Annotated in this window: 42 protein-coding genes (2 of these 42 running past the window's edge); 15 read left to right on the forward strand and 27 right to left on the reverse strand. The window is 60.0% G+C overall.

What is annotated here, in order from left to right; all coding sequences use genetic code 11:
* The 4 genes in view from flgG to flgB are tightly spaced (at most 17 nt apart) and all read right to left on the reverse strand, a layout consistent with a single transcriptional unit that may run on beyond the window.
* On the reverse strand, nucleotides 1-419 hold the 5' portion of the coding sequence (flgG, locus tag E2F50_RS12630) for a flagellar basal-body rod protein FlgG (RefSeq protein WP_133316532.1). It extends 370 nt beyond the left edge of the window; only the first 419 of its 789 coding nucleotides appear in the window; its start codon is at nucleotides 417-419; its stop codon lies beyond the left edge, outside the window.
* Between the two features lie 17 nt (nucleotides 420-436).
* Nucleotides 437-775 carry a flagellar hook-basal body complex protein FliE gene (gene fliE, locus E2F50_RS12635; protein WP_133316533.1) on the reverse strand — a complete coding sequence of 113 codons (339 nt, stop codon included), beginning with the start codon at nucleotides 773-775 and terminating at the stop codon, nucleotides 437-439.
* Between the two features lie 2 nt (nucleotides 776-777).
* Nucleotides 778-1,191 (reverse strand): flagellar basal body rod protein FlgC, encoded by a 414-nt coding sequence (gene flgC / locus E2F50_RS12640; RefSeq protein ID WP_133316534.1) that lies wholly within the window; start codon nucleotides 1,189-1,191, stop codon nucleotides 778-780.
* A 5-nt stretch (nucleotides 1,192-1,196) separates the two neighbouring features.
* Nucleotides 1,197-1,586 carry a flagellar basal body rod protein FlgB gene (gene flgB / locus E2F50_RS12645; RefSeq protein ID WP_133316535.1) on the reverse strand — a complete coding sequence of 130 codons (390 nt, stop codon included), beginning with the start codon at nucleotides 1,584-1,586 and terminating at the stop codon, nucleotides 1,197-1,199.
* Nucleotides 1,587-1,883: 297 nt separating this feature from the next.
* Between flgB and E2F50_RS12650 the strand changes: the two genes are divergently transcribed.
* Nucleotides 1,884-2,852 carry a flagellin N-terminal helical domain-containing protein gene (locus tag E2F50_RS12650; protein ID WP_133316536.1) on the forward strand — a complete coding sequence of 323 codons (969 nt, stop codon included), beginning with the start codon at nucleotides 1,884-1,886 and terminating at the stop codon, nucleotides 2,850-2,852.
* Nucleotides 2,853-3,024: 172 nt separating this feature from the next.
* Here E2F50_RS12650 and E2F50_RS12655 read toward each other — a convergent pair whose 3' ends face one another.
* From E2F50_RS12655 to flgF, 3 genes are read right to left on the reverse strand one after another with little or no spacing between them, the layout of a single operon-like run.
* The gene (locus E2F50_RS12655; RefSeq protein ID WP_133316537.1) at nucleotides 3,025-3,576 is read right to left on the reverse strand and encodes a flagellar protein; all 552 of its coding nucleotides are present in this window, start codon (nucleotides 3,574-3,576) and stop codon (nucleotides 3,025-3,027) included.
* Nucleotides 3,577-3,578: 2 nt separating this feature from the next.
* Complete coding sequence (gene fliI, locus E2F50_RS12660) at nucleotides 3,579-4,964, reverse strand: flagellar protein export ATPase FliI (RefSeq protein ID WP_425375387.1); 1,386 nt, start codon at nucleotides 4,962-4,964, stop codon at nucleotides 3,579-3,581.
* Between the two features lie 26 nt (nucleotides 4,965-4,990).
* Entirely contained in the window at nucleotides 4,991-5,725 is a 735-nt protein-coding gene (gene flgF, locus E2F50_RS12665) for a flagellar basal-body rod protein FlgF (RefSeq protein ID WP_133316539.1), read from the reverse strand.
* 211 nt (nucleotides 5,726-5,936) lie between these two features.
* Here flgF and motA point away from each other — a divergent pair, with 211 nt between their 5' ends.
* The 7 genes from motA to E2F50_RS12700 all read left to right on the forward strand — a co-directional run bounded on the left by motA (nucleotide 5,937) and on the right by E2F50_RS12700 (nucleotide 16,645).
* A complete protein-coding gene (gene motA, locus E2F50_RS12670) occupies nucleotides 5,937-6,809 on the forward strand; it encodes a flagellar motor stator protein MotA (protein ID WP_133316540.1) in 873 nt (290 codons plus the stop codon).
* 3 nt (nucleotides 6,810-6,812) lie between these two features.
* Nucleotides 6,813-7,754: a FliM/FliN family flagellar motor switch protein gene (locus E2F50_RS12675; protein ID WP_133316541.1), complete on the forward strand. Its 942-nt coding sequence runs from the start codon at nucleotides 6,813-6,815 to the stop codon at nucleotides 7,752-7,754.
* Between the two features lie 55 nt (nucleotides 7,755-7,809).
* Nucleotides 7,810-8,409 carry a flagellar motor switch protein FliN gene (gene fliN, locus E2F50_RS12680; RefSeq protein WP_133316542.1) on the forward strand — a complete coding sequence of 200 codons (600 nt, stop codon included), beginning with the start codon at nucleotides 7,810-7,812 and terminating at the stop codon, nucleotides 8,407-8,409.
* 24 nt (nucleotides 8,410-8,433) lie between these two features.
* On the forward strand, nucleotides 8,434-9,486 hold the full coding sequence (gene fliG / locus E2F50_RS12685) for a flagellar motor switch protein FliG (RefSeq protein WP_133316543.1): 1,053 nt from the start codon (nucleotides 8,434-8,436) through the stop codon (nucleotides 9,484-9,486).
* Nucleotides 9,487-9,618: 132 nt separating this feature from the next.
* Nucleotides 9,619-10,749 carry a UDP-galactopyranose mutase gene (gene glf, locus E2F50_RS12690; RefSeq protein ID WP_133317098.1) on the forward strand — a complete coding sequence of 377 codons (1,131 nt, stop codon included), beginning with the start codon at nucleotides 9,619-9,621 and terminating at the stop codon, nucleotides 10,747-10,749.
* Nucleotides 10,750-11,402: 653 nt separating this feature from the next.
* Nucleotides 11,403-14,408, forward strand: a complete 3,006-nt coding sequence (locus E2F50_RS12695; protein WP_133316544.1) for a beta strand repeat-containing protein — start codon at nucleotides 11,403-11,405, stop codon at nucleotides 14,406-14,408.
* Nucleotides 14,409-14,596: 188 nt separating this feature from the next.
* Nucleotides 14,597-16,645 (forward strand): O-linked N-acetylglucosamine transferase, SPINDLY family protein, encoded by a 2,049-nt coding sequence (locus tag E2F50_RS12700; RefSeq protein ID WP_161974127.1) that lies wholly within the window; start codon nucleotides 14,597-14,599, stop codon nucleotides 16,643-16,645.
* A 341-nt stretch (nucleotides 16,646-16,986) separates the two neighbouring features.
* Here the strand turns inward: E2F50_RS12700 and E2F50_RS12705 are convergent, their stop codons facing one another.
* Nucleotides 16,987-18,756: a hypothetical protein gene (locus E2F50_RS12705; protein WP_133316546.1), complete on the reverse strand. Its 1,770-nt coding sequence runs from the start codon at nucleotides 18,754-18,756 to the stop codon at nucleotides 16,987-16,989.
* A 292-nt stretch (nucleotides 18,757-19,048) separates the two neighbouring features.
* Between E2F50_RS12705 and E2F50_RS12710 the strand changes: the two genes are divergently transcribed.
* The 4 genes from E2F50_RS12710 to E2F50_RS12725 all read left to right on the forward strand — a co-directional run bounded on the left by E2F50_RS12710 (nucleotide 19,049) and on the right by E2F50_RS12725 (nucleotide 29,985).
* Nucleotides 19,049-25,885, forward strand: coding sequence for a beta strand repeat-containing protein (locus E2F50_RS12710; RefSeq protein WP_133316547.1), 6,837 nt, complete (start codon nucleotides 19,049-19,051; stop codon nucleotides 25,883-25,885).
* 239 nt (nucleotides 25,886-26,124) lie between these two features.
* Complete coding sequence (gene flhB, locus E2F50_RS12715; protein WP_133316548.1) at nucleotides 26,125-27,207, forward strand: flagellar biosynthesis protein FlhB; 1,083 nt, start codon at nucleotides 26,125-26,127, stop codon at nucleotides 27,205-27,207.
* Nucleotides 27,208-27,211: 4 nt separating this feature from the next.
* Complete coding sequence (locus E2F50_RS12720) at nucleotides 27,212-27,667, forward strand: hypothetical protein (protein ID WP_133316549.1); 456 nt, start codon at nucleotides 27,212-27,214, stop codon at nucleotides 27,665-27,667.
* Nucleotides 27,668-27,789: 122 nt separating this feature from the next.
* Nucleotides 27,790-29,985, forward strand: coding sequence for a DUF1217 domain-containing protein (locus E2F50_RS12725; RefSeq protein WP_133316550.1), 2,196 nt, complete (start codon nucleotides 27,790-27,792; stop codon nucleotides 29,983-29,985).
* Nucleotides 29,986-29,993: 8 nt separating this feature from the next.
* Here the strand turns inward: E2F50_RS12725 and visR are convergent, their stop codons facing one another.
* The 14 genes from visR to E2F50_RS12795 all read right to left on the reverse strand — a co-directional run bounded on the left by visR (nucleotide 29,994) and on the right by E2F50_RS12795 (nucleotide 44,624).
* Nucleotides 29,994-30,740 (reverse strand): transcriptional regulator VisR, encoded by a 747-nt coding sequence (visR, locus tag E2F50_RS12730; protein ID WP_133316551.1) that lies wholly within the window; start codon nucleotides 30,738-30,740, stop codon nucleotides 29,994-29,996.
* Between the two features lie 16 nt (nucleotides 30,741-30,756).
* Nucleotides 30,757-31,473 carry a transcriptional regulator VisN gene (gene visN, locus E2F50_RS12735; RefSeq protein WP_245515402.1) on the reverse strand — a complete coding sequence of 239 codons (717 nt, stop codon included), beginning with the start codon at nucleotides 31,471-31,473 and terminating at the stop codon, nucleotides 30,757-30,759.
* A 384-nt stretch (nucleotides 31,474-31,857) separates the two neighbouring features.
* Nucleotides 31,858-33,531, reverse strand: coding sequence for a flagellar basal-body MS-ring/collar protein FliF (fliF, locus tag E2F50_RS12740; RefSeq protein WP_161974129.1), 1,674 nt, complete (start codon nucleotides 33,529-33,531; stop codon nucleotides 31,858-31,860).
* 144 nt (nucleotides 33,532-33,675) lie between these two features.
* Nucleotides 33,676-34,065, reverse strand: coding sequence for a chemotaxis protein CheT (gene cheT, locus E2F50_RS12745; RefSeq protein ID WP_133316554.1), 390 nt, complete (start codon nucleotides 34,063-34,065; stop codon nucleotides 33,676-33,678).
* Nucleotides 34,066-34,096: 31 nt separating this feature from the next.
* Entirely contained in the window at nucleotides 34,097-34,654 is a 558-nt protein-coding gene (gene cheD, locus E2F50_RS12750; RefSeq protein WP_133316555.1) for a chemoreceptor glutamine deamidase CheD, read from the reverse strand.
* Complete coding sequence (locus E2F50_RS12755) at nucleotides 34,651-35,040, reverse strand: response regulator (protein WP_133316556.1); 390 nt, start codon at nucleotides 35,038-35,040, stop codon at nucleotides 34,651-34,653. Before E2F50_RS12755 ends, cheD begins: the two co-directional genes overlap by 4 nt.
* Nucleotides 35,041-36,084, reverse strand: a complete 1,044-nt coding sequence (cheB, locus tag E2F50_RS12760; RefSeq protein WP_133316557.1) for a protein-glutamate O-methylesterase CheB — start codon at nucleotides 36,082-36,084, stop codon at nucleotides 35,041-35,043.
* Complete coding sequence (gene cheR / locus E2F50_RS12765) at nucleotides 36,081-36,989, reverse strand: protein-glutamate O-methyltransferase CheR (RefSeq protein ID WP_133316558.1); 909 nt, start codon at nucleotides 36,987-36,989, stop codon at nucleotides 36,081-36,083. The genes cheB and cheR overlap by 4 nt, the downstream gene beginning before the upstream one ends.
* Entirely contained in the window at nucleotides 36,986-37,453 is a 468-nt protein-coding gene (locus tag E2F50_RS12770; protein ID WP_133316559.1) for a chemotaxis protein CheW, read from the reverse strand. The genes cheR and E2F50_RS12770 overlap by 4 nt, the downstream gene beginning before the upstream one ends.
* 5 nt (nucleotides 37,454-37,458) lie before the next feature.
* Nucleotides 37,459-39,681: a chemotaxis protein CheA gene (locus E2F50_RS12775; RefSeq protein WP_133316560.1), complete on the reverse strand. Its 2,223-nt coding sequence runs from the start codon at nucleotides 39,679-39,681 to the stop codon at nucleotides 37,459-37,461.
* Nucleotides 39,682-39,697: 16 nt separating this feature from the next.
* Complete coding sequence (gene cheY1 / locus E2F50_RS12780) at nucleotides 39,698-40,063, reverse strand: chemotaxis response regulator CheY1 (protein ID WP_133316561.1); 366 nt, start codon at nucleotides 40,061-40,063, stop codon at nucleotides 39,698-39,700.
* A gap of 2 nt (nucleotides 40,064-40,065) precedes the next feature.
* Entirely contained in the window at nucleotides 40,066-40,359 is a 294-nt protein-coding gene (locus E2F50_RS12785) for an STAS domain-containing protein (protein WP_133316562.1), read from the reverse strand.
* Nucleotides 40,359-41,978 carry a globin-coupled sensor protein gene (locus tag E2F50_RS12790; RefSeq protein ID WP_133316563.1) on the reverse strand — a complete coding sequence of 540 codons (1,620 nt, stop codon included), beginning with the start codon at nucleotides 41,976-41,978 and terminating at the stop codon, nucleotides 40,359-40,361. The genes E2F50_RS12785 and E2F50_RS12790 overlap by 1 nt, the downstream gene beginning before the upstream one ends.
* 366 nt (nucleotides 41,979-42,344) lie before the next feature.
* Nucleotides 42,345-44,624 (reverse strand): tetratricopeptide repeat protein, encoded by a 2,280-nt coding sequence (locus tag E2F50_RS12795; protein ID WP_133316564.1) that lies wholly within the window; start codon nucleotides 44,622-44,624, stop codon nucleotides 42,345-42,347.
* Between the two features lie 235 nt (nucleotides 44,625-44,859).
* Here E2F50_RS12795 and bcsN point away from each other — a divergent pair, with 235 nt between their 5' ends.
* The 3 genes from bcsN to E2F50_RS12810 are packed head-to-tail and all read left to right on the forward strand — an operon-like array spanning nucleotide 44,860 to nucleotide 50,562.
* Entirely contained in the window at nucleotides 44,860-45,915 is a 1,056-nt protein-coding gene (gene bcsN / locus E2F50_RS12800; protein ID WP_133316565.1) for a cellulose biosynthesis protein BcsN, read from the forward strand.
* Between the two features lie 46 nt (nucleotides 45,916-45,961).
* Nucleotides 45,962-48,133, forward strand: a complete 2,172-nt coding sequence (gene bcsA / locus E2F50_RS12805; protein ID WP_133316566.1) for a UDP-forming cellulose synthase catalytic subunit — start codon at nucleotides 45,962-45,964, stop codon at nucleotides 48,131-48,133.
* Nucleotides 48,134-48,144: 11 nt separating this feature from the next.
* The gene (locus E2F50_RS12810; protein WP_133316567.1) at nucleotides 48,145-50,562 is read left to right on the forward strand and encodes a cellulose biosynthesis cyclic di-GMP-binding regulatory protein BcsB; all 2,418 of its coding nucleotides are present in this window, start codon (nucleotides 48,145-48,147) and stop codon (nucleotides 50,560-50,562) included.
* An 8-nt stretch (nucleotides 50,563-50,570) separates the two neighbouring features.
* On the opposite strand, the gene E2F50_RS12815 is transcribed toward E2F50_RS12810, so the two are convergent.
* The 5 genes from E2F50_RS12815 to nirB all read right to left on the reverse strand — a co-directional run.
* A complete protein-coding gene (locus E2F50_RS12815) occupies nucleotides 50,571-51,152 on the reverse strand; it encodes a DNA-3-methyladenine glycosylase (RefSeq protein WP_133316568.1) in 582 nt (193 codons plus the stop codon).
* 62 nt (nucleotides 51,153-51,214) lie between these two features.
* Nucleotides 51,215-52,708 carry a siroheme synthase CysG gene (gene cysG / locus E2F50_RS12820; protein WP_133316569.1) on the reverse strand — a complete coding sequence of 498 codons (1,494 nt, stop codon included), beginning with the start codon at nucleotides 52,706-52,708 and terminating at the stop codon, nucleotides 51,215-51,217.
* Entirely contained in the window at nucleotides 52,680-55,334 is a 2,655-nt protein-coding gene (locus E2F50_RS12825) for a nitrate reductase (RefSeq protein WP_133316570.1), read from the reverse strand. The genes cysG and E2F50_RS12825 overlap by 29 nt, the downstream gene beginning before the upstream one ends.
* Nucleotides 55,335-55,667 (reverse strand): nitrite reductase small subunit NirD, encoded by a 333-nt coding sequence (gene nirD, locus E2F50_RS12830; protein WP_161974131.1) that lies wholly within the window; start codon nucleotides 55,665-55,667, stop codon nucleotides 55,335-55,337. It abuts the gene before it with no gap.
* Between the two features lie 10 nt (nucleotides 55,668-55,677).
* On the reverse strand, nucleotides 55,678-57,671 hold the 3' portion of the coding sequence (nirB, locus tag E2F50_RS12835) for a nitrite reductase large subunit NirB (protein WP_133316572.1). 457 nt of this gene lie beyond the right edge of the window; 1,994 of the gene's 2,451 nt are visible here — the last part of the coding sequence; its start codon lies off the right edge, out of view; the stop codon is at nucleotides 55,678-55,680.

Raw genomic sequence — 57,671 nt, forward strand, 5'->3', positions numbered from 1 at the left:
ATTGCTGGAATGACGCCGTATCCGTCGGCTGTGACCAGACGCCCGTTGGCGTCCTTGTTGAAGGAGCCCGCGCGGGTATAAAGTGTCTGACCGTCCGTTCCTTCGACCATGAACCAGCCCCGGCCGACGATCGCCATGTCCAGGTCGTTGCCGGTTTGGGTGATCTCGCCCTGCAGATGCAGCTTGCGGACCGCCTGGGTCTGGACGCCGAGGCCGATATTGGCGCCTTCAGGCACGGCCGACTGGTTGGCACGGTTGGCAACGCCGACCGCCTTTTCGGCCTGGTAAAGAAGGTCGGTAAATTCGGCGCGCGAACGCTTGAAGCCCGTCGTGTTGATGTTGGCGATGTTGTTGGCGATGACCTCGAGATTGGTCTGCTGCGCATCCATGCCGGTCGCGGCGATAGCAAGTGCCTTCATTGTCTATGTTCCGATCTCTAGATCTGCATCTTGGTGATGTCGAGGTAAGCAGAGACGATCTTGTCGCGGAAGGCGGTGGCAGTCTTGAGCGCCTGCTCCGCCTGCAGCACCGCATCGACGACCTCACGGGTGTTTGCCTTGCCCTGGATACCTGCGAATGAGGCGGTTTCGCCGCCCTTCACTGAGTTCACGGCATCCGCCGCCATCGTGCCTAGGATTTCGCTAAAACCCGGTCCGGCGACCGCTGTCGCTGCCGCGCCGACGGCGGTGCCGACAGCTTTGGAGACGGTATTGTCGTCGGAAACCTTGTCCGTCTGCGGAGCAAAGAGGCCCAGGCCTTCAATTGGATTGATCATCTTTAACCTTTCAGCAGATCGATGGTCGCCGAGATCAGATCGCGCGACTGACGGATACTTTGGAGATTGGCCTCATAGCTGCGGTTTGCTTCGCGCAGGTCGGCCATCTCGATCAACATGTTGACGTTCGGCATCTTGACGACGCCATTGGCATCCGCTGCCGGATTGCTCGGATCATGCTCTTCAACGAAGTTACCCTTGTCGACGCCGATCTTCTTGACATCCACGGTCGTCACGCCGCTGACGCGGTCGAGCTCGTTGCCGAAGGTGATCGTCTTGCGGCGGTAGGGATCTGCGCCAGGCGTGTCGCCGGTCGTGCGTGCATTGGCGATGTTTTCAGACACGATCCGCAGTCTGGTCGCTTCTGCTTCCATTCCGCTTCCGGCGACTTTTAGGGCTGCTGATAAAGGATCCATTGGGCTCACTTACCGAGTGTGGTCAACATCATGTTGTGGAATGCCTTGACCAGTTGCGTGTTCAGGTCGTACTGGCGCTTGATTTCGCCACTCTTGGACAATTCGTTTGCGACAGCGACGGTGTTGCCGGATTCCTGCACCCCGATCTCGCTATTGACCTCTTCGTCCTTCACCTCGACCTCATCAGATCCCGGCGTGGCGCTGACGAAATGTGCCGGATTGGTGCGAGCCATCGGCACGTAGGAGGCTTCAAGCACCGACTCGAACGGCGTCACGTCCTGAGCCCGAAATTTCGGTGTGTTGGCATTGGCGATGTTCGTGCTGACGACTTGTTGCCGGATCGACAGCCATTCCGCCTGCTTCGAGGCAAGCTCAAACAATTGTATCGATTGCATCGACTCTTCTCCGTCTTCTGGACAAAGGAGTAGGCTCAGAAACTTGCGTGGGACTTGTCATCAGCCAGTTTGGCCAGGGAAGTTGCCGGCGCACTCGCCTCGGAGCTTGACTGACTGAGACCGGTCTCCGGTTCTACCAACTCGTCAACTCTTGAGAGGCGCTTAACCCTCTGTTAACCATAAACCTTGAATTTGGGAGCATCGTGAAGAACCTGTCGATGTAACAGGCGGCATGAAGCCGTTCCCTCGCAGCCAGATGTTTGGCATAAAACCCTTATCTATCAAGGACTTTGCCTGATGTCGGACATTATATCAACCAGCTACATCCAGAGCGCACTTCAGACCCTGCTGTTTGTTAATGATTCGCTCGACGAGACCCAGAAGCGCACATCGAGCGGCTCTGCGATTGGCTCGCCGTCCGACAATGCCAGCTATTGGTCGGTCGCCAATTCAATGACATCGGACACAAAAATCCTCAGCAGTGTCAGCGATGCGCTGAGCCTTGGCGCTTCCAAGGTGGATGCCGCTTATTCGGCTGTGTCCTCCTCGATCGATATCGTCAACCAGATTATGAGCCATTTGACGACCGCAAAAGAGGATGGTGTCGACAAGGCGACGGTCAACCAGACGATCAGCGGTCTCAAGTCGAACCTGACGTCCCTGATCAAGTCCGCCTCCTTCGGCAGCGACAACTGGCTGTACAATACCTCGCCTGCCGAAGCAGGCGAGAAGTCCGTCCCTGCCTATTTCCAGAGAAGCGTGACTGGTGCAGTGTCGTTGTCCTATGTCACCTTCGATGCCACGAATTCATCCCTGGTCGACACGGCCGATGCGAGCCGCGGCCTGCTCACCGGCGATATCGATGCAGCGGCATTGTCTTCGGACGGCTCTGGTTCACCAGCCAGATATTACTACCTGCTGGATGCCGGCTCCACGATCGGTGCCACGGGCTCGCCGATCGAACTGACCGAGGACACGACATCGGCCCAGGTCGACGACATGATCAGTGTCATGAGCTCCATCCAGCAGCGGCTGACGACGCTCGGCGCAACGCTCGGCACGATGTCGAACCGCATCGATACGCAGACGAGCTTCGTTCAAAATCTTTCCGATGTTTTCGACGAAAGCGTTTCCCGTCTCGTCGACGCCAATATGGAAGAGGAATCCACCAAGCTTTCGGCCTATCAGGCCAAGCAGGATCTTTCCTCCCAGATCCTCGGCATGGCAAACAGCCACCTGCAGAGCCTTGCTACGCTGTTCCGATAGGCTGCAGGCGGCTCGTCAGCAACAAAATCGATAAGGTCGAAAGGCAGCTTGATATAAAGCCTAGAGGCAACTGCAGGCGCTCTAGCCGGTTAAGATCCATAAAACGATGTGGCAAGACAAACGCAAGAAGCTCGCCATGGCGATGGCGAGCTTCTTCAAGCTAAATCGACAGTTACTGAGCGCTTTCGTAAACCTCGCCTGACGAGGTGACAATGACCCACTTTCCGTCTTTTTGGGTCAAGGCGGCAAGCCTGCTATTGTCGGGCAAGAGAGAACCAGTCTGAACAATATACATGCCGTTGCCGTCTTCGATCATGGCGCGACCGTTGGCAACATGGAGAAGCCGGAAGCCGGAGCGGCCCGGAAAGGGCTGCTGGGTGCCAAGATCGCCGGCGGGATCTTCAGCCGTCTTCGCGACCGTGGCGGTGAACAGCGTGTCGGACGGATCCATAGCAGCGTCCGGCTTGCGGGCAACCGCCATCGGCGCCACTTCTACAAGATCGCGCTGCCGGAAGCCGCGAGCGTCGCGTAGCTGCTCCCAGCCGGCAACACTGACACCAAACTTGTCCTGGTTGAGGAAGACGTACCAGGGAAACAGTGCCGCAGCGCCGGCCAGCACGATCGCTCCGCCCTTCAGCGTGATGTCATTACTGTTTTGTTCCCCGCCGCGCCGACGCTTGCTTGAGGCGCGCGCGGCTGGCTGCTTGGGCTTTACCCGGGTCATAGTCATCCTCTTTTTGCAGCCTGAATCTGACCGCCTGCCAGTGCGGCATTGCGCAGGGCGACGGCCAATTCGGCATAGGCATCGACTACCGACTTGTCGGCCGGCGTTTGTTTCAAGGTCTCGTAGATGGCCGGAACCTGCTTGACCGCCATATCCAGGTCAGGATCGGTGCCTTGCCGGTATCCGCCGATCAAGCGCAGGTCGCGGGTTTCCTCGAATTTGTGCATAAGCGTCTTCAACCGCATCACCAGTCTTTCCTGGTCCGGGGTCCAGGCCTTGCGAGCCAGACGCGAGATCGACGACAGCGGGTTGATCGGCGGGTAGCGCCCTTCATCCGCAAGGCTTCGTTCCAGCACGATATGCCCGTCCAGGATACCACGCGTGGAGTCCGAGATCGGGTCGTTGTGATTGTCGCCATCGACGAGCACGGAGATGATGGCCGTGATGGTGCCGCTGTCTTCCAGCCCCGGCCCTGCCCGCTCCAACAGCTTCGGCAATTCGGTGAAAACCGAGGCCGGATAGCCACGGGAAATGGGAAGCTCGCCGCTGGCGATCGCTACTTCCCGGACGGCATGCGCAAAGCGCGTGACACTGTCGGCGATGAACAGGACATTCTCGCCCTGATCCCGAAAATGTTCAGCGATCGTCATGGCCACCAGCGGTGCCATTTTGCGCAGCATCGGGCTTTCATCGCTTGTCGCGACGACGGCGATGGATTTGCGCATGTTGTGACCCATCGTATCTTCGATGAATTCACGCACTTCGCGACCGCGCTCGCCGACCAGGGCGATGACCACACGATCGAAGGCATCGGCGCTAGCCAGCATGGACAACAGCGTCGACTTGCCGACGCCGGAGCCTGCGAAGATACCGAGGCGCTGCCCGTAGCAAAGCGGCGTGAAGATATCGACCGCCTTCACGCCGGTGCGAAAGCCCTTATCGACGCGCCGGCGTGACATGGATGCCGGCGCGGTGCTGATGATGGACCGGGCAATGGTGCCTTCGGCCAGTGGCCCTCGCCCATCGATCGGACGGCACAATGCGTCTGTGGCGCGCCCACACCAGTCGTCATGGGGGGAAACCTTGAATTCGCCGATCCGCAAAACACTGTCACGGATGCTGATCGGTTCGCCGGGTTCGATTGGGGAGACCTGAACCAGCTCCGATTCAACCTTGATGACCTGTCCGAGATGCCTGCCGGCCCGGCTGCAATGCTCTACGAAGTCGCCGAGCCTGACATGCCGCGACAGTCCGCTCACCGCATAATGGGTTGCGGATATAGCGGTGACGACGCCGCCCGCGGCGACGGAAAATTCCGGATCGGCCTGGCGGGCAACGAGCGCTGCCAGAAGATCGAGCTTGTGTAGCGGCCTGTTCATGCTCTGCATCACGGTCATCTCACATCAACCCCGGCTTATTGGCTGCCGCCCAAGGTCTTGATCGCTTCGGTGAAGCTGCTTTCGGTGGAGCTCAGGAGGGAAGAGACGCTCTCGAAATTGCGGTTGATTGATATCAACTCGGTCATTTCGCCGATGGCGTTGACGTTGGACTGCTCGATATAGCCCTGCATCACACCCGTCTCGCGGGTATCGACAACAGGCTGCATGCCGCCTGACGGCAGGACACCGCTGTTGTCATATCTCAGGAAACCCTTTGTCAGGTCAGCCTGAAACAAGCCGATGGAGGCCACCACCTTGCCATCCTGCAGCACGCGGCCATCACCGCCGACAGCGGGCGGGCCGCCATTGCGGTCAAGCTGGATAGGCGCACCGCCGGCATCCAGCACTGCATAGCCACGAATGGATTGCAGTTCGCCGGTCTCGGCCATGGTGAAGCGGCCATCACGCGTCAGAACCTGCCCCGCCGGCGTCTCCAGCGCAAACCATGCGTCGCCCTTGACGGCAAAATCGAGAGGATTGCCGGTTTGCTGCAGTTCGCCGCTTTGCGTCGCCAGATAGTCGTTGCCTTGGGACACGAAGGCGACCTTGGCGGAAATATCGTTGTCGATGCTGGAAAGCACCTGGTCGAACTTCACTTCGGTCGAGCGGAAGCCCACCGTGTTCATGTTCGCCATATTGTCTGCGATCGTCGTGAGACGGCGCTCCAGCGCCATTTGCGCAGACAGGCCGACATAGATACCCGATTGCATGATGGATCTCCTAGGGAAGATGCTCCCTCCCATCGAGGAAGCATCGAGCGGCCTGAACCGGCCTTTCCCTCAAACAAACAGAGATTGCTTGCGTGAAGCTGATCGGCATCCGGCTGGTCTGCTGGCCTCGAATGGCGGTGCTAGCCAGCTTCACGCAAGGCAGCCCGCCTATTTCTTCCCACGGCTGAAATGACGTCGGATACACATCAAAATGATGATAATTTTGGGTTTCGTGATTACCATTGGCTGCGTGCTTGGCGGCTTCATGGCCATGGGTGGGCACCTAGACGTATTGTTTCAACCTTTCGAGCTTGTGATCATCGGGGGCGCCGGCCTTGGCGGCTTCATCATGGCCAATCCGATCAAGGTCGTGAAGGACTCGGGCAAAGCGCTGGGTGAGGCTTTCAAGTTCGCGGTTCCAAAGGACCGGGAATACCTGGATATCCTTGGTGTCCTTTATTCCCTGATGCGCGATCTGCGCACCAAGCCGCGCAACGAGATCGAAGCGCACATCGACAACCCGGAAGAATCGTCCATCTTCCAGAGCGCACCGACAGTTCTGAAGAACAAGCAGCTGACCGTTTTCATCTGCGACTATGTCCGTCTCATCATCATCGGCAATGCACGGTCCCACGAGATCGAAGCGCTGATGGATGAAGAGTTGGAGACCATGCTTGCGGACAGACTGAAGCCTTACCACGCGATCACCGCCATGGGCGATTCCTTCCCGGCCATCGGCATCGTCGCCGCGGTGCTCGGGGTTATCAAGGCCATGGGCAAGATCAATGAATCACCGGAAGTACTTGGTGGCCTGATCGGCGCCGCCCTGGTCGGTACCATGCTCGGCATCGTTCTTTCCTACTGCGTCTGCAACCCGCTGACATCGCAGATCAAGATCGTCCGGACCAAGCAGCATCGTCTCTACACGATCGTCAAGCAGACCTTGATCGCCTACATGAACGGTTCCGTCCCGCAGGTTGCGCTGGAATACGGTCGCAAGACCATCGGCAACAGTGATCGTCCTTCCATCGACGCCGTCGAACAGGAAATGATGAACCCGGGCGGCGAAAGCAAGGCGGCTTGATCCATGACAAAACAGCTTAGCCAAGCGTCCAGGCCCATGGACCGCGTCGTTCTTGCCCGGTTGACCGGTAATCTTGGCGACGCCAAGACCGTCGCTCGCTGCTGCAGCGATGTGGCTGCCCTTCACTGCCAGCTTCTCGGAGATATGATCCGGGAAGACATGCAACTCGAACTGGACATTGAATTCCTGGAGCATCGCTCCGGCCTGAATTCAGCCTTGGTTGCTGAACTCGGTGCTGAATACACGCTGGCAAGCGCGACATTACGCAACTGGTGTCCCCACTTCGTCCTCGGCACGAAAAACGACCTGGCCATTGCCATAATCGCACAGTTGCTCGGCGACGCCAGCCCGCAAGGGGGAGGTGGCGAAAGCCGTGCATTGTCTTCGATCGAGGCTGACATCGCCGCGCTGGTATTTACCAAGATGGCCAGCGTCATGCGCTCCGGCTTGAACGCGCCAGGCAATTTCGAGCCTGTTCTCTCGGCCCCCTATCCGGCTGGAGAATATGCCCAGCACGCCGCTGACGTCGAGGACGACTTTGCCGCAGCCATCAAACTTCAGGTGACACTGGGGGCTTTGGTTAGCGAGATCGTGCTCGTCATTCCGCAGAACGTCCTCCTGAAGACGACGATCGTCAAGACGACGGCACAATTAGCGGATGGACGAGAGGCGGACGAACGATTGACGGATCGCGTGCTTCGTTCGCAGGTCGATCTATGCGCACGTATCAAGCTGACACCTCTCAAGCTGGGCTCAATTGCGAGGCTACGGCCGGGCGACATCATTCCTTTCGAGGACATGGGCGAAGTCAGCGTCGACATGGATGCCAATGGCAAGATGATGTACCGCTGCGAATTCGGCCGGTCCGGAGACAGCTATTCGGTGAAAGTCAAATCGAACAGCAATCCCGAAGGCACGACTATCAAACAAATCTTGGATATCTAACCCTGTTCTGACCGGCGCGGCAGCCTCAGACAAGTTTCGATGTGGATAACGGCTTATGGCTAGAAAACCGACGGTTAAGAATGAAATCACTGAAGATCCGATCGCTTCGAGCAATTTGGATCTCGAGAACGCCATCGACGACCTTCGCGGGGCGTTGAAGGCAGACGAAGAAGGCACGGTCCTGCCTGTGGACCTCGACGCTTTCGGTTCTGAAGCAAGCGCGCCGTCTTTCGACGCCGACATGTTCGCAGCCGAGACTCCGACCTCCGGCTTCGGCGATTTCGGGTCTGATTTGGGATCCGACCTCGGCTCCGACGATTTTGGAAGCGGTTTTGGTGATGTAGCGGCGCCTTCCATGATGGCCAGCGCCGGTGCTTCCGAAACCGAGGATTATGGCCTCGACAGCAACCAGGCCCTGATCATGGACATCCCGATTGATGTCCAGATCGTTCTGGGGTCAAGCAGAATGCCGGTCAAGGGCCTGATGAACCTCAAGGAAGGCACGACGATCACGCTCGACAAGAAGATCGGCGAACCGGTTGACATCACGGTCAACGGACGCCTGATTGCCCGGGGTGAAATCACCCTGCTGGCGGATGACGATACGCGTTTCGGGGTCAAGCTCACCGAATTATCGGGAGCCTCGAAAGGCTAGTTTTAGAATACTAGGAAAAAGCCCATGATGGACTTTGATAGCTTTAGTGACAACCTGCCTTCCAGCCCGCTTTCTGCAGCAGAGAAAGCGGCTGCCGTTCTTCTCGCTATGGGAACCGGCGTGGCAGGAAAGCTCCTGAAATATTTCACGCAGGCCGAACTTCAAACCATCATTGCTTCCGCGCAGACACTGCGGGCCATTCCGCCGGACGAACTCATCGGGCTCGTGAACGAGTTCGAAGATCTGTTCACCGAAGGCACGGGGCTCATGGATAATGCCATGGCCATCGAGAAGATTCTCGATGAAGGCCTCACGCCCGAAGAGGTGGACGGGCTGCTCGGCCGCCGCACGGCGTTCCAGGCTTACGAGGATTCCAATTGGGACCGTCTGCAGGAGGCCGATCCCGCCTTCATCTGCAAGCATCTCAGCAAGGAACATCCGCAGACGATCGCCTATATCCTGTCCATGCTGCCGTCGGCGTTTGGTGCAAAGATCCTGATGGAACTGCCACAGTCATTGCGCGCCGACATCATGAAGCGCGCGGTCAACCTGAAGAACGCAAACCCGCAGGCGGTCCAGATCATCGAAAAGCGGATCGCGCAGCTGGTCGACGAGATCGAAGCGGAAAAGAATTCGACGGGACCGATCAAGGTTGCCGACCTCATGAACCAGCTCGAAAAGCCGCAGGTCGACTCTCTGCTCGAATCGCTGGAAAAGGTCAGCCAGGAAGCCGCCCAGAAGGTTCGCCCGAAGATCTTCCTCTTCGAGGACCTGATGCTGATGCCGCAGCGCAGCCGTGTGGTGCTGCTCAACGACATCTCCGGCGACATCCTCACCATGGCGCTCAAGGGATCTTCCCCAGCCATGCGCGAATGTGTTCTGTCCTGCATCAGCCCTCGCCAGCGCCGCATGGTCGAATCCGACCTCGCTGCCGGCGGACCGATCAACCCGCGCGAAGTCGCAATTGCGCGCCGGGCGGTTTCCCAGGAAGCCATCCGTCTGGGGAATTCAGGCCAGATCGAGCTGAAGGAAAAGGAAAAAGAAAAGGAAGAGGGCGCCGCCAACGAGGCTGCCTGAACCTCACAATTCCCTTAAGGGGCGCCGGTTGGCAGGTTCAAGACCCTGATCCGGTGCGTAACAAAAGACGCATGAGGGTTCAGCCTGTAAGGGCGCGCCAAGGGGGAGCTAAAATTGAACAAGCGCATACTGATGGTGGGAGCCGGACTGTCCGGCGCGGTGATCGGACGGAAACTTGCAGAGGCCGGTCATTCGATCGTCGTCTGCGACGAGCGCAACCACATTGCCGGCAACTGCTATACGGAGCGGGACAGCGATACCGGGGTGATGGTTCATGTCTACGGCCCGCATATCTTCCACACGGATGACGAGGAGGTATGGTCCTATGTCAACAGCTTCCAGACCTTCCTGCCGTTCGTCAACCGGGTGAAGACCACGAGCGGCGGACGTGTTTATCTCCTGCCCGTTAACCTGCACACCATCAACCAGTTCTTCGGCAAGACACTTAGGCCTGACGAGGCCCGCGACTTCATCACTTCCATCGCCGAAAGTTCGATCGAAGACCCCAAGACTTTCGAAGAGCAGGCCCTGAAGTTTGTCGGTCGGGATCTCTACGAAGCCTTTTTCAAGGGCTATACGGTCAAGCAATGGGGCTGCTCTCCGACCGAACTGCCGGCCAGCATCCTGAAGCGCCTGCCGGTCCGTTTCAATTATGACGACAACTATTTCTTCCACCGCTTCCAGGGCATGCCCGAAAACGGCTATACCGAGATGGTGGAGAGAATATTGAAGCATGACCGGATCGAAGTAAGGCTGAGCCACCGCTTCACACGAAGCGACACGCATGACTTCGATCATGTCTTCTATTCCGGCCCGCTTGATGGTTATTACGACTTCGAGCTCGGGCGCCTCGGCTACCGCACCCTCGATTTCGAGCGCTTCAATTACGACGGCGACTATCAGGGCTGTGCCGTGATGAACTACGGCGATCTTGGCGTGCCCTATACCCGGATAACAGAGCACAAGCATTTCTCTCCCTGGGAAAAGCACGAGAAGAGCATCTGCTACAGGGAGTTTTCCCGCGCCTGCGAAGAGGGGGACATTCCCTACTATCCGATCAGGATGGCAGACGAGAAGGCGCTTCTGGAGCGTTATGTTGAACGGGCGTCTGCGGAGCAGCAGGTCACGTTTGTCGGTCGCCTGGGGACCTACCGCTACCTCGACATGGATGTGACGATTCGCGAAGCCCTCGACACGGCGAATGCTTATCTGGGATCGCTTGCGGGCCAAGCGAAGCTCGGTGCCTTCTTTGTTACTCCTTAAAATCAAATACAGCGCAGGCGCAAATGCTGACATTTTCGACCGAGACGATGTGCCTTTTCGATACATTGACGTTTTGAGTCAATGTTAGAAGGCTGAATATTAGCCGAGGTCAATCGACTGCCTGTAGTTCTTGCTTAAATGGCCGGGAACAAGTTGACTTGGCCTGCCCAAGCGGCTGATCACACTCTTTATACCTGACAATATTGTATCATCCTCCTGCCAATGCTGTGCCCGGGCCCGGGAAAAGTTGCGGATCTGCAAGGCGTTAACTCAATATTAAATGATGCCCGCTTACATTCAGGATGATCGCGGAAGTTACATTTCGTCCATCTAGTTTCGCTCACGCATACAATGCTTTTCGCTGCGAGAACTGTTGGCCGGATAAGACGTTCGCATTCATCGGCGTGGGGGGTCAGAGCTTAATCGGCTCTGGAAGCATGATGCCCTTCCCGTGCGCAGGCTCGTGCGAGCCATGTCTCACTAATGTTTCGTCCGATGAAATAACCCGAGTTGTGGTCGCCGAGTGCGTCCGACTGCGTGGGCGCTTCTTCGGCGGGTGCATCATGCGCCTGGGGTTGCCTTGAGGGCCTTTGCCCTCGCGACCACGGACAGGGGAATGCGTACGTGATCAACCAGCACCGAGGGCGCACTAAATGACTTCCATCGTACAGAATTTGACCGTCACCCAGATCAAGGCGATGTCGACAGCGACAATCGCATCCTTGTCGACCGACGACGTTGCAGCACTGACCTCCAATCAGCTACAGGCACTTTCTTCTTCGCAGGTCGCTGCGATCGAAACTGAAGACTTCGCCGTCATCTCGTCCGCAAGCCTCAGCGCGCTTTCCGCAGCAGCCGTCCTGGGCATGACGACCGACCAGATTTCCACACTGACCTCTGCCAACATTACTGGCCTTACGAGCTCCCAGCTCTCAGCCATGTACACGGACCAGGTCGCAGCGCTCGACGACACGCAGGTTGATGCTCTTACGAGCCAGCAGATTGGTGCATTCGGCTCGGCAGCAATGGCGGTCATGGAGACCTCTGAGCTTGCACTCTTTTCTACCGACGATATCGCCGCGATCAGCACCAATGCACTTGCAGCACTGGCCTCGGAAGATCTCGCAGCTTTCGGCTCGAACGTCACTGCACTGACCTCCAAGCAGGTCGCAGCGCTCTCTACAGACGTCGTCGCTTCGCTTGGTTCCGACATTGTTTCTGCCCTGAGTTCTGAGCAGATCGGCGCCCTGACGTCAAAGCAGGTCGTTGCTCTTTCGACCGGCAGCCTTGCATCCATCGATGCCGCAAATATTGCTGCCATGGACGCCAAGGTGGTTGCAGCTCTGTCGACCGATCAGGTCGCTGCCTTGAATACCGACCAGGTTACCGCACTCGTCAGCTCGCACATTGCTGCCCTCGGCTCGGGCGCGATCGCTGCTCTGGCTAGCGACGAGATTGCAACCTTCACCACGGACGAGATCGCTGCCATCAGCACCAAGGCTCTTGCAGGTTTGGCCGCTGAAGATCTTGCAGCACTCGACACCAACGTTACGGCTCTGAGCACCAAGCAGATCGCGGCGCTGTCTACCGACCTGCTCGCTGCACTCTCCAGCGATGTTGTCGCTGCTCTCGGTTCCGACCAGATCGGCGCTCTGACTTCCAAGCAGGTCACGGCTCTGTCGACCGGCAACATTGCCGCCATCGAAGCTGCAGATATCAGCGCGATGAACTCCAAGACGGTTGCAGCTCTGTCGGACGCCCAGGTCGCTGCCCTCGCCACCGATCAAGTTGACGCCCTGACCTCCGGTCAGATTGCTGCTCTTGGCTCGGGTGCTATTGCCGCCCTGTCCAGCGACGAGATTGCTACCTTCTCTACCGATGAAGTCGCTGCCCTCAGCAGCAAGGCTCTGGCAGGATTGGCCGCTGAAGATCTTGCAGCGCTCGACAATAAGGTCACTGCTCTGACCACGAAGCAGATCGCTGCACTCTCTACCGATCTAATTGCTGCACTCTCGACCGACGTTGTCGCAGCACTCAGCTCCGACCAGATTGGCGCCCTCACTTCCAAGCAGCTTGCAGCAATGTCGACCGGCAGCATTGCAGCCATCGAATCGGCTGATATCTCGGCTCTGAACTCCAAGGCTCTTGCTGGTCTCTCGACGGATCAGGTCGCAGCCCTGAGCACTGACCAGGTCGACGCTCTCACCTCTGGTCAGATCGCTGCCCTCGGCTCAGGTGCCATCGCTGCCCTGGCCAGCGACGAGCTTGCTACCTTCTCGACCGACGAGATTGCCGCCATCAGCAGCAAGGCTCTGGCAGGATTGGCCGCTGAAGACCTCGCAGCCTTCGACACCAATGTCACCGCTTTGAGCACCAAGCAGGTAGCAGCCCTCTCGACCGGCTTGCTTGCAGCACTCTCGACCGATGTTGTTGCCTCTCTCAGCTCCGACCAGATCGGCGCTTTGACCTCCAAGCAGGTTGCAGCTCTCTCGACCGCCAGCATCGCAGCCATCGACTCGGCGGACATCAGCGCCTTGAATTCCAAGGCAATCGCTGGTCTGTCCACCGATCAGGTTGCCGCCCTCAGCACCGACCAGGTAACAGCCCTGACTTCCGGTCAGATTGCTGCCCTGAGCTCGGGTGCCATCGCCGCCCTGTCGAGCGACGAGATCGAAACCTTCTCGACCGACGAGATTGCTGCGATCAACACCAAGGCTCTGGCAGGATTGGCTGCTGAAGACCTCCTCGCCTTTGGCAACAATGTCACGGCTCTGAGCACCAAGCAGGTAGCGGCTCTTGCAACCGGCTTGCTCGCTGCCCTCTCCACCGATGTTGTCGCAGCTCTGAACTCCGACCAGATCGGCGCTCTGACCTCCAAACAGGTAGCGGCTCTCTCGACCGGCAGCATCGCCGCCATCGAAGCAGCTGATATCGGAGCGATGAACTCCAAGACGATCGCCGCGCTTTCGACCGATCAGGTTGCTGCGCTCGGCACAGACCAGGTTGACGCTTTGACCTCCGGTCAGATCTCTGGCCTCAGCTCGGGTGCCATCGCCGCTCTGTCGAGCGACGAGATCGCAACCTTCACGACCGATGAAGTCGCTGCGATCAGCACGAAGGCCCTGGCAGGATTGGCTGCTGAAGACCTCACGGCTCTCGACACGAAGGTCACTGCTCTGACGACCAAGCAGATCGCTGCACTTTCGACCGATCTGATTGCCGCGCTCACCACTGACATTGTTGCAGGCTTCAGCTCCGACCAGATCGGCGCCCTGACCTCTAAGCAGGTTGCGGCTCTGTCGACCGGAAGCATCGCAGCAATCGATGCCGTAGACATCAGCGCCTTGAACTCCAAGGTTCTGGCTGCCCTGTCGACCGGCCAGATTGCAGCCTTGGACACTGACCAGGTTGCGGCTCTGAGCAGCTCGCAGGTTGCGGCCCTCAGCTCCGGCGCAATCGCCGCCTTGTCGAGCGACGAAATCGCCACCTTCTCGACGGACGATATCGCAGCGATCAGCACCAAGGCTCTGGCTGGCTTGGTTTCGGAAGACTTCGCAGCACTTGGTTCGGACGAACTGGCTGCCTTCTCTTCTAAGCAGATCCAGGCACTGAACAACGATCAGGTTGCTGCCATCATCGCAGCTTACGCTGCAGTCTGATAAGTAGCCTTGCTTGAACAGCGGCGGCGCGGCTTCGGTCGCGCCGCCTTTTTTGTTTATGGCTTCTGGGCGCCCTACCCCACGGCGCCCGGTTGTATCTACCAGCCCTGCGCAAGCTAACTGGAATATGCGTGACGAGACGCCCGGGAGCGTCAATCCCCAGTTCGGCTGGCTTGCAAGGGATGGTCATGAACGCAAATATCGCATCTTCTGTCGCTCAGGCTTCGCCCCTGGCAAGCATTCTGCAAAAGGCCCAGAACCAACAGCTTTCTATTGGCGACCTGCTGCAAGTGGCTGAGGCCCTTAACTCGAGCGGCCAGGAAGCCCGGGCGGTCGAGGTCTATAAGGTCTGGCTCGCGTTCAACGAAACCCATCCGCTCGCGCATATCGTTTATTTCAACTATTCCGTGACGCTGAAGCAGACCGGTGATCCCGCAGGCGCCATCCAGGCCCTACGAGCAAGCACCAAGCTCGAGCCGCAATTCGGCCCGGCGCACATCAATCTCGGACGAGCGCTGGAGGATTACGGCCTGATCAACCAGGCCGTTCAGCAGTGGCGCAGCTATCTCGACCTGACGACCGAAGTCACGCCGGACCGGATCAGCAACCGCCTGATGACGCTTCAGCACATCGGCCGGGTGCTTGAGAATGCCGGAAAGCTCGAAGATGCCGAGACAGCCATGTGGCAGGCGATCGAACTGCAGCCGACCAAGCCGGAGGCGGCGCAGCATTGGAGTGCGATACGCCAGCGGCAGTGCAAGTGGCCGTTGTTGACATCGTCCCAGCACGTATCGGCCCGACAGCTTCTCGACGCCATGTCGCCACTGACGCTGTCCTGTTTTTCCGACGATCCGATCTTCCAGCTCGCCAAGGCTTATCGCTATAATAAGCATCTCGTCGGCGGGCCTGTCGACCTCAACGCATTCCCGCGCAAGGCGCCGAAGCAGAAGACCGGCACCGGCCAGCGCGTTCGTGTCGGCTATCTTTCTTCCGACCTGCGCGATCATGCAGTCGGCTTCGCGCTTCGCGAAGTTCTCGAACTGCACGACAAGAACAGCGTCGAAGTCTACGCCTATTATTGCGGCGAGCCCCGCACCAACGACCCTACCCAGGATCGCATAAAGGCAGCCACGGACGCGTGGCGCGATATCGCCACCATGAGCGATGTGGACATCGCGACGCTGATCCGCCGTGACGAGATCGACGTGCTGGTGGACGTCAATGGCTACACGAAACATGCACGCACCAAGGTTTTTGCTTATCGGCCAGCACCGGTCATCGTCAGCTTCTGCGGCTATCCCGGCACGATGGGCAGCCCCTTCCATCAGTACATGATCGCTGACGACCATATTGTGCCGGTCGAAAACGAAATCTACTACACCGAAAAGGTGCTGCGGATCGCCTGCAACCAGCCTCTCGACCGTAAGCGCGTCATCGCGTCGAAGCCGAGCCGAAAGGAAGCCGGTCTTCCAGAGAACGCCTTCGTTTATGCCTGCTTCAACGGCATGCAGAAAATCACCGCCAACTGCTTCGACCGCTGGATGAAGATCCTCGCCGCCACGCCCGGCAGTGTTCTGTGGCTGCTGGCCGGTGACGAGGACGCTAATGTTCGGCTGCGTCAGCTGGCCGAGCAAAAGGGCGTGGCGCCAGAGCGGCTGATCTTCGCGCCCAAGGCACCCAATGCAAACCATTTGGCGCGTATCGCCGTGGCAGATCTTTTTCTCGATACCTTCCCTTACGGCGCCCATTCGACGGCGTCCGACGCAATCACCATGGGTCTGCCGATCATGACCATGCCAGGCAATGGCTTCGCGTCCCGCTTCTGCGCCAGCATTGTCGCGGCGGCAGGCGTGCCGGAGATGGCATGTGCGACGCCGGAAGAGTATGTCCAACGAGCTATCGGCTTCGCCCACAACCGCCAGAGCCTCGATGCCGTCCGTCAATCCTTGCAGAGCCAGCGCGAGACGAGTGCCCTTCGCGACATTCCGGGCCTAGCCCGGCGGCTGGAAGAATTGTTCTGGCAGATGCAAGGCGAGTGCGAACGCGGCGAGACGCCGGTCCCTGACCTGCGCAATCTCGACCTGTACTACGAGATCGGCGCCGATCTGGTGCTGGAAGACGTGGAATTCGAAAACAGCCAGAGCTATCGCAAGCGCTACTTGAAGAAGCTCGCGCAATGGCACGACTATGCGCCGATCCCCTATGACCGCCGCCTTTGGACTGAGCCGAGAGCCTGATCGAGTTCTGTCGACAATACGCCGCCCCACCGGCGGCGTATTGCCCCCCCCCCCGGCGCCGGCTGATGAACGTCAGCCCATCAGTGGCCCGATCCAGACCTGTGTCGCCGTACCCCCTCAGAATCGTATCCATCACATCTCTGCAAGCATGTAACGTCTCATCAGCTTGAGCATTAGCTGCTGGATCGAAAGGCTGGTCAGTCGGCACACTGTTCCGAAATATCGGACGAACGCCAGCCGGCAGCCATCATCGCCAGCATCCCCACGATAACGCAAAGCGCCGACCAGGAAGCTGGCCGGCGCTTTGGTGCATTTTATTATCTGGGAGTTCTTTGAACCTGTCAGACGGACGCCGCAGGCGCCCCGACCACGGCCACGCCACGCCGCAAATTCCGGCCTTGGGCTTCCGCAAGCGACAGCAGGCGCAAAGCATTGCGCGGAAGCAGTCCCATCATCGCTCCGGCAGCAGCCTGCACAAGCTCGAGCGATGGACCGGCCTGCATGGGTTCCACCTTGTTCAGGATGGGAAGGAACTGGAAGAAGGCAGTGCGCATCTCGGCGATAGTTCTGCGCATCTTTTCATCGTATTCATTCGGCTGCGCCTCTATCGTCACCAGATGATCCTGGACCGATGTCCCGACGGCTGAGCCTTCCAATGATGCGTTGAGCGCTTCGATGAAAATCCTGTAGGCGAAGAAATCCCGGTAGACGAGCGCATCCATCTTCGGAATACCCGGTACGTTTTCCGGATCTTCGGCAACGAGAATGCAAGGCTTGACCTGGTCCCTCAGATCCAGGTGATCGACGATATGGTTCAGCGAGCGGCCTGTGCCGACGAAGTCCACGAGCAGGGTCTTCCGGCCGAAATGCGACCTCAGATAAGCTTCGTATTCTTCCGTGGCGGAATAGCAAAGCGTCCGAGAGATCCTGACATAGCTGGCCGGCGGCATGCCCTGCCGGACGAAATGATCGCAGGACAGCAGCTCGTAGAAAAGATTGCAGTCTCGCGAGGCGGTCATGATCCTGTCGGCACCGCAATCGGCGGCCAGATGACGGACCCAGAAGGCGCCGAGGATCATCAGGGGAATGTTGAGACTGATTTGCCCGAAAAGCGCATTCCGCACCGCCACGTCACGATGGAATGTTTGCAGCCGCAGCTCCCGGACCGCATGCGCATAGGGTGCGAGACCCGCGCTGTGCAGGATCTCTTCCGTCTTGTCCCACTTGGATATTGTGACGAGATTACCGGGAATGCCGAATGCCGCGGGGCTGCTGATATCCGCATGCGGATTATCCCCGAAATGGGCGCGCAGCTTGTACTCTTCCTTGATGCCGGGCCAGATCGTGCGGTGATGCTTGCCGTAGTTGCTCAGATAGAGCTTGTTCTGTAGCCCGCATTTCTCTCGAAGCACCTTTTCGATGAAACTGCGCGGAAGATACATGTCCGAGATGATGATGTCGTGCGGATTGACGAAAGCGATCACCTGGCGGATCGGCATGAGGGTTTCCCACTCCTCCTCCAGTTCCACCAGCTTGGCGACCTTTGCCTGCCGTTCGGTCAGGGAACCCTCGGCAACGAGCATGTCGTAAATGTCGTCCAGACCATAGGACCGACGACCGAATATGCTCATCTCTACATGATGGCGGCGGGTCGCAAAACCGGCGATGCCGAGCTTGCCTTCAACCTTAACGAAGACAGCAAGAGGATTGAAGCAACGCCGGGCCACCAAAGTATCGAATACGTCGAAGCTCTGGATACCTGCATGATAATCGGAATCGTTCTCGAACAGGAAATGCCTGTTGCCGGGCACGTCGTGGCCGGGCAGCGGGCTGATGAAGGTCCCGGTCAGATAGGGCTTTCCGGTTTCCGAGAAAGCAAGCTCCATGCGGCAGGTGGTGATCCCGTTGTGACTGAGAATGTTGACGCCGCCCGCATCCAGTTCCCAGTAGGACTCGTTGGCATGATGGTAGCCCACGACGAACCCGTTCGGATGGAAGACAAAGGTGTTGCTGAGCGGCTTCTCTCGGTCTTCCACGCGGAAGGTAAATGTTCGGGAAGTGAGCCATTCAGCGGCCACGGATGCAGTGCGCAGGTCTACCGCGAGTGTCATGGGATCCCCAGATTCGGTTCAGTCAGCTCCCTTTTAAGCCAAGCTACCTTGCTCGGAACTGGAACTGCCGATGCGCGATACAACCGGTTGTCCCCGCGCGGGACTACCTCAAGCTTCAGGCAAGCCAATGGCGGCTATTGCTCTTGCGAGGCGGAATTCTGCGTTGGCATGACCTCGGCGCCAGGAATGCCATCTCGATGCCGATACGGCATCTGCGACCAAACATAGACACAGCTTCTTTATTCATTTCGCCAGATCCGATTACGGCAATCCAGATCAAGGACCACAGCGTATGACGTCGATCGTCCCTTCCCTCAGCGTCGCTCAGATCAGGTCCCTATCCAAGGCGTCGGTTGCGGCTTGGAATACGGAAGACGTTGCATCCCTGTCCACCAGGCAGATGGCTGCGCTGTCCTCCGAACAGATTGGCGCCTTGGACACGGAAGATGTCGATGTCCTCAGCACATCGCAGCTCGGTGCCATTTCGCAGAGCGCCATGATCGGCCTCACGCTGGATCAACTCTCCTTCCTGACAGGTGAGGATATCGAGAGCCTCAGTCCGGACCAGATTGCCGCCCTCGCTACCGCCCAGATCAGCGGCCTGACGGCGCAGCAGGCAGAAGCCTTGACCACCGCCCAGGTCGGGGCACTAAGCTCGGCGCAAGTGGCAGCACTCAGTGCGGCCGATCTCGAAACATTCTCGACCGACGACATCGCCGCGATCAGCAACAGAGGCGTATCGGGCCTCAACGCCACGCTTATTGCGGCTCTTTCCGAGGATCAGGTCGCAGCGTTCAGCACCGACGCCATCGCCAATCTGTCGAGCAGCCAGATCGCTTCCTTTTCTCAAGATCAGGTTGCAGCTCTTACGACAAGCCAGGTGGCGGTTTTCAACGCCGCGCAGATCAAGGGCATCAGCCTGGATAGCCTGGCCGAACTGACGACCGAACAAGTCGCCAGCCTCAGCACCAGAGCCATTGCGGGCCTCACCGCCGATCAGGTCGCCGCACTTTCCGCTGATCAGGTCGAGGCGCTTTCACCTGCCCAGGTGAGCGCGCTGACATCGACGCAGTTGGCCGTCCTTGACGCCGATGCCCTGGAGACATTCTCGGCCGAAGACATCGCTGCGATCAACAGCAAAGCCATATCCGGCATTGCTGCAAGCGTCATTCCCGCCTTGTCCACCGAGAAGATCGCCGCGCTCAGCACAGCTGCGATCAAGAACCTGAGCACGGGCCAGGCCGCAGCACTCTCGGCCGAGCAGGTTGCTGGGCTTACCACGATACAAGCCGCGGCCATCACGTCGACACAGATGAAGGTGCTCAGCCTCGATGGCATTGCAGAGCTTACGCCGGCGCAGATCGCCGCCTTGAGCTCCAGTGCCATTTCCGGTCTCACCACGTCCCAAGCCGCCTCCCTGACAGCTGAACAGGTGGAGGCCCTGACGCCGAGCCAGGTGAAGGTGCTCAGTTCGCTCCAGATGGGCGCATTGAGTGCCGATGCCATTGCGAAATTCTCGGCAGCCGACATGGCAGCCATCAGCAACAAGGGCGTCCTTGGCCTCACCGAAGAAGCCATTGCGGCATTGTCCCCGGATAAGGTTGCAGCCCTAAACACGAGCGCGGTGGCGAGCCTTGCAACGTTGCAGGTCGCCGCACTGAGCGAGGCCCAGGTCGGGGCTCTGTCCGAAGCGCAGATCAAGGTTCTGACTTCCAAACAGCTTGCCGTCCTGTCTGTCGACGCAGTGGCGGCATTCTCGACATCCGACATCGCAGCGATCACCAGCAAGGCGATCGGCGGTCTCACCGAAGATGCCGTAGCCTCATTGTTGACCAGCCATATCGCCGCATTAAGCACAGCCGCAGTCGCCAAGCTGACCACAACACAGGTCGCCGCTCTGTCTTCCCAGCAGGCCGAAGCTCTTTCCGTCGCGCAGGTGACGGCGCTGACGTCGAAACAGCTGACGGCTCTGTCCGCAGATGCCATAGCGACATTTTCGACGGCCGAGATCGCAGTGCTGACCAATAAAAGCATCGGCGGCCTTGATGCCGACATCATCGCAGCATTCTCGACGGCTCAGATCGCCGCCTTGAGCACCAGCGCGATCGCCAATCTGAACACCAGCCAGGTGGAGGCGCTATCCACGCAGCAGGTTGCAACCCTGTCCACCACGCAGATCAAGGCGTTCAACGCAAAGCAGATGTCAGCCTTGAGCGCCGACAATGTCGCCGTCCTGACTACTGCCCAGATTGCAGCGCTGACCACGGCCGCGATGAAGGGCCTGACGGCCGAACAGGTCAAGGCATTTTCGACCCTTCAGGTGGAAAGTCTTTCGGCGAGCCAGATCGGGGCGCTTGGCTCCGCACAGGTTGCCGCCTTCGCGCAGGAGGATATCGCGACCTTCTCGACCGCAGACATCGCAGCCATCAGCTCCACGGCGATTGCCGGCCTGTCAGTAGAGGTCATTGCTGCACTTTCGGCAGATCAGATCGAGGCTTTGAGCGCGGCGGCTATCGGAGGGCTCGCCACCAATCAGGTGGATGCGCTGACCCCGACGCAGATCGGCGCTTTGACGACGCAGCAGATCGCAGCACTGAAGGCCGCACAGGTCGCAGCCCTGAGCACCACCGATCTTGCAGCCTTCTCGACCAGCCAGATCGCAGCTTTATCCCCAGCTGGCATCGCTGCACTGAGCGAGGATCAGATCGAGGCTCTGAGCATCGACCAGATCTCAGCGCTCGCCACCAAGCAGGTCGCTGCACTGACGTCGACGCAACTGGCGGCCCTCGAGGCCGACGACATTCCCAGCCTGTCCACTGTGCAGATTGCCGCCATGAGCGTCTCGGGCGTCGCGGGCCTGACAACAAAGCAGGTCGCCGCGCTTACGACGCAGCAGGCGGAAGCCCTGACATCCAAGCAGATCGGCGCATTGACCTCGGCACAATTGGGAGCGCTGGGAGCAGACGGGATCGCTACCTTCTCCACCAAGGAGATTGCCGCCATCAGCTCCAGCGCAATCGCCGGCCTTTCCACGGACATCATCGCCACCCTCCCGACCAGCGACATCGTCGTGGTCAGCACCGGCGGCATTACCGGCCTGACGACCAGGCAGGTCGACGCCTTGACGACGGACCAGATCGTGGCCCTGTCCACCAAGCAGATTGCCGCCTTGACCTCGGCACAGATTGCCGCACTCGCGACGTCAGACATCCAGGCTCTTTCGACTGCGCAGATCGCCGCCTTCAGTGCCGCCGGCGTCGCAGGCCTGAGCACGACCCAGATCGGTGCCTTGAGCTCCAACCAGATTGCCGCTCTGTCGACAAAGCAGGCGGCCGTGCTCAATTCCTCGCAGATTGCCGCCGTTATCGCCAATGACCTGGCGGCCTTTTCCGTCAGCAATCTCGCAGTCATCAACTCCGCTGCTGTCGCCGGGCTGTCGACGGACGTGGTCTCGGCGCTTTCGACGGCCGCGATCGCCGCATTGAGCAATGGAGCAATTTCCGGCCTCAGCACCAAACAGATCGATGCCTTGAGCTCGGCTCAAGTCGCCGTGCTGTCGACCAAACAGATCGCTGCCCTGACATCCGCACAGGTAGGCGCACTCGGCGTAAGCGACGTCGCGGCTTTGTCCGGAAGCCAGATCGCTGCCTTGAGCTCGGCTGGCATTGCAGGTCTTTCAACAGGCCAGATCAGCGCCTTGAGCACCAATCAGGTGGAAGCGCTGACCCCTGCCCAGTTTGCGGTTCTGACCTCGAGGCAAACGGCTGCCTTGGGCGTTGACGACATGGCAAGCCTGTCGACCGCCGATATCGCTGCGATCAGCGCCGACGGCATGTCAGGCCTGTCGACTGCCGCCGTGGCAGCCCTCACCATCGGGCAGATCGAAGCAATCGGCTCGTCTGGTATTGCCGGCCTCAGCACGAAACAGATGAGTGTCCTCAGTTCCGATCAGATCGCCGCCTTGACCACTAAGCAGGTAAGCGCGCTCACCAGCCAGCAGGCCACGACGCTCGATCCGAGCGACATCGGGCAGTTTTCGACCGACGATATTGCTGCGATCGGCGCCGGCGTCATCGGCGGCCTGACGACAGCTGTGATTGCGGCACTTTCGACAGGGCAGGTGGCAGCTCTGACGACCGCCGCCATGGCGGGATTGTCGACGCGGCAGATCCAGGCACTGGACAGCAGTCAGGTGGCCGCTCTGACGACTGGCCAGCTGGCCGCCCTCACCTCGCCGCAGGTCGGCGCCCTCGGCACCGATATAGGGGCGCTTTCCCCCAGCCAATTGGGTGCCCTGAGCGCTGCCAGCATTGCCGGTCTTACCACCGGACAGGTCGCTGCCCTGAGTACCGAACAGGTGGAGGCGCTGAGTTCGGCCCAGGTGGCCATGCTGAGTTCGGCACAGATCGCAGCACTCGGATCGGATGATCTTGCGACCTTGTCGGATGCCGATATCGCCGCCATCAGCGCGAGCGCTGTACCCGGATTGTCCACTGCAGCCATAGCGGGCTTTTCAGCGGATCAGATTTCTGCCTTGAGCGCGGCCGGGATCAGCGGCATGACGACTGCCCAGCTCAACGTCCTGAGCTCCACACAGCTTGATGCGTTGACGCCATCGCAACTCGCTACGCTCGCGTCGAGACAGCTGGCAGCACTCGGCACGGGCGGTATTGCAGCCCTTTCGCCCGAACAGATCGAAGCTTTGGGAACGGCCGCGATCGCCGGGCTCTCAACCGGCCAGATTCAGGCTCTGTCGTCAGAGCAGGTGGAAGCCCTGACTTCGGTGCAAATTGCCGCCTTGAGCTCCGCACAGATAGCCGCCTTTGACGCCGACGATCTCGACAGTTTCTCCACCAAGGAAATTGCTGCCATCAGCGCCGGCGCCATGCCCGGGCTGTCCACGGCGACGATAGCCGGTTTCTCCGAAGAACAGATTTCCGCCCTCGGCGCTGCCGGCTTTGCCGGCCTGACAACGACCCAGATCGACGCCATGAGCACAGGGCAGGTCGCGGCGCTGACGACCGCACAGCTCGCCGCCCTAACGACGAGACAGATCGGCGCGCTCGGGACCGAAGACATAGCCGCCATCTCCGCCGACCATATCTCAGCCTTGAACCCGACCGCTGTTGCAGCCTTGTCGACTGCTCAAATGGCTGCCTTGACCACCGGCCAGGTTGAAGCGTTGACACCGACGCAAGTCGGTGCCCTTAGCTCGACCCAGCTAGCCGCCTTGGGCCAGGATGATCTGCAGACCTTCTCCACGTCCGATATCGCTGCCATCAGTTCGAAGGCGATATCGGGATTGAGCTCCACGACCATCGCTGCCTTTACGCCGGACCAGATTTCTGCCCTGGGCGCCGCCGGCATTGCAGGCATGACGACCGACCAGATCAATGCGTTGAGCCCCGGACAGGTCGAAGCGATGACCACGGCGCAGCTTGGCGCCCTCACGTCCAAGCAGCTTGCAGTGCTTGGTACCGACGATCTGGCCCAATTCTCCGCAACGCAGATTGCGGCGCTGAACACGGCCGCCATTGCCGGACTTACCACAAGCCAGGTCAGCGCGCTGACCGTCACCCAGGTCGAAGCCTTGACGCCGGGCCAGGTGGCAATGCTGAGCTCCACCCAGCTCGCGGCCCTGGGTCAGGACGATATCGAGGCTTTCTCCACCGCTGACATAGCGGCGATCACCTCCAGCGCCGCTTCGGGCCTGCCCACCGCCATCCTGGCAGCCTTTTCGGCCGATCAGGTCGCAGCGCTTGGGACTGGCGGCATTGCCGGTCTTTCCACGGCTCAGATCGGCGCGCTGAGCAGTCTCCATATCGAAGCTTTGACGCCAGCCCAGATCGGCGCGCTGAGCTCGAAACAGGTTGCAGTGCTTGGCGCAGATGATCTTGCAAGCCTGTCGACGGAGCAGTTCGCAGCGATAAGCTCGAGCGCCGTTGCCGGCTTGTCGACGATCACGATAGCAGCCTTGACCACCGACCAGATCGCCGCTTTGAGTTCGGTAGCCGTCGGCGGGCTTTCGACGGCCCAGATCAATGCGCTGAGCCTAGACCAAATCGACGGCCTGTCCACCGGACAGATCGGCGCTTTCGGCTCCAAGCAGGTGGCTGTCCTCGGCGCGGACGATCTGGCCGCCTTCTCCACAAGCCAGATCGCAGCCCTCAGCGCCGCTGGCATTGCAGGTCTGGGCAGTGCTCAAGTCGCGGCCCTGAGCGTCGAGCAGATCGATGTCCTGTCGACCGCTCAGATCGCCGCCTTGAGCTCGGGCGCCATTTCGGGGCTTGCCGCAGAGGATCTGCAAACCTTTTCGACCGCCGACTTGGGCGCCATCAGTTCCGCCGCGATCAGCGGCTTGTCCACAGGCTTCATCGCCTCCCTGTCGCTTGAGCAGATCGGGGCCCTCGGCGTTGCTGGCCTCAATGGTTTGAGCAGTAGCCAAGTCGCTGCCATGAGCGCTGGACAAGTGGATGCATTGTCGACGGACCAGCTAGCGGCCCTCGGTGCGTCAGGGCTTGCCGGACTGAGCACGGAAGATCTCGATACCTTCACGCTGGATGAGCTCGCGGCGCTCAATCCGTCGGCGATCAAGGGCCTTTCAACTAGTGTAGTCGCTGCGTTCTCCACGCAGGAAGTGGCCAGCCTGACCACAAGCCAGATCCAGGGCTTGGGTTACAATCAGGTGATTGCGATGAGCACCGATCAGATTGGCGCCCTGTCGCTGGGCCAGGTCAGTGCGCTTAACGCCCTTCAGGCCGCGGCCCTCGGTGCAGACGACATTGCGCTTTTGTCCACCGACAAAATCGCGGCCTTGAGCACCAGCGCTATTTCCGGTCTCACCACGAGCGCCATAGCCTCGCTGACAACGGCGCAGGCCGAAGCCTTGACACCGCTGCAGGTGAACGCGATGAGCTCCGCCCAGATCGCGGCGCTGACCGACGAGGGACTGGCGACCTTTTCGACCGAGGATATCGCGCTGCTCGGGACTTCCGGCGTCGCCGGTCTTTCTATCGATGATATCAACCACCTGTCGAGTGCCCAGTTGGGCGCCCTGATCGATACCCAGATGGGCGCTTTGAATTCCGACCAGATCGCCGCAGTAATTTCGAAATATCTGGCGGCGTAAACAGCGTGAGCGGGCTGGCCGACGCTACCTCCCGCTGCGGTTGTCGCCTCTGTTTCGGCAAATTGTGCCGCTATGGCCAGCATTTGGGTGCCGCGACCTTTGCGGCATCCAGTTCGGCCAAAGCATCTGTGAGAAAAGCGGTATAGTTGAGATCCTGCGCTGCCAGCGCGGCTGTCATCGCCCCTAGGCTCTGCTAAGCTTGAGGCCTTCGATGAAGCGAAGCGCAGCGGAGTTGGCTCTTGTCCGACGATCAGGATAAAGACAGCAAAACAGAAGACCCAACTGGCAAAAAAATCCAGGATGCCGTCACCAAGGGCAATCTCGCGATCTCGTCCGAAGTCGCAATTTTCGCATCCGCGCTTGCCTTCTACATGTTTCTGGTCTTTTTTCTGCCGAAAAACTCGGCCCATCTGGCAGAAGTGCTTAAAAGCCTTCTCGAACACCCGGAACAGTGGCGTGTAGAAACCAGCTCGGATCTTGTTTCGCTCTGTGGCTACCTGCTCATGCAGTCCGCGCTTTTCATGCTGCCGGCTGCCATCCTTTTCATGTCACTCGGCATGCTCGCCTCCGTCGGCCAGCACATGCCTTCCTTTGTGCTGGAGCGAATCAGGCCGCAGTGGAACCGCATTTCGCCGATGTCAGGTTTCAAACGGATATTCTCGGTCAACGGCCTGGTGCATTTCGGTAAATCGTTGGTCAAGATCGTCGCCGCCGGGGTCATCATGTATTTCGTTCTGCAGAACGAATACTTCAAACTGCTGGACTCGATGTATTCGGATCCACAGACCGTGTTTCCGATCCTGGTGCGAATCATCAAGAAGATGGTGATCGTGGTCCTAGCCTGCGCCTTCCTTGTTGCCGCAGCCGATATTTTCTGGACGCGTCACCAGTGGTTCAGCAACCTGAAGATGACGAAGCAGGAAATCAAGGACGAGATGAAGCAGTCGCAGGGCGACCCCTTCGTCAAGGCCCGCCAGCGCTCCATTGCACGAGACCGATCCCGCAGACGCATGATCAACAATGTCCCGCGCGCAACCCTGATCATCACGAATCCAACGCATTTTGCCGTGGCGCTTCGATATGTAGCCCAGGAGTCGGAGGCTCCGGTCGTGGTTGCGAAGGGCCAAGATCTGGTCGCCCTGAAAATCCGCGAGATTGCGCAGGAGCACGGAATTCCGATTTTCGAGGACCCTCCCCTCGCCCGTTCCATGTTTGCGCAAGTCTCAGTCGATAGCGTCATCCCATCGGTTTTTTATAAAGCGGTGGCTGAGCTGATCCACAGGGTCTATTCAGCACGCCGTCCGAACAAACGGATGCGCTGATCTGATGAAAAAATGCACCTACTCCGCAACACGCGAAGCAATCGTTGCCAAGGCTATAGGCCCGGTCGCTTCAGAACTCCGACTGATCGATCCAGCGGATCTGATCTCACTGCTTCGCCTGGAATACCACGCGAATATTTCAGATTTAGTATCGTCGGCAGCTGAGCTTTATTTCCATCCGGGAACCGTTTGTTTCGGGATCGGCGGCGACTATCGCCTGGACTGGGATACCTATCCGTCAGTCACGCTCGACCTGGAAATCAAGCCCCGGGGCGTGACGATCCATGCACAGCTGACGCTGGAGGCGGAGCGCGCCTGCATCGAGATCAACTACATCAACTTCGTTAGTCCCTCCGCCAATCCCGACGAGAACACCCGATTCCTTGAAGACAGCCTGCTGGAAGCGACTTTCCGGCCCTCAAGCCGAGGCATGGCCAGCCTTTCGGCAGCAAATTACTGAGCGCTCGGCCGTTTCAGGTATTTGTAAAGTTTCGCTTAACCGCAGCTTGGTAAGAATTATTAATTCCGGCTCATAACGGCCGGCAAAGCGGCGATGCTAGGCCCGATCTTCAAGGAAAGAGCATGACCTCGACGACGCTTTCGACCTATACGAGCTACCTGATCGTCAACCGGGACATGAAGTCCTCGCTGAACAGCGTCGCCAACCAGGCGACGGTCTCGCGCGAATCGAAGTATTACGAGGAGAATATCGGCAAGGTCACAAGCGTCGACGAGTTCGTCGACGACTACCGGCTCTATTCCTATGCCATGAAAGCCTACGGGCTAAGCGACATGACCTATGGCAAAGCCTTCATGAAGAAGGTCCTGGAAAGCGATCTTACCGATTCGGCCAGCTTTGCCAATTCCTTGACCGACAAGCGGTATGCGGCCTTCGCTGCAGCCTTCAACTTCACCAGTTCCACCGCAATGGCGCAGACCTCCGTCCAGGAGAATACACTGGTCAAAGCTTACCAGTCCTCCTTTGACGAAGAGCAGACCAGCATCCAGGCCGAGGTGGATTACTATAATGCCACGATCGGCAGCGTCACGTCGGTAGACAAGCTGCTGTCGAACAGCCGGGCGACGGCCTATGTGCTGGAATCCTTCGGGCTCGATCCGGACTATACGTCGAAGAGCTATCTAAAGCAGGTGCTGACGAGCGATCTCGACGACCCGAACAGCTTTGCGAACCAGACCGGCAACGACACTTTCGTCGCGCTGGCGAAAGCCTTCAACTTCAACGCCGACGGCACCGTCAACGGTGGATCGGCACAGACGGCAGACCAGAAGCTGTCGCTCAAGCTGGACTATATCTACAACAAGTCGACCTTCCCTTCCGATCTTCTGGCCGATGCCAATAAGACCTATTGGCAGACCAAGATCAGCACGATGACCAATGTCGACGAGCTCGTCGACGACAACCGGATGGTCGAATATCTGAAGACAGCCTACGACATCAACGTGCAGTTTTCATCGTCAATCAAGTCGCTCCTGACAAGCGATTCGGCTGCGGAAATCCTTGGCTATACCCATGTCAAAGCCATGTTCAACTTCCAGAGCGACGGGACCATTGCTGCCGGCAACGCGGCCCAGACGGCTGCCCAGCTGGCATCGATAAATGCCTCCTATGTCACAGCATTCCAAGCCGACCAGAAAGACACGGTCGACAATGCCATCAAGAACTACCAGACCCGGATCGACGAGGTTACCAGCATAGACGACTTCCTGACGTCGAATGCCGATGACGAAGACGAGGACAATGACGATGTCACGGAAATCTGGGACGTCGCGTTGCGCGCCTATGGGATCGATCCGCACGAGGTCGGAAAGACCAAGCTGCGCGACATCCTTTCGAGCGATCCGGACGATCCCGACAGCTACGTGAACCAGTTCGAAGACGAGCGCTATGTGGCTCTGGTTAAGGCATTCAACTTCGATGCCGAGGGAGACATCAGCACGCCCCTTCTCGTTCAATCGGAAAGCGTGACCAATGACTACGCCAGCGACTACCTGAGAACAAAGACCAAGCTTCTTACCGGGGTCGAAAAAACCGAAGCCAAGACGGCGGCGGAGAAGGAAATCGGCTATTTCCAGACGCAGATGCAGACGATTACCACTGCGAAGCAGTTTTTGGCAGATGAGAGGCTGGTTTCCTTCGTGCTTGAGGCCAAGGGCGTGGATAGCGATTGGGTCACCACGGACGACCTCAAGAAGATGTTCGCCTCGGACCTCGATGATCCGGAAAGCTATGTCAACAGCCTTGAAAACAAGGCTTTTGCTGAGATCGTCGCTTCCTTCAACTTCGACACCAAGGGCAATGTATCGTCGGATCCGGTCGGCACTGTTCAGCAGCGTGGCGATGTGCTGACAACCGTAAACAACTATGTGCAGCAGACGCTGGAAGAACAGCAGGGCGAAGACAATGAGGGCGTCCGTCTGGCTCTTTATTTCCAACGCACCGCTTCGGATATCACCAGCCCCTACAATATCCTAAGCGATACCGCACTGTTCCAGTTCTTCAAGACGACGTTCAGCATGTCCGACTATATCTCAAACATGGACACGGCCCAGCAGGCCGACATGATCGAGAACTACATCGATATCAACAAGCTGCAAGACAGCGATTACGTGACGGATCTGCTCAAGCGCTTCACTGCGCTTTATGATCAAGCCAACAACAACACCACGTCGCCGGCGCTGGCTATGCTGACCAGCACGAGCTCGACGCGGATCAGCGCCGACACCCTCCTGGCCGTTGCGCAGCTCTCCAGCAGATAGTCTTTAAATCAGTGGATATAGCCCAGGCGGATCGCCTTGGCGATCGCCTGGATCCGGTTTACCGAATCGAGCTTGATGGTGGCCGAGCCGAGATAAGCATTGACTGTATGGACAGAGAGGCCGAGATTTTCCGCAATCTCTTCGCTGATGCGGCCGTCGCCGGCGAGCTGCAGACAGGCAATCTCCCGCTCGCTCAGGGTCTCGGCGGGAACGCTGCGACGCTCGTCGAGGGCAAGCAGGTCCATCATGACCTGACAGCACCTGACGTGCTGGTCGATGATCACATCGCTGCCGAGTTCGATGGAGGTGGCGAGAAAGGCGACATAGCCGTTGCCGAGCGCGCCGAGCCGAACAGGAAAGGCAACGCCGGAAAAAGCGACAACCTTTTCCTCCAGACGGCGCATCAAGGGCGAAAAATCGCCCGCATCGGCAAAGCTTGCATTTTCCGAGCCGTTCCAGATCAGCGGCAGGATGGACATGTCGATATGCTCGAGAAAGACCTCGCCATAACCTCCCATCAGTTGATCCTGATGATGGGCGCCGGCCGGTCCCCAATTTTCCAGCTCGCAAATGAGCTTGCGCTTGTTGGGAAGCCCCGCTCCAGCAATCCGGAAGACGGCGAAGTGGCGCGCCTTCAAGTTCTTCTGCATGGCGACAAGTTTGGGGAAGACATCCGACCGGCTGGAAGCGCGCTGAAGGCGGAGATACTGGATGTTTCCGGGTCCGTCCGCCATACCGCTACGCGAATAACCCATTGGCTGCCACTTCCTTCTAGACCAGGTTGTTGCGGACCGCATAAGCGATCGCTTCGGAACGCGTCTTGGTCGCGGTCTTACGCATGACACTGGTGATGTAGTTGTTGATCGTATTGCGAGAAATCCCAAGAATGACCGCGATTTCATCGCTTGTCTTGCCTTCGGCGATCCAGAACAAACATTCGAGCTCCCGTTCGGTGAGCTCGAAATCCCTCTCGGCCTTGGCATCCCGTGCTTCGGCGAAGCTTGCCCCATAGGCGGCAAACAAGCCGGCTTCGCGCAGACGCTCCTGCGACAGGATAATCCCTTCCACGAACAGCAGCATCAACGAAAACCGCGCCCGGCCGACACAGAAGGTAAGCGAGCAATATTGGCGGCTGATATCATCAGGCGGCGCAATATCGTCGGGCAGAAGCGAAAAGCTCGGGGTCAGCAGCGAGAGGCACTTTTCCAGTTCGGTCGAACGGGCATAGCCGCTCGCAAGCTCTGAGCCGAGCCGCCTGACGAGGTCGAAAGGCCAGTTCGAGGTGACTATGAAATCGAGACCCTGTTCCTGGATAAGGTCGTAGCGGGCCAGCAGGAAGTGGGAAGCACCGACATAATCCGCCAGGAGGCGCATCATGGCCTGAACATTGTTGGACGTGCTCGCAACCGCAAGCCGTCTGATCAATTGCTCCCTCGACATGATCCTCGTCGCAGCGGGCTCCATGTAGGAACGCCCATCTGTGTTCATGTCTGGATCCGGCAACTCCATCCGCTATTGCTCCCCGCCGAGGCGCAGATCGACTGGTCCGCGCAACGGCATGCTTCAAGGACGTATGGTGGTTCTGGCTCCTAGATTCCGGGGCTAAAGGCTATACCATCGATATAGCACAACACCACCTGCGAAACTTGAAACTCGGCTTCACCCTCTTGAAGCCACCCGAACACCCTTACGAATCATGGCCATTGTAGGATGCACTTTAGGAATTGCTATCACTCAAAGGAACAATTTCCGTAGCAGGTCGGCACCGGGAGTCACTGGCCCGTTGCGCAGGCTCGCCAAGTCCGTGCCAGACCTCAATAGAAAAGGCCGAGCAGTGCCCGGCCTCGCGTGATCATATTTTTGTGATCGGTATCAGGCTGCCTTGTCGATAGCCCATTTGCGAAGAATTTTCGCTGCCCGTTCTTCAGAAATCTCAACCATTCGGGCGAGGCGCTTTTCTGGACCTTCCTTGACGCGGCGGTTGAAGCCCCCATCGTCGTCGCCGCCCATGAGATCGTCGGAGCTATCGAAGCCGAAGTCCGAGCCGAAGCCGTCCATGAGCGCCGGGCTGGCACCACCAGGCGAGAAGTCAGGCAGTTCAAGACCAGCACCTTCGGTTGCCGTGCCGACCGCCGTGGTTCCACCGCCGCCGACGCTGCGGACCAGAGGGCGAAGGCCAAGCCAGACCACCAGGAAGGCAACACCGACGAAGGCGAGCGAGTTGATGATCCCGCCAACATTGCGTGTCAGCACTTCGACCATACCAGGACCACTTGCGGCCTCGTCCAGGAGTTGGTTCTCGAGGAAGTCCATTGCGGTCAGGGTGACGACGTCGCCGCGGGCGGAATTGATGCCGGCAGCCGATTGAACGATCTTCTGCATTTCTGCGAGATAGGCGTCTACCTTGGCCTGATCCAAAGGCTCGCCCACCATTTTGGCAATGCGGCCCTTGTTGACAACGACAGCGACTGAAACCTTGTCGATCTGGTAGCTGTTGCGAGTCGTTGCGATCGTCTTCTGGTTGATCTCGTAATTGGTCTGCTCTTCCTTCTTGTCGGACTGGTCGGAAGATTGCGGCCCATTGGCGCCACCGGTTTCAGGCGCCGCCTGCGGTACGTTCTGTTCGACAGTGGCCGCGTTGTCATTCTGCGCCTGCTGCGATTTCGACGCTTCCTTGGTGGTGCGCACCGAACGCTCTACGCGGGAGTTCGGATCGTAGACCGTTTCTTGGATCTGCTGGCTGTCCGTATTGAGAGCCGCCGTGACGCTGGAGCGGAAGTTGTCCATCCCGAGGAATGGCGCGAGCGCCTTGTCGATATTGCTTTCGATTTCCTGCTGCACGTTCTGGACGATGCCCAGCGACCTGTTCAGCTCGCCGCCCGTCTCGTCGCCGGAAGCAAGGAGCTGGCCGGTCGAATCGAGGATGGTGACATCATCTACGTCGAGGCCGGGAACGGCGGAGGCCACCAGATGCCTGATGGAGGAGGATGCCTTCCGGCCGGCGGTGCTGTTGGCCCGGATCATAACCGAGGCCGTCGGCTTCTGCTCGCCGCGGCGGAAATTGCCGACATCCGGCATGACGATATGGACGCGGGCTGCCGATACGCCTTGGATCTGCTGGATCGACCGGCCGATTTCGCCTTCGAGTGCGCGCACTCGCGTCACTTCCTGCATGAAGGAGGTCAGGCCCAAAGAGCCGACATTATCGAAGAGCTCGTAACCGGCATTGGCGCTGTTGGGAAGGCCACGCTCGGCTAGCAGGAGACGGGCCTTACCCGTACTCCCGACCGGAACCTGGATGCTCGAACCGTCAGTGCCGACCTCGAAGGGCAAGTTTGCCTCCGCAAGTGCAATACTGACCTGATTGAGATCCGCCGTCTCGAGACCGACATAGAGGGTCTCGTAGGCAGGCTTGTTCACGTAGAGGGCTGCGGCCAGCACAATCGCAATTGACAGAACGCCGACGGCGCCCATAGCGATGAGCCGCGTCTGCCCCAGATTGGCCAGACCTTTGAAAATATTCGAAAATTGCGCCAACAGATTCATTCTGTCCCACACCGCCAACAAGGATATCGAGCCTATGCTCAATTTCACCCTATGAGGCGAAGCTTGTGCGAGCGTTTCGGAATGGATCGTCTGGCCGTCTGTTCGTCGGCCGGTAACGGGTAGCGACTGGGGTAGGCGGCAGGATCAAAAGAAGTCGAAATCGCCTGCAGCCTTGCTAAGCGGCTGCGAGTGGCCGTGTCGCATGCCGTTGGTCAGGGCTTTCTGCATGTCGGCAAGCTTGACGAGGCTGAGCGCGGTGGAAACATCGACCATCCATTCATTGGGGATGCTGGCGGTGATCGTGTCGATGAATTCAGCAAGACCGCGGGTCTTCTGGACGGCCAGATCGATGCCCTGCAGCACCTTGATGCTGTCCGGCGACTGGAGGATCTGGTCGCCGCCGAGCTCAAGCAACTGCGGCTCGATGCGTTCGATCAGGTAAGCCACGTCATGCAGTTCGGAAACCAGCCGCATCAGGACTTCCGGGAGACATTCCTCAAAAGAAGTGATCGGCGGCTTGACGATGTCGTTCATGGCTTTTCTCGGGTCCGGTGCGATCAGGGATCTAAAAGAATTCGATAGATGTATCCACCGGCTTCGGCGGCGTACGCACAGGACGCTGCTCCAGCGCCACGGTCTTCTGGGTTTCGGCGCCGGTGAGCGGATACTGGCGCGCACGTCCGCTGACAGGCCAGAATTCCAGCTTCCGTCCGCAGTCGCCGCCGGTCGAAGAGCCGACGATCGGGATGCCTTCGTCCTTCAGAAACTGCGTGGCGAAGGCAGCATTCTGTTCGCCGACATTGGAAAAACTGGCGATAGTCTTGGCACCGCCGAAGATTTTCGCCTCAAGCCGGTCACGCCGCGCACCCTGCTTCAAAAGCCCGTTGATCAGGAGTTCCATGAGATGCACCCCGTACCGGGTTGCGTCTCCCCCCGCCGACATGGCGCCGGCTGAACCGGGAAGCAGAAAATGGTTCATGCCCCCGACGCCGGCGACGGGATCACGAAGACATGCAGCCACGCACGAGCCAAGGATCGTCGATATGACAGCGTTCGGATCGTTGGCGACCTTCCACTCCCCTTGGATGATATGAATCCGCCTGGCTGCGGCGATGTCATTCATTTTAGCGCTCCAAATACTGCCTCGATAGCAGCCTTCATCTTCTCAATGGTGAAGGGCTTGGCCAGAACGTTGTTGGCGCCGAGCTGTGCAGCCTTTTGGACGAGCGCTCGGTCACCCTGAGCAGTCAGAATGATGAACGCTGCCTTCTTGGTTGCAGGATTTGTGCGCACCGCCTGGAGCAGGCCCAGGCCGTCCATGTTTGGCATGTTGAAATCCGAGATCACCAGGTGATGCGGCTGCTCGGACATGATTTTCATGCCCTGCACACCGTCGCCGGCGGCAGTGATCTGCTTGAAACCGAGCTGTGTCAGAGCGTCGCTGAGCAGCAGTCGGCTAGTCACCTGATCGTCGACGATCAGAACTTTGATTTTTTCAGCGATAGACATTTATTCGGCACCTTCTTTTCGGGCGGCAGTTAACTTCAACACTTCTTCTCCAATCGAGGCCAGCGGCAGTTGCTGCTCGACAGCCCCTATCTCGAAGGCAACTCTCGGCATGCCGTAGACCACGCACGTCTTCTCGTTCTGCCCGATCGTACGCGCGCCTGCGCCGCGCATCTTCAGCAAGCCAGAAGCCCCATCGCGCCCCATGCCTGTCAGGATAACCCCGACTGCATTGCGGCCAGCCAATTCCGCCACCGAGTCAAAAAGCACGTCGACCGATGGCCTATGGCCATTGACCGGGTCCTTCTCGACCAGCCGGCAGCAAGGCGCCGACGGGTTGACTACCTGTAAGTGCCGTTCGCCACCGGGTGCGAGATAGATCTTACCGATCTCCAATCGCGCACCGTCGGTTGCTTCCTGCACTACAGGAGCGCAGATACGATTAAGCCTTTCAGCAAAACTTTTCGTAAACGTGGAAGGCATATGTTGAGTAATCACCGTCGGCGGGCAGTTTTGCGGAAACTTTTGCAGCACCGCGATCAGTGCCTCGACGCCGCCGGTGGAAGATCCGATCGCCACGACCTTCCGTCCGACACGATAATCTACCGCTGGCGCAACCGACATTGCCGGAGCGGCACTCGTCGGCCGCCGCCTTCCGGAACGCGCCGCCGCCTTGACCTTCTCGGCAAGATCTATGAAAGGCCGGATATCGCCGGGCGCCGGCTTGCCGACGCAGTCGAAGGCGCCGATTTCGAGAGCCGCAAGCGTGGCGTTGGCCCCGTGATGCGTCATGGTCGACACCATGATCACCGGCATGGGCCGCAGCCGCATGATCTTTTCAAGGAATTCCAGCCCGTTCATGTTGGGCATTTCGATATCGAGCGTCACGACGTCCGGGTTGAGCTGCTTGATTGCCGTGCGGGCTTCGAGCGCATCGCTCGCCTGGCCCACTACGTCGACTTCCGGATCGGAATTCAGGACGGCGGTGATCAGGCCCCGCATCGTCGCAGAATCATCCACCACCAGGACACGTGCCCGAGCGCTCATGCCTTCCTCCCGGCGTTCTTGCCCGTGTAGCGATAGGTCGTGATGCCTATGTTATCGAACAGGTTCTTCGGATCCCCGGACACCCGCTCAGAATGGCCGATATAGAGATGACCGCCTTCCGGCAGGAGCGAGGCGAACCGCGCCCAGATCTTCACCTGCGTCGGCTCGTCGAAGTAGATGACCACGTTGCGGCAGAAGATGACATCGAAATTGCCCTTGAACGGCCATTGCGTCATCAGGTTCAGCTCGTTGAAGGTGATGAGCCTCTTGACGCGGTCGTCCACCTGGAACTTGCGCCGGCCGTTGACGTCCACTTCCTTGAACCACTGCTTGCGCATGGCAGGCGAGACGGTTTCCAAGGCGTTCTCGTCGTAAACGCCAGCCCGTGCAAGAGCGAGGATCTTCGGGTCGATATCGGTCGCCAGGATGCGGAAGTCGTAGTCGGCGGCATTGGGCATCATCGACAGGACCGTCAGGGCGATGGAATAAGGCTCCTGCCCGTCGGAACAGGCAGCCGACCAGATCCGTACGCGGCCACCATTCTTGGCGCGGCTGATGAGGCCCGGCAGAACGTCGTCGCGCAGATGCTCGAAATGATGGTTTTCGCGGAAGAAGCGCGTGAAATTGGTGGTCAGGTGGGAGAGCATCTCCCGCCTTTCGGCAGCGCCCTCGGGAGATGCAACCAACGTGCAGTAATCCCGGAAGCCGCGCAGGCCGAGCGTGCGAATGTGCTTGGACAGCCGCGAATAAACCAGCGAGGCCTTGGAATCGTTGAGATAGATACCGGCATCCGCATAGATCATCGCGGCGATTTCCGTCAGGTCCCGGCGTGTCAGCGGGTATTCGCCGCTGGCCAGAACCTCGTCCGGAGACTGCTTGCTTTCGACTGCGCCTAAAGCTCTCATGCCGCTTCACTTTCCTGTTCCGGGAAGAATGCCCCCAACTCGATCATGCAGATCATCCGCTTGTCGATTGCCAGGATGCCCCGGGCATATTGTCTTTCCAGGTCCGAAGAGATTTCCGGCACCGGCTGAATGTTCTCTTCCGTGATCGTGAGGATGTCGGACACCGCTTCGACAAGCAGGCCAATCACACTGCTGCGGACTTGCGCCACGATGATGACGTGGCGCGCCGTCGGCTCCGCCTCCTTCATCCCGAGACGAGCCGACAGATCGACGATAGGCAGCACCGCGCCGCGGAGGTTGATGACGCCCATGACGTATTGCGGCGCATGCGGAAGCGGTGTTGCCTGGGTCCATCCGCGGATTTCGCGGACGGCCATGATATTGACGCAGAACTCCTGGTCACCGATGCGGAAAGCGATCAGCTCACTGTTTCCCTGGACCAGATTTTTCACGGCATACGACATACTTCTCAACCCGTGGCGGCTAGCGACATTTCAGGTTTCATGGACTGGCCCCGCGAGGCCGCGACAACCGCATCGACGTCCAGGATGAGAGCAACGCGACCATCCCCGAGAATGGTGGCTGCGGCAATGCCCGGAACGTGGGTGTAGTTGGCTTCCAGCGACTTGATGACGACTTGGCGCTGGCCCTGGATGGCATCGACCATCAGAGCACGCTGGCCGCCGCCTTCCGATTCCACCAGCAGCGCCACGCCTTCGACGGGGTTGGCCTGCGTGGCGCGGAAGTTCAGGATCCGCCCGACGTCCACCAGCGGGCAGAAGGAGTTGCGGATCGAGATGAGCCGCTGCGTCGCGCCGAAGGAATGGATGGCGGACGCTTCCGGCTGCAGTGTCTCAACGATGGCCGTGAGCGGAACGACCAGGGTCTGGCCGGCGACCGTGACCACCATGCCGTCGAGGACGGCCAGCGTCAGCGGCAGGCTCATGGTGAAGGTCGAGCCGAGGCCCGGACGCGACGAGATGGAGATGCGGCCGCCAAGTGCCTGGATCGAGCGCTTGACCACGTCCATGCCGACACCGCGGCCGGAAATGTCCGAAATTGCGTCGGCAGTCGAGAAGCCGGGTGCGAAGATCAGGTTGTCGATTTCTTCGTCCGACAGATTGGCGTCGGGGCTGATCAGGTCATTGTCGATCGCCTTCTGGCGAACACGCTCGCGGTTGATGCCGCCACCGTCATCCTGCAGCTCGATCAGGATGCGGCCCGAACGGTGTTTTGCCGTCAGCTTGATCGTGCCTTCCGGATCCTTGCCGGCCGCTTCGCGCTTTTCAGGCGATTCGATACCGTGATCCACTGCGTTGCGGATCATGTGGGTCAGCGGCTCGGCGATCTTATCGATGACGGTCTTGTCGACTTCGGTGTTTTCACCTTCGGTGACCAGACGGATCGACTTGCCCACCATGTCGGCGACTTCGCGGACGATACGCGACATGCGCTGAAAGACCGGCTTCACCGGCTGCGCGCGGATCGCCATAACCGAGTCCTGGATCTCGCGGGTGAGCTGCTGCAGCTCTTCAAGGCCCATGTTAACGGCCGAAGTGCCGGTCGCATCGTTTTCGACAACGCTCTGGGACAGCATGGCCTGGTTGATGACGAGCTCGCCCACCAGGTTGATCAGGCGGTCCACACGGTCGAGATCGACACGGATCGTCTGGCCGGCTGCAGCTGCTGCCGCAGCCGCATTGTTCTGGGCAGCCGCTGCTGCCGCTGCCGCCGGAGATTCCTTTTTCTCGGCGCGTGCCGGAGCCGCACTTGCGGGCTTGGAAACCGCTGCGACAGGAGCGGATGCAGGTTTTTCTTCGGCGATCGGCGTCTCGTCGAGGGCCGAAAGATCGAATGGCACCGGAACCATCGGCAGCTCCTCGTCACGGGCATCTGCCGCAGCGAGCTTTACTTCCAGGTCGCAGTCCCATTCGGCAAATTCGAAGACGCTGCGGATGTCGTCTTCGCTTTTGCTTGTCTTGATCGACACCTTCCAGGAGAAGTAGGAGTCTTCCGGGTCCATCTTGTCGAGGTCCGGCAGGGCATCCATGTCGCAGTTGATACTCATTTCGCCGAGACGGGACAGATCACGCAGCAGGAGCGCTGCTTCGTTGCCCTTGGAATAAAGTTCGCGGCGTGGCTTGAAGCTGATCTCGTAGGTCGAGCCCTGAACTGCAGGCTCCTCGTCATCGCCGAAGCCTTCAAAGGTGAAGGGAACCGGTTCGAAACCGCTGTCGTCAGTAGGCTTGGCTGCTTCGGCCTTGGCCGCTGCCGGCTTGGGAGCCTCGGCATGCGCTGCGGGCGGCGCTTCGCCATTGGCAAGAGCTTCGAGCTCCTTGACCAGAGTGCGCGTTCTCGATTCCTCGACACTGCCCCCATCACGCGAGGCACTAACGAGGTCAGCCAGCACGTCGGCCGATTTCAACATGACCTTGAGGACGTCCTGGGACGGCTCGAGCTTGTTGGAGCGGACACAATCGAGCGTCGTCTCGAACACGTGCGCAAAGGAAACGAGGTCATCTAGACCAAAGGCGCCGGCACCTCCCTTGATGGAATGAACGGCACGGAAAACGGCATTAACCGTTTCGGGGTCGCGATCCCCGTCGTTCAGCTTGAGAAGACCCGACTCCAGTTCAGCGAGCTGCTCTTCGCATTCCTGAAAGAAGATCTCTTTGATTTCGTTCATATCCATCGGAAGAATTCCTGGCTCAGGCGGTTACACGCTCGATCGCGTCGATCAGTTTGGCAGGATCGAAAGGCTTGACGATCCAGCCTGTCGCACCGGCCTGGCGGGCGCGGTTCTTCTTTTCCGCATCGCTTTCCGTCGTCAGCACGAGGATCGGTACGGCGCGATATTTCTCATTGCGGCGAACGCCTTCGATGAAGCCGAAGCCATCGAGACGGGGCATGTTGATATCGGTGACGATGACGTCCGGGTTGGCGCCTTCGAGGACTTCAAGTCCTTCTACGCCGTCTTCTGCCTGGATGGTCTCGAAGCCTGCATTGTTCAGGGTCACCAGAAGCATGTTCCGGATCGTGCGGGAGTCATCCACTGTCAGTACTTTTTTCTTCATTGCTAGATCTCCTTAGCAACCAAATTTGCACCATCGATGCCGATGAGCTGCATGGTCTTTTCAAATGCGTCCGAAGCCTTCTCCACGAGGAAGGACTTCTTGTCCGACTGCCAAGCCTTGGCGCCGGCTACCAATACCTGTCCACACTGGACGCCGATCCGTTCGACCTGCGATGCATCGATCGTGACATTGCTGCCGCGCATGGCCATCAGCTTGCCGTGAAGGGCAGAGGCTTCGTTGAGGTCCAATACCGAAGACAGCTTCAAACTTCCCGGTGCGGCTTTCTTGGGCGCCATCAGCTTAATCCTTGTCGTTTCTGATAAAGAGTTTCGACGTTGTTCACTGGCTCATCAGCCATGTGACCGACTGCAACGAGTGCAGGTTCGGGACGGGCGGGATGAGCAAATTTCGAGGGTTGCGAGAACCGGTCCTGCCGCGCGATGCGAAATTCCCGCACCGTGCGTCCGAGTTCGAGAATAACGGTATGCAGTTCATCGGCACCCTCACCCGAGCGCCGTGCAACCGCCGCCGTAGAGGCGACGTCCTCGCCAAGCGAGCTTATTTCGGTCGTGACGCGATCGAGGCTGCCGGCCTGTTCGCCCGCTTCATGGGCGATGCCGCCGATCGCATCGTTGATTTCGGAAACCTGGCGAACGATGCCATTGATCGCATCCTGGGTGCGGTGAACCATCTCGACGCCGGCATCCACCTGCGTCTTGGTCCCGGTGACAAGCGTCTTGATCTCGCGCGCGGCCTCGGCGGAGCGCTGCGCAAGCGCCCGGACTTCCTGCGCCACAACGGCAAAGCCGCGGCCTGTTTCTCCCGCCCGGGCGGCTTCAATGCCGGCGTTCAGCGCGAGAAGGTTGGTCTGGAATGCGATTTCGTCGATGACGCCGATGATCTGGCCGATCTTTTCGGCTGACGCTTCGATATCCGCCATGGCGGTGATTGCACGCCCGACCACTTCGCCGCTTTCTTCCACAGATCGGCGCGTTACCGCCGTTGCTTTCTCGGCAGCCACGGTTCCGGCAGCACCATGCCTCACCCTGACGGCAATATCGGCGAGGTCACGTGCAGCAATTTGCAGACGACCAGACTGGGCTTCGGAAGCCGCGGCGAAGGCACGGGTATTATCGGCAAGCGAGGCTGTCAGCGCACCGGCCTGTTCGCTGCTGCCGCCAAGGCTGCCCATGGAAGTGCGCATCTCGCCGACGGCCCGGCTCAGAAGATCGGCCAGGTCGCGATAGGCTTCAGGCACTTCGCTCGGAAGCGAGGCTGTCAGATCTCGGTCTGCGAGCGCGGCAATCACCGCTGAAAAGGTTTCGATCGCCTGAGCCTGGTCGGCGGTGCGCTGTTCGGCCAGCGCACGCTGATGTTTCTGGCGCTGCTCGTTGAACCGCAGGGATACGGCGATTTCGACATCGACCATGACGAGACGGATGAGCGCGCCGACAAGATCGGTCAGTTCCTGTTCGCGCTTGCGGCCGCCCGGGATCAGCGAGCGCGGCGTCATGTCGTTGATCGCGCCGGCAACGAGGTGTTCCAGCATGACCGCATGGCCGGCGACATGCCAACGCGGATCGAGACCCATGCGGCTTTCGGTATCGGACAGGACCTTGACGCGTTCGGCATAAAGCGCGTCGAAGCGAGCGTCGGTCAGGACGCTCCAATGCGACATCTGCAGATCGTGAAGCCGCTCGATCTGGTTTTCGCTCTCGAAATTGCGGGAAGCTTCCGGAGAGGTCTGAAGACGGTGGAAAAGGTCGCGCAGGCCAGTCTTGAGGTGCCGTTCGAGCTGCGGCCTCGACCGCCGCAGCAGGTCGCGCAGATCGCCGTCGAGGCCGGCGAACGCCAGTCTCTCGCCAAGGCTACCTGCCTGGCTGCGTCTTACTTGATCTGCTGGCGAATCCTGCACTTACACTCGTCCCCACCTAGATGACCAAGCCTTACGGATTGGCATATGCTTGCCCAGTCGGTCGGTGCCGAGGATGAACGGAGAGTGCTTACCGCAGCGGATAACATCCGTGGGGCAAGGGCAACGCGGTCACCACAAGCATTCCAAACCTGATCATGAGCGGATACCGGATTGAAACCGGTACGGCTTTGCGGCTTCATGCCTCGGGATTGACCGCAGTCGTCCCATCTTGCCGTGGTCTCTTATATGTATGGTTAATTCCTTGCCCGAAGGTTAATTCGGTTTTGTCCAAGGGCGCTTTTGCCCCGGCAAAGCACATAATTTTAGAATGACACGAAATAAGCGTGCCTTATCGGCACAGCTATTTCACTGGACGGGCGGATCAAGGAGATTGGCAAGGCCCTGCTGGCCACCCTTGTCGCCGGTATCGGCGAGCGCCTGGAAGATCCGCTGCGCGTCAGCGCGCCTGCCGAGGTTCAGATAGGCATAGCCTCGCAGGGACATCAAATCCGTCTGCTCCGGTACGATCTGGGCACGCTGGTCGAGCGCGATCAGAGCTTCGCGATATCGCCCGAGCTTGAACGCATCGACGGCCCGGTTGGCAAGGATGCTGCTTTGCAGCTCGACGGCACGCCGATTGGTCTGACCGGCATCGGCAGCCGCCACAGACGCTTTGTCGGTGAGGCCTACACGCAGATAAGCGAGGCTTCGCCCATAAGCGGCATCCGACCGTACCGCTTGCGACGCGCTCTCAGAGGCGGTCTCGAAGGCCTGTACCGCCTCCAGCGGCCGGTTGAGGTCCATCAGGCACCATCCTCGGGCCAACGCCTGCTCCGGCGCGATCTGGCGGCTGTTGCTCGTGGTCCAGCACCGACTGGTCCCGGAAGAAGACCGGGCAACGACCACTCGTTCCCGGCGCACCGGTGCCGAGCCGGGTTCAGAAGCCGCTGTTTCGACAGTGGCCCGCTCTTGCACGGCAGCCTGATCCGCCTGCCGTAAGCCGGCTCCGGCTCGAGGGCCTGTGGCAAGAGGCCGACGCTCCGGCGCCTGCGCGACTTCCGTCCGGCCGAGTTGGGCGATGCGTTCGGACCTGGCGCTCCATGCTCGTTGCACAGCCGCCAGTCCCGCCTTGTCACCCAGATCATCGCGTGACAAAGCAAGCCCGTAGGCAGAAGGTTCGTCGTCCGGCTTCCACGACAGCGCCGCCGCAAACCATTCGCCCGCCGTCTTGGGCTGTCGCATAGCCCGAGCATACCAGCCGAACTGCTGCGCTGCTGCGGCATCCCGTCCGGCGATCACGACCGGAGCCATGCGTGCCAAGACCGTTTCCTGAAGCACAGGCGGCGGCTCCAGCGCCAGCAGATTGGCGACGGCTGCGAGATAGGCCTCTTTCGAACCGTCCGAACTGTCCCGCCAACGGTAAAGAACCGTTTCGGCCTCGAGCGGCGATTTTTGCCTGATCAGCGTCAAGGCCAAGCCTTCGGCAGCCGACGCCGTTTCTTCCTTGGTAAAAGCCCGACGGAACCAGCGCTCGGCACCGCCCAAATTATCACGACGGTAATAGTACCAGCCTAGTAAGAGGGCATCGGATGCCATTCCACCCGTCTCAGCAAGCCGCTCCAGCCGCGCAAGGTGCTTTTCCGCCACGACCAGTCTTGGATCGGAATTTCCCTGGCCAACCATACGCCGCACCAAGTCGTCGCGAAGGGCTTCGAATTCTGGGGGGCCGCCCGGAGGTGTTCTTTCCGTTGCCAGCAGATCCTCCAGCATGTCGGCAGACAGCAGTTCGCTCGCCTTCTGCACCGTCGCCACACGCTCGGAAGAACTGTCGCAATTGTTGAGGATGTACAGATAAGCGTCGCGGGACCGAGCTTGCTTTTGCGTCTCCGCAAAAGCTTCCGCCAGCCTCCACAGCACGTCGATCTCGCTGCAGGTCAAGAGACTGGGATTGTCGCTGGCGATCCGGATGACGCCGTCATAGTCTTTTGCATCGGAGGCGGCACCGAGGGTAATCCGCGCCTCGGCCAGCTTGAGCCGCTCGAGAAGATCGGCAGGAGGCTGCCAGGCTGGCTCAGCCGCCTGGCGCTGGGCGATCGCTTGCCGCACTTCGCCATATCGAGCATCGGCATAAAGCTGCCACATCTGATCCAGTTGCGGATCGCCATTGGTTTGAACTGCCAGCGGATCTGCGGGCGGGACCCAATTGGGGTAAAGAGCACGCAGACGGGAAATTTCCGCCTGCAGGCGCGCTGTATCCCCGCGTGCCGCGAAATAGCGCAAAGCACTTTCGTCCACGTTGGGCGGTTGAGCTGCACCGGACTGCCCGGCACCGGGTTGCCTCTGTGCTGGTAGGCTCTGGGCCGGCAGGCTCTGGGCCATCATATCGAGCGGCTCTGGCTGCTGCGACTGGGCGACGACCAGTGACGCCGGGCCGGAAACGGCAGTCATTGATTCGGTTGGAACCACGAGCTGTGCAACGAGGCGTTCCGTCTTGCCCGTGGATGGTGGGGCGGAGCCGGTTCTTGCCGCCTCGAGGCCGACCGAGCCGGTAATCGGGCCGAATTCAACCGTCGGCTGCCGGCTCAGACCGTACAGCGCTGCGGCGACGACGCCCAATGCCGTCAGAGAGACCAGCGAAAACTTCATTTAAGCTCCGGCACTACACATACAAATAAACGATTTGTGCCATTGGCGGACACCACCAAGAGCCAAAACTCGATTTTGTGCGACAATGCGCCGAGATGGTTAACGAACATTTTAGATTTGCCTTATCAGATGGTGCCGTTGACGCGACAACTGCGTCGCTGAGTCTATTTTGACCCTGACGCGACCTGAAACGGCGACCATCGGACGATGAGCTCCGTGACTATGCGAGTGTTTTATGGCGGACAGGCATTATAATCGGACGGTGAAAGAGCAGCACAGACTTTGCCGTCGCTGGATGGTGCTCGCCCTGTTCATGCCTTTCGCCCTTGCCGGCTGCGCCGGACAACCGGTGCAGATGGGTTCGACGGTGAAAAGCGTGCCGGTCGAACAGGCCCTGGTCATGCCGCCGCCCGCTGGTCCCGGCATCGTCAGCGTCGTCGAGCGACGTTACGACAACGCCATAGAGCAGGAAATCCACCTTTCCACCTCGGCGATGACACAGGGCCAGAACAAATTGACGGTGCAGCTCTTCGGCACAACGAGCCCCTTTAAAATGAGCTCGAACACGCTGACGTCGACCCCCGTCACCCAGGCGGGCACGGCATCGGAAATGCGCCGGGCATTGCCTGGCGTGCGCATGGCTCGCTCCTTGTTCTATGTCCAGAACAGCTACGGTCCGTTTGGATACGCCTTCGGCCGCGGCGCCGGCACCGATCTCTGCATCTATGCCTGGCAGCAGGTCCGTGCGCCGACCGGAACGATCTCGCCGTTTGCCAATTACGGCTCGATCCAGATCAGGCTGCGGGTCTGCGAGGCCGGCGCGACCGAGCAGAAGCTTCTCGCCATCATGTATCATTTTACCATCCTCGGCGCGGTGGATGCCGGCGGATGGAACCCCTATGGCGAGCCTGGTCCGGTTTCTCCCGCATTGGGTGGCATCGGCGCCCCCACCTATCCGCGGCCGGCCGGCATGGAGCCCATGGTTCCTGCCCCGCCTCAAAGGCAGTCCGTTGTGGTCAGACGCCCGGCGGTGGTCACTACTTCCGCTGCTCCACAATCCAGCCCGCCGTTGGCCGCAGCCTTGGCGCCGGAGCCTATTGGCATCCGGGTCCCTTCACCCGCGATTGCGCCGTCTGACGTGGTCCGGCAGGCCGTTTCCGCTGTTCCTTCGCCCACCATTCCTTCGGTCTCCGTTGCGCCCCCTGCCGGCATGGCCGCAGCGTCCCGCGTCACCGTACCCTCCCCGTCCTGCGCTACCCAAACAGAGGGTTCCAATAGTGTCTGCCGCTGATCTGCAGTGTGCAAGCGGGCCTTGCCGGTCCCAGAGGTAACCAGTGATGCGTACAGCGATTTCCGCAGTCATATGGGCGCTCGCCAGCGTGATGATCATCATTCTGGTGACCCTGCCGATCAATACGCGCACGCAGCTGATCGCCAGTATCCTGATCGTCACGGTGATGGCGGTCATCAAGATCCTCAATGCGGAAGGAAAATGGCGGCTCGTGGCTCTGGCCTTCGGGACGGCGATGATCCTGCGCTATGTTTATTGGCGCACGACCAGCACGCTTCCGCCGGTCAATCAGCTCGAGAACTTCATTCCCGGACTGCTGGTTTACCTGGCGGAAATGTACAGCGTGGTGATGCTGGCCCTCAGCCTTTTCGTGGTCTCCATGCCGCTTCCGCCGCGCAAGGCCGCCACCCCGGGGGAAGGACGGCTGCCGACCGTCGATGTCTTCGTTCCGACCTATAACGAAGACGAAGGGCTTCTGGCCAACACGCTCGCCGCTGCCCGCAACATGGATTATCCGGCCGACAAGTTCACGGTGTGGCTGCTCGACGACGGCGGGACGGTCCAGAAACGGACATCCGCCAATGTCTCCGACGCCCGGGCGGCGGAAGCGCGCTACAAGACCCTGCAGCAGCTTTGCGAAGACCTCGGGGTTCGCTATCTGACACGCGAGCGCAATGAACATGCCAAGGCTGGCAATCTCAACAATGGACTTGCCCACTCCACAGGCGAGCTCGTGGCGGTCTTCGATGCCGACCACGCTCCCGCCCGCGACTTCCTTCTCGAGACGGTCCACTACTTCGAAACCGAACCGAAGCTCTTCCTCGTCCAGACGCCGCACTTCTTCCTCAATCCCGACCCGGTGGAGCGCAATCTTCGTACATTTGAGCGGATGCCCAGCGAGAACGAAATGTTCTACGGCATCATCCAGCGCGGCCTCGACAAATGGAATGCCGCCTTCTTCTGCGGCTCGGCAGCGGTTCTCAACCGCAAGGCCCTGGAAGTCTCAAAAGGCTTCAGCGGCGTCAGCATTACCGAAGATTGCGAAACCGCGCTCGACCTGCATGGGCTTGGCTGGCACAGCATCTACGTGGATCGACCTCTGATCGCGGGGCTCCAGCCTGCCACCTTTGCCAGCTTTATCGGCCAGCGCAGCCGCTGGGCCCAGGGCATGATGCAGATACTACGCTTTCGCTTTCCGCCGCTCAAACGCGGCCTCTCATTCCCCCAGCGCCTTTGCTACATGTCTTCGACGCTGTTCTGGCTGTTTCCCTTCCCGCGGACCATCTTCCTGTTCGCACCACTGTTCTACCTGTTCTTCGACTTGCAGATCTTCACCTCTTCCGGCGGCGAATTCCTGGTCTATTCGCTGACCTACATGATCGTGAACATGCTCATGCAGAACTACCTTTACGGCTCGTTCCGCTGGCCGTGGATCTCGGAACTCTATGAATATGTCCAGACGGTGCATCTTCTGCCGGCCGTCGTCTCGGTGATGCTCAATCCCAGAAAGCCGACCTTCAAGGTGACGGCGAAGGACGAGTCCGTCTCGGTCAGCAGGCTCTCTGAAATCAGCAGGCCCTTCTTTGTTATCTTCGCGGTGCTGGTGATTGCCTTCTGCATCAGCGTCTACCGGGTCTATGCCGAGCCCTACAAGGCCGATGTGACGCTGGTCGTGGGCGGCTGGAACCTGCTCAACATCATTATTGCCGGTTGCGCTCTCGGCGTCGTCTCGGAACGCGGCGAACGCCAGTCATCGCGGCGGATACGGGTCAGCCGGCGCTGCGAATTCGGGATTGACGGCCGCTGGTTCACCGCAACGATAGAGGACGTATCGGTGAACGGCGCGGCGATCCAGATCTATACGGAAGGCTTCCGCGGCATTGCAGCCAACAGCCAGGGGGTCATCCGCTTCCAACCTTTTAGCGACATGCCTGTTGGAGAACTGCCTGTGGATGTCCGCCACGCGGAAAGCCTTGGCGACGTCACCTCGATCGGCTGCCGCTATATGCCGCAAAAGGCGACTGATCACCGGTTGATTGCCGACCTCATTTTTGCCAACTCGGCGCAATGGAGCCAGTTTCAGACGGCCCGCCGCAATAATCCCGGCCTGCTGCGGGGAACGATCTGGTTTCTCGGCGTCGCGCTCTACCAGACGACGCGCGGCCTCGGCTACCTCGTCAAGGATTTCGGCAAGAACCGCCCCGCCGGCGAAGCGTGAGGGAGAGGGTGATGAGAAGAACTTTTCTGATCGCGTTTTCCCTCCTGCTTGCAGGTGCGGCCCTGGCGCAGCAGCCGCCTGCCCCGTTTGACATGGGCCCGGAAAGAAGCACCGGGCCAGCCACTCGTCCGAGCCCTGCCGCACCGCGACCCACACCGACCACGCCCGCGGCACCCTTTCAACCCACCCCGGCAGCGCCTTTGCCCGCAGCCAGAACGACCGCGCCGACAGCAAAAGCAGCACTGGCCGCACAAGCTGCACCGGCTTCGGCAGGCGATCAGAGTGATCCCTCCAGGCGCTATTTGGTTCCGAGCGACACGCTGCGGCTTGCGGGGGAAACGGAGCGGCGCGCATGGTCTCTTTACCTCACGGCCGAGCAGGCTGCGGCGCCGGCCAAGCTGCACCTCGCCTATCAGAACTCTATTTTCGTCGCCCCGGAACTGTCCAATCTGGTGATCAGCATCAACGACGTGCAGATCTATGCCGATCGCATCGCTGCCGCCGATCAGGCGTCGGAGCATGTCATCAACCTGCCTCCAGGGGTCTTGAAGGCTGGCAACAATATTGTGCGGTTCGGCGCAGACCAGCGCCATCGTACCGACTGCACGGTCGAATCCACATACGAACTGTGGACGGATATCGACCCGCAGAAGACCTTCCTATCCTTCGGCAGCAGCCCGGCCGGACGCTTTACCCGGCTCGACGATCTCCGCGCCGTCGGTCTTGATGGCCGTGGCAAGACCCGCTTCCGGCTCATCGTGCCGTCTCTCGACCAGCTCGCAGCCACCGATGTTTTGATGCGCCTGGCCCAAGGGCTGGCTCTGGTGGGCGGCATGCCAAACCAATCCTTCAGTTTTCAGAAGACACCGGATGGGCCGCTGCAGCCGGGCGAGCTTGCTGTCTTCGTCGGCACGCCGGAGGAGCTCCGTCCCCTGCTTCCCAACGTCACGCCGGCAGCAGCGAATGCCGCTGTTGCCAGTTTTGCCGATTATCCCGGAAGCAGCGGCTATTCCGCGCTGGTTCTTTCCGGTCCGAGCTGGCCGTCTATCCAGGGACTGATCGAGAGCTTCGTATCGTCCACGGACGGCGCTGCGACGCAACGGCGAGAAACGCTCTCGACGATGAGCTGGAACGGCATCGACACGCCGTTTCTGTTTGCCAACACGCTGCTGGACTTTTCGTCCCTGGGCGTCGGCAGCGAAGAATTTTCCGGTCGTCTTTACCGCAAGCAGTTCACGATCGGCGTTCCTGCGGATTTCTATGCCAATGCCTATGGAGAGGCGCGTATTCTGCTCGATGCGGCCTATACCGCCGACGTCCTGCCGGGCAGTCACATCGATGTCTTCGTCAACGGCAATATTGCATCCACCATCCCGATTACCTCGGGAGGCGGAGCAGTGCTGCGGCATCTGCCGATCAAGCTGACGCTTCGCCATTTCAAGCCCGGCGTCAACAGCATCGTCATCGAAGCCGCTCTGCTGACTTCTGCTGACAAGGCATGTGCGCCCGGCGCCACGGCCGAAGACAGACCGCGCTTTGCCCTTTTCGGCAGCTCACAGTTCCAAATGCCCGACTTTGCGCGCATCGCGCAGGTGCCCAATCTGGGTGCGACGGCCGGCACTGGCTTTCCCTATGCCAGCAGCAGCGATCCAGTATCGCTGTTTCTGGGGCGAGTGGACGAGAAGACGCTTTCGGCCGCAGCGACATTCCTCGGCAAGATCGCGATCGCTTCGCATCGCGTCGTCCCCGTCAGCGTGACGATCTCGGCTGCCAGGATCGCCGGTCGCAATGCCCTGTTCGTGGGATCGATTTCCGAGTTTCCCGCCAATGTCCTCGCACAGCTGAAGATCGATCCGGAAAGCAGCAGCAATTGGAGCCCCGACGGCAGCACGCAACCGTCGCCCCATCCGTCGCTCAGCCTGCAGGACTGGCAGACGCGCTCTGGCAACAACTTCCTGGCCCGGCAGTTCTCATCTCTGGCGGACTGGGCGAAGCGGAACTTCGACCTGTCGATCGCCATGCTGCGCTTCGCGCCTGCGACCGACGAAACCTATAAGCCGCCCAAATCCGCCCAGATGATCATCGCCCAGGAAAGCGACCCCACAGAGCTCGGCACCTGGACGGCAATCATCTCTCCCGACGGCAACACGCTTCAACAGGGGATGGACGCCTTTTCGAGCAGGCAGTCTTGGGAAAACCTGAAGGGCCGCATCACCGTTTACAGCGGCGCCGAAGCGGAGCCTGAAACCGTGCCGGTCAGCTGGTTCCGGTTCATGCCGACGCAGACCATTTCCTTTTTCAATGCGCGCCTGATCGCCGCCAACTGGCTGTCGGACAATATCATGTCCTATGGGCTGCTTCTGGCAGCCGGCGCCGTGCTGCTGGGACTTGCGACGGGTGGGCTACTTGCGCGGCTCGGACGCGACTAGGCCCCAGGTCAGAGGCTGGTGGGCGGCGGGCCATACTTGCCCCTGAACCTCTTGCTGACATGCAAGGAGCCTTCAAGGCCGAACCGCCAAGGAAGATCGACACCTTGAGAAATGCCGATGCGGCGGCCGGTGACGATCATCGCCGGCAGCAGCGGCGGCGTCAGCCGGAATGGCGGGCCGAACAGATACAGGCCGTTATGCTCGATGGTGATGCCGAGTGCCTGGCATAGACGGCCTGGTCCCGAACACAAAAGCAGCGGATCGGCCAAGCCACGTCGTGCTTCCATCTCGGTCATGCCTCCTACCGGCTGCAGCGCGCGGATGAGGACGGCGCTGCCGGGGCGACACACGAAATTCAGACACCAGTGTATTCCATAGGAGCGATAAACATAGGCATGCGCGGCAGGGCCGAACATGACCCGGTTGCGTTGGGTTGGCCCTCGGAAGCTGTGCGAGGCGGGATCGTCCGGCTCATAGGCTTCCGTTTCGACGATAATCCCGCCGCAGCTGCCGATATCCAATTGGAAGCCGATCACGTCGCGCGCGACTTCAACGGCGCTGCGATCGAAAAAACTCTGGTCGAATGGCATGTCTTCAAGCCGGCGGGTTCATCTCTCCCCGGCTATAGCGGATGACGAGGAGCTTGTCTTGCTTAGCGAACCGCAACCCGGCCCATGCTGTCGTCCTCGCTCAGGCGAACAGATCGTCTGCCGGCTGCAGCCAAAGAGCCGCCGACGGCAATCAAGACGGGGCTATCATATCCGATCTCGGCTATCCCCGCTTCGAGTGTTGAAAGATCGCCATGCCATTGCCGCTCGGCCCGGCGGCTGACATCGCTCATGACGACAACCGGGGTCGAAGGGTGCATCCCTTCCGCCAGAAGACGGGCGCCGATCATCGGTGCTGTCCTGCCGCCCATATAGAAGATCGTCGTGGTGCGCGTATCGGCGACGGTTTTCCAGTTGACATCCGCAGGCAGACCGCCCTTGCGAGAATGGCCGGTGATCAGCCGTACCGATTGCGCGTGGTCGCGATGGGTCAGCGAGATGCCAAGGCGCGACGCCATGGCGCTGGCGGCTGTAATGCCGGGGACGACCTGCACCGGAATGCCTTCCCGTTCGAGACAGGCGATCTCCTCGCCGGCACGGCCGAAGATCATCGGGTCTCCAGATTTCAGCCGCACCACGTGTTTGCCCGCCTTGGCGAAGTTCACCATCATCGCGTTGATGTCTTCCTGGCGGCAGCTCTCCCGTCCACCGCGCTTGCCGACCAACATGCGCTTGGCTTCCCGGCGGGCCAGTTCAAGCACCTCGTCGGACACTAGATCGTCGAACAGGATGACGTCGGCGGCTTGCAGGGCGCGCACCGCCTTCAATGTCAGCAGTTCAGCATCGCCGGGGCCGGCGCCGACCAGCGTGACCCGGCCCTGCCCCGCCGGGAGATTGGCCAGGTGCGATGCGTCGGCAAGGACGGCGGCTTCACTTTCGGGCATTGGCTCGCTGCCGAAGGCACGGTCCACGAAGCGCTCCCAGAAAGCGCGGCGCGAGGGGCCGGGCGCGAGACGGTCATTGATTTTGTCGCGCAGCGACTGCGCGAGCTCGGCCCAGGTTTTCAGCGATTGCGGCAGCAGGGTCTCGATCCGCCGGCGAATGGCCTGGGCGAGGATCGGTGCCGCCCCATCGGTGGAAATGGACACGACGACCGGCGAACGGTTGACGATCGAGCCGAACTGGAACTGGCAGAAGGCCGGCTTGTCGATGACGTTGACAGGTACGCCGGCGGCCCGAGCCGCTTCGAAGAAAGCGAGCGCCTCGTCTTCCTCCTCACAATCAGCAATCGCGATTGCGGCGCCGGCGAAGACGTCGTGGTGCCAGCTTGCGGGATGATGGATAAACCGGCCTTCGGCATGCTCCGCACCGCGCTCGATCAGAGCTGTAAACGTGTGGGACAACTCCGGCGCATAGACATGCACCTGCGCACCGCAGGCGGCCAGAAGCTCGGCTTTCCAGGCGGCGGCGTCGGTTCCGCCGGCGACGATCACGCGTTTGCCTTCGAGTCCCCAGAAAACCGGAAGCTTGGCGAGCGGCGCCATGCTACCACCTCGGCCGGAACGGCCTTCACTCCGCTGCTGCTGCAAGACATCCATCGATGATCCCCTTGATTTCGGCGCGGCAGGAGCCGCAATTGGTTCCGGCATTGGTTTGCTTGCCGACGGCATCGACCGAGTGGCAGCCAGTCCTGATCGCCGAGACGATGCTGTTGACGCCGACCGAAAAGCAGGAGCAAACGGTGGCGCCCGGATCCGGCTGATCGGCGCCGGGCCTTCCTGCAACGATGCCAAAGCGCTTGCGCAGGTCCGAATGGTCGGCCTTCAACTGGTCCAGCGCCCAGTTGCGAGCGACGGCGACTGGCTGGTTCGAGAGGAACACCGCCGCAAGCAGCCTTCCATCCTGGAAGAAGGCAAGCCGTAGGTCGCCGGACTGCCGGTCGGCATAACCGATCGGTTCAAGACCGGCAGAAAGGTTGAACGTGTTTCGGCACCAGACCGTCCAATCCTCGACCGGTGACTTGAAACCCAGTTCGATCCGCCAGCCACCGTCAGCCTTGGCGAGCGCCCAGTATTCGGCGTCGGGCACCATCGGCTTTGCAGCGGAAACCGCAAAGCCATAGAATGCGGCCTCAAAGGGACGGAGGGCGATCGCGACATTCTTGGAGGCCGGCTGGCCGGAATGGGGATCGGTGACGGGCGCAACCAGAGCATCTACGCGCGCCTTGGCGGCGAACTGGTCGTTCCAGTGCATCGGCACGAAGACGCTGCCGAGCGCCTGGCGTTCGGTCACCAGCGCCCGGACGATGACTTTGCCATGCGGGCTCTCCAGCTCCACCAAGCCGGCGCCGCGGATGCCGAGATCCATCGCGTCCCGCGGATGGATTTCTGCAAACGGTTCGGCAATGTGGCTCGAAAGCCGGGGGCTTTTTCCGGTGCGCGTCATCGTGTGCCAGTGGTCGCGAATGCGGCCGGTATTGAGCGTCAGCGGGTAGTTTTCGCTTGTGCGATCCGCCGAGGATGCCTCGATCGGAATAAAGCGCGCCTTGCGGTCAGGGGTGTAAAAACCGCCCTCGGCAAAGAACCGCGTGACGCACGATCCAGTCGCCGCCGGCTGCGGCCATTGAAAGGGTGCCAGCGTCCGATAACCGGCGTCGTCGATATGCGCATAGGCGCCGATATCGAAATCACGGCTGCCGCTATTTTCGAAAGCGGAAAGCACCGCATGTTCCGCAAAGATTTCGGCCGGAGACGCGTAGTCGAAGCCGGAAAAGCCCATGCGTCGCCCAACTTCGGCCATCTGCCACCAGTCAGCTCTGGCTTCACCGGGAAACGCGAGGAAACCCCGCTGGCGGGAAATGCGGCGCTCTGAATTGGTGACGGTGCCATCTTTTTCACCCCATCCGAGCGAGGGCAGCAGGACATGAGCATGCCGAGCGGTATCGGTGTCGCGAAGAATGTCGGAGACGACGACGAAGGGACAGGCCTTGATCGCCGCTTCGACCGCATCGGCATCGGGCATGGAGACCACCGGATTGGTGGCCATAATCCATAGCGCCTTGATGCGGCCATCCGCGACAGCCTTGAACATGTCGACCGCTTTCAAGCCGGCCTTTTCAGCCATGGTCGGAGATGCCCAAAAACGCTGCACGCGGTCGCGATCTTCGGGGTTCTCGATCGCCATATGGGCGGCGAGCATGTTGGCAAGACCGCCGACTTCGCGGCCGCCCATGGCGTTCGGCTGGCCGGTCAGCGAAAAGGGTCCCATGCCCAGGCGGCCAATCCGGCCGGTCGCCAGGTGACAGTTGATGATCGCATTGACCTTGTCGGTGCCGGACGAGGATTGGTTGACGCCCTGGCTGTAGCAGGTGACGACCTTTTCATTCGTTTCGAACAGCCGGAAGAATTTGCGCAGCTGCATGGCCGGCAGGCCGGTGCGCTCCATGATCTCGGTGAAGGACAATGCCGAGGCTTTGGCGAATGCCTCGGGGAAGCCCTGCGTATGGGCATCGATATAATCTCGGTCGATTGTGGGACTTACCGCCAAATGTCCGAGAAGCCCCATGAACAGTGCGACGTCGCCATCCGGCCGGATGGCGAGATGCAGGTCGGCAATGTCGCAAGTCATCGTCCGGCGCGGGTCGATGACGACGATCCTCATGGCCGGCCGGGCTGTCTTGGCGGCGGCGATCCGCTGGTAGAGCACTGGATGGCACCAGGCGAGATTGGAGCCGGTCAGGATGACGACGTCGGCGAGTTCCAGGTCTTCATAGACGCCCGGTACGGTATCGGCCCCAAAAGCGCGGCGATGGCCGGCCACCGAAGACGACATGCAAAGCCGGGAGTTCGTGTCGATATTGGCCGAGCCGATAAAACCCTTCATCAGCTTGTTGGCGACGTAGTAATCCTCGGTCAGCAATTGTCCAGAGACATAGAAGGCGACGGAATCGGGGCCATGTTCGGCGATGGCATCCGAAAATTTTCGCGCGACGAGATCGAGCGCCACGTCCCAACCTGTTCTCTGGCCAAGCACTTCCGGAAACAGAACCCGCCCGTCAAGGCCGATCGTCTCGGCGAGCGCCGATCCCTTGGAGCAGAGCCGGCCGAAATTGGCCGGGTGTTCCGGATCCCCCTTTACCGCCACGGTACCGTCGCCCTCCACTGTGGCGATAACGCCGCATCCGACGCCACAATAGGGACAGGTGGTTTTGACCTCCTTCACCATCTACTCTGCCGCCACCATCACGAGGCTCTCTAGAGCAACAAAGAGCTGGCCGCTGTCGTTGCGGATCTGGATCACGCGCACCTCGCCCTCGTCCGCACCCAGCGCCTTGCCCGTTTCCAGCGAGATCACCCAGTTGTGCAGCGGGCAGGTGACCGAAGTGCCGTGAACAATGCCTTCCGACAGCGGACCGCCCTTGTGCGGGCAGCGGTTCTCGATGGCGTGGACCTCATGCTCGTCGGTGCGGAAGACGGCGATCTTCATCATCGGCGTTTTGACGCAGCGGGCGCCGAGAAGCGGAATATCGGAAATGTCGCCGATCGGATGCCAGTTCATATCCATCTCCTCACTCCGCCGCCTGGTTGAAGCCGACCGTCGCCATCGGTTTGAACTCGTGCTTGTCCTTGCCGGAGACGCGCTCCGACCAGGGATCGACCTGGGCGAACTTCTGGGAGAAGACGAAGCGCTCGTAATAGGCCTGGCGCTTTTCCGCATCGGTCATGATCTGGCGGCGAATTTCGTCGAGGCCGATCCGCTTTGCCCACTTGTAGATACGCTCAAGATAGCGGCCCTGCTCGCGGTACATCTGAGCGAGCGCGACGATATGCTCAAGCGCCTCGTCCTCGGTCTTCACCAGGCCCAACACTTCCGTGCCCTTGATGTCGAGGCCGGCGGCCCCGGCGAAATGGATCTCAAAGCCACTGTCGACGCAGATGACGCCGATATCCTTGCAGGTGGCCTCGGCGCAGTTGCGCGGGCAGCCGGAGACGGCCAGTTTCAACTTTGCCGGCGTCCAGGAACCCCACATGAATTTCTCGATGCGGATGCCGAGGCCGGTGGAATCCTGCGTGCCGAAGCGGCACCAGTCGGAGCCGACGCAAGTCTTTACCGTGCGCAGGCCTTTGGCATAGGCCTGGCCGGAGACGAAGCCGGCCTTGCCAAGATCGGCCCAGACGGCGGGCAGGTCCTCCTTCTCGATGCCGAGCAGGTCGATGCGCTGGCCGCCCGTCACCTTGACCATCGGGATTTCGAACTTGTCGACGACGTCGGCAATGGCCCGCAGTTCAGCGGCATTGGTGACGCCGCCCCACATGCGCGGCACGACGGAATAGGTGCCGTCCTTCTGGATATTGGCGTGAACGCGTTCGTTGATGAAGCGTGACTGGTAATCGTCGGCATATTCGTCCGGCCAGTCGCAGACGAGGTAATAGTTGAGCGCCGGGCGACATTTGGCGCAGCCGCAGGAGGTCTTCCATTCCAGTTCCTGCATCACGGCCGGGATGGTCTTCAATCCCTTGGCCTTGATCAGCCGGCGAACGTCGTCGTGGCCGAATTCGGTGCAGGGGCACATAGGCGTGACGGCCTTCGGGTTATAGGCATCACCCAGGGTCAGGCTCATCAGCTGCTCGACAAGGCCGGTGCAGGTGCCGCAGGAGGCGGACGCCTTGGTATGGGCGCGGACCTCGTCGAGCGAGGTCAGGCCCTTGGCTGATATCGTCGAGGTGATCTTGCCCTTGCAGACGCCGTTGCAGCCGCAGATTTCCGCATCATCCGGCAAGGCTGCAACGGCCACCATAGGGTCCAGCGGAGACCCTCCCTGATAGGCCTGGCCGAAGATCAGCGTTTCGCGCATCTCCGAAATGTCGGTCGCCTTCTTCTTAAGGTCGTTGAACCAGGCGCCGTCTGACGTTTCCCCATAAAGCACCGTGCCGATGATCCGGTTGTCCTTCAGCACCAGGCGCTTGTAGATGCCGGCAGTGGCATCGCGCAGGACGATCTCCTGACGATCGTCGCCATCGGCAAAGTCGCCGAGCGAATAAAGGTCGATGCCGGTAACCTTGAGCTTGGTCGGCGTGTCCGAATGCACGAAGGCGGGCATGGTATCGCCTGCCAGATGCGCGGCTGCGATGCGGGCCATTTCATAGAGCGGCGCGACCAGGCCATAGACCATGCCGCCCACTTCGGCGCATTCGCCGATCGAATAGATGTCGCCGTCGGAGGTCTGCATGCCGGCATCGACGACGATGCCGCGGTTGACCGCAAGCCCGGCTTCCTTGGCGAGGCTGGCGCTCGGCCGGATGCCGACGGCCATGACCACGAGGGTCGCCGGAATGATACGACCGTCGTCGAGCTCAATGCCTTCCACCTTGCCGTTGCCAATGATCTGCTTGGTATTAGCCTTGCAGATCACCTTGATGCCGCGTTCCTCGACCGCCTTCTGCAGCAGGTAGCCTGCGGCGGGATCGAGCTGCCGTTCCATCAGTGTCGGCATCACATGCAGCACGGTGACATCCATACCGCGCTGGGCAAGACCGGCGGCGGCTTCGAGACCTAGCAGGC

Origin of the sequence: Rhizobium deserti (genome assembly GCF_004358025.1) — a bacterium.
Taxonomy (GTDB): Bacteria; Pseudomonadota; Alphaproteobacteria; order Rhizobiales; family Rhizobiaceae; genus Neorhizobium; species Neorhizobium deserti.

Bases quoted from the DNA above. Each gene is read 5' to 3' on its own strand.
- motA (WP_133316540.1), top strand. From the start codon at position 5,937: ATGATGATAATTTTGGGTTTCGTGATTACCATTGGCTGCGTGCTTGGC.
- fliI (WP_425375387.1), bottom strand. From the start codon at position 4,964: ATGCAGAGCATGAACAGGCCGCTACACAAGCTCGATCTTCTGGCAGCG.
- E2F50_RS12815 (WP_133316568.1), bottom strand. From the start codon at position 51,152: ATGCCATTCGACCAGAGTTTTTTCGATCGCAGCGCCGTTGAAGTCGCG.
- cheY1 (WP_133316561.1), bottom strand. From the start codon at position 40,063: ATGAAGAAAAAAGTACTGACAGTGGATGACTCCCGCACGATCCGGAAC.
- E2F50_RS12700 (WP_161974127.1), top strand. From the start codon at position 14,597: ATGAACGCAAATATCGCATCTTCTGTCGCTCAGGCTTCGCCCCTGGCA.
- E2F50_RS12795 (WP_133316564.1), bottom strand. From the start codon at position 44,624: ATGAAGTTTTCGCTGGTCTCTCTGACGGCATTGGGCGTCGTCGCCGCA.
- flgF (WP_133316539.1), bottom strand. From the start codon at position 5,725: ATGCAATCGGGTATCTATGTCGGCCTGTCTGCGCAAATGGCGCTGGAG.
- nirD (WP_161974131.1), bottom strand. From the start codon at position 55,667: ATGAACTGGCATCCGATCGGCGACATTTCCGATATTCCGCTTCTCGGC.
- fliE (WP_133316533.1), bottom strand. From the start codon at position 775: ATGATCAATCCAATTGAAGGCCTGGGCCTCTTTGCTCCGCAGACGGAC.
- cheD (WP_133316555.1), bottom strand. From the start codon at position 34,654: ATGAATGACATCGCCGCAGCCAGGCGGATTCATATCATCCAAGGGGAG.
- E2F50_RS12770 (WP_133316559.1), bottom strand. From the start codon at position 37,453: ATGTCGTATGCCGTGAAAAATCTGGTCCAGGGAAACAGTGAGCTGATC.
- fliG (WP_133316543.1), top strand. From the start codon at position 8,434: ATGATGGACTTTGATAGCTTTAGTGACAACCTGCCTTCCAGCCCGCTT.
- E2F50_RS12695 (WP_133316544.1), top strand. From the start codon at position 11,403: ATGACTTCCATCGTACAGAATTTGACCGTCACCCAGATCAAGGCGATG.
- fliN (WP_133316542.1), top strand. From the start codon at position 7,810: ATGGCTAGAAAACCGACGGTTAAGAATGAAATCACTGAAGATCCGATC.
- E2F50_RS12650 (WP_133316536.1), top strand. From the start codon at position 1,884: ATGTCGGACATTATATCAACCAGCTACATCCAGAGCGCACTTCAGACC.
- flgB (WP_133316535.1), bottom strand. From the start codon at position 1,586: ATGCAATCGATACAATTGTTTGAGCTTGCCTCGAAGCAGGCGGAATGG.
- visR (WP_133316551.1), bottom strand. From the start codon at position 30,740: ATGGGTTATTCGCGTAGCGGTATGGCGGACGGACCCGGAAACATCCAG.
- flgC (WP_133316534.1), bottom strand. From the start codon at position 1,191: ATGGATCCTTTATCAGCAGCCCTAAAAGTCGCCGGAAGCGGAATGGAA.
- E2F50_RS12755 (WP_133316556.1), bottom strand. From the start codon at position 35,040: ATGTCTATCGCTGAAAAAATCAAAGTTCTGATCGTCGACGATCAGGTG.
- E2F50_RS12720 (WP_133316549.1), top strand. From the start codon at position 27,212: ATGAAAAAATGCACCTACTCCGCAACACGCGAAGCAATCGTTGCCAAG.
- E2F50_RS12675 (WP_133316541.1), top strand. From the start codon at position 6,813: ATGACAAAACAGCTTAGCCAAGCGTCCAGGCCCATGGACCGCGTCGTT.
- E2F50_RS12810 (WP_133316567.1), top strand. From the start codon at position 48,145: ATGAGAAGAACTTTTCTGATCGCGTTTTCCCTCCTGCTTGCAGGTGCG.
- cysG (WP_133316569.1), bottom strand. From the start codon at position 52,708: ATGGATGTCTTGCAGCAGCAGCGGAGTGAAGGCCGTTCCGGCCGAGGT.
- fliF (WP_161974129.1), bottom strand. From the start codon at position 33,531: ATGAATCTGTTGGCGCAATTTTCGAATATTTTCAAAGGTCTGGCCAAT.
- E2F50_RS12710 (WP_133316547.1), top strand. From the start codon at position 19,049: ATGACGTCGATCGTCCCTTCCCTCAGCGTCGCTCAGATCAGGTCCCTA.
- visN (WP_245515402.1), bottom strand. From the start codon at position 31,473: ATGAACACAGATGGGCGTTCCTACATGGAGCCCGCTGCGACGAGGATC.
- cheR (WP_133316558.1), bottom strand. From the start codon at position 36,989: ATGAGAGCTTTAGGCGCAGTCGAAAGCAAGCAGTCTCCGGACGAGGTT.
- bcsN (WP_133316565.1), top strand. From the start codon at position 44,860: ATGGCGGACAGGCATTATAATCGGACGGTGAAAGAGCAGCACAGACTT.
- bcsA (WP_133316566.1), top strand. From the start codon at position 45,962: ATGCGTACAGCGATTTCCGCAGTCATATGGGCGCTCGCCAGCGTGATG.
- E2F50_RS12655 (WP_133316537.1), bottom strand. From the start codon at position 3,576: ATGACCCGGGTAAAGCCCAAGCAGCCAGCCGCGCGCGCCTCAAGCAAG.
- cheB (WP_133316557.1), bottom strand. From the start codon at position 36,084: ATGAGCGCTCGGGCACGTGTCCTGGTGGTGGATGATTCTGCGACGATG.
- cheT (WP_133316554.1), bottom strand. From the start codon at position 34,065: ATGAACGACATCGTCAAGCCGCCGATCACTTCTTTTGAGGAATGTCTC.
- E2F50_RS12775 (WP_133316560.1), bottom strand. From the start codon at position 39,681: ATGGATATGAACGAAATCAAAGAGATCTTCTTTCAGGAATGCGAAGAG.
- E2F50_RS12725 (WP_133316550.1), top strand. From the start codon at position 27,790: ATGACCTCGACGACGCTTTCGACCTATACGAGCTACCTGATCGTCAAC.
- E2F50_RS12825 (WP_133316570.1), bottom strand. From the start codon at position 55,334: ATGGTGAAGGAGGTCAAAACCACCTGTCCCTATTGTGGCGTCGGATGC.
- glf (WP_133317098.1), top strand. From the start codon at position 9,619: ATGGTGGGAGCCGGACTGTCCGGCGCGGTGATCGGACGGAAACTTGCA.
- E2F50_RS12785 (WP_133316562.1), bottom strand. From the start codon at position 40,359: ATGGCGCCCAAGAAAGCCGCACCGGGAAGTTTGAAGCTGTCTTCGGTA.
- E2F50_RS12705 (WP_133316546.1), bottom strand. From the start codon at position 18,756: ATGACACTCGCGGTAGACCTGCGCACTGCATCCGTGGCCGCTGAATGG.